At 60.1% G+C, this 56,610-nt stretch carries 55 protein-coding genes (2 of these 55 only partly in view); 23 read left to right on the plus strand and 32 right to left on the minus strand.

Translation table 11 applies throughout. The features are described 5' to 3' along the window. Together FIV39_RS02400 and FIV39_RS02405 are read right to left on the minus strand one after the other, a co-directional pair. Positions 1–856, minus strand: the 5' portion of a protein-coding gene (locus tag FIV39_RS02400) for a cytochrome-c peroxidase (protein ID WP_390620678.1). The gene continues 134 nt to the left of window position 1, outside the view; the window shows 856 of its 990 coding nt (coding positions 1–856); its start codon is at positions 854–856; its stop codon lies off the left edge, out of view. 5 nt (positions 857–861) lie between these two features. Then, positions 862–2,736 (minus strand): putative bifunctional diguanylate cyclase/phosphodiesterase, encoded by a 1,875-nt coding sequence (locus tag FIV39_RS02405; RefSeq protein WP_090408865.1) that lies wholly within the window; start codon positions 2,734–2,736, stop codon positions 862–864. Between the two features lie 220 nt (positions 2,737–2,956). Here FIV39_RS02405 and FIV39_RS02410 point away from each other — a divergent pair, with 220 nt between their 5' ends. From FIV39_RS02410 to FIV39_RS02420, 3 genes are read left to right on the plus strand one after another with little or no spacing between them, the layout of a single operon-like run. Continuing rightward, positions 2,957–4,273, plus strand: a complete 1,317-nt coding sequence (locus FIV39_RS02410; RefSeq protein WP_090408864.1) for an HD domain-containing phosphohydrolase — start codon at positions 2,957–2,959, stop codon at positions 4,271–4,273. 32 nt (positions 4,274–4,305) lie between these two features. After that, entirely contained in the window at positions 4,306–4,719 is a 414-nt protein-coding gene (locus FIV39_RS02415; protein WP_090408860.1) for an NUDIX hydrolase, read from the plus strand. Positions 4,720–4,724: 5 nt separating this feature from the next. Continuing rightward, complete coding sequence (locus tag FIV39_RS02420; RefSeq protein ID WP_090408857.1) at positions 4,725–5,231, plus strand: GNAT family N-acetyltransferase; 507 nt, start codon at positions 4,725–4,727, stop codon at positions 5,229–5,231. Between the two features lie 114 nt (positions 5,232–5,345). Here FIV39_RS02420 and metR read toward each other — a convergent pair whose 3' ends face one another. After that, positions 5,346–6,263 (minus strand): transcriptional regulator MetR, encoded by a 918-nt coding sequence (gene metR / locus FIV39_RS02425; protein WP_090408854.1) that lies wholly within the window; start codon positions 6,261–6,263, stop codon positions 5,346–5,348. Positions 6,264–6,445: 182 nt separating this feature from the next. Between metR and FIV39_RS02430 the strand changes: the two genes are divergently transcribed. The 5 genes from FIV39_RS02430 to FIV39_RS02450 all read left to right on the plus strand — a co-directional run bounded on the left by FIV39_RS02430 (position 6,446) and on the right by FIV39_RS02450 (position 10,052). Then, entirely contained in the window at positions 6,446–7,465 is a 1,020-nt protein-coding gene (locus FIV39_RS02430; protein ID WP_090408852.1) for an alpha/beta fold hydrolase, read from the plus strand. A 55-nt stretch (positions 7,466–7,520) separates the two neighbouring features. Beyond that, positions 7,521–8,174 (plus strand): DsbA family oxidoreductase, encoded by a 654-nt coding sequence (locus FIV39_RS02435; protein WP_090408850.1) that lies wholly within the window; start codon positions 7,521–7,523, stop codon positions 8,172–8,174. A 179-nt stretch (positions 8,175–8,353) separates the two neighbouring features. Next, the gene (locus FIV39_RS02440) at positions 8,354–9,274 is read left to right on the plus strand and encodes an arginase family protein (RefSeq protein WP_090408848.1); all 921 of its coding nucleotides are present in this window, start codon (positions 8,354–8,356) and stop codon (positions 9,272–9,274) included. Further along, positions 9,271–9,651 (plus strand): DMT family transporter, encoded by a 381-nt coding sequence (locus tag FIV39_RS02445; RefSeq protein WP_090408845.1) that lies wholly within the window; start codon positions 9,271–9,273, stop codon positions 9,649–9,651. The genes FIV39_RS02440 and FIV39_RS02445 overlap by 4 nt, the downstream gene beginning before the upstream one ends. Further along, positions 9,648–10,052 carry an EamA family transporter gene (locus FIV39_RS02450; RefSeq protein WP_090408842.1) on the plus strand — a complete coding sequence of 135 codons (405 nt, stop codon included), beginning with the start codon at positions 9,648–9,650 and terminating at the stop codon, positions 10,050–10,052. The genes FIV39_RS02445 and FIV39_RS02450 overlap by 4 nt, the downstream gene beginning before the upstream one ends. Before the next feature lie 116 nt (positions 10,053–10,168). On the opposite strand, the gene FIV39_RS02455 is transcribed toward FIV39_RS02450, so the two are convergent. Then, entirely contained in the window at positions 10,169–10,924 is a 756-nt protein-coding gene (locus tag FIV39_RS02455) for a MipA/OmpV family protein (RefSeq protein WP_090408841.1), read from the minus strand. Positions 10,925–11,152: 228 nt separating this feature from the next. Here FIV39_RS02455 and FIV39_RS02460 point away from each other — a divergent pair, with 228 nt between their 5' ends. From FIV39_RS02460 to FIV39_RS02485, 6 genes are all read left to right on the plus strand, one after another. Then, positions 11,153–11,857 (plus strand): MtnX-like HAD-IB family phosphatase, encoded by a 705-nt coding sequence (locus FIV39_RS02460; protein ID WP_090408840.1) that lies wholly within the window; start codon positions 11,153–11,155, stop codon positions 11,855–11,857. Continuing rightward, entirely contained in the window at positions 11,850–13,244 is a 1,395-nt protein-coding gene (locus tag FIV39_RS02465) for an aspartate aminotransferase family protein (RefSeq protein WP_090408839.1), read from the plus strand. The genes FIV39_RS02460 and FIV39_RS02465 overlap by 8 nt, the downstream gene beginning before the upstream one ends. Next, a complete protein-coding gene (locus tag FIV39_RS02470; RefSeq protein WP_090408836.1) occupies positions 13,241–14,179 on the plus strand; it encodes an alpha/beta hydrolase in 939 nt (312 codons plus the stop codon). The genes FIV39_RS02465 and FIV39_RS02470 overlap by 4 nt, the downstream gene beginning before the upstream one ends. A gap of 120 nt (positions 14,180–14,299) precedes the next feature. Next, positions 14,300–15,424: a GNAT family N-acetyltransferase gene (locus FIV39_RS02475; RefSeq protein ID WP_090408833.1), complete on the plus strand. Its 1,125-nt coding sequence runs from the start codon at positions 14,300–14,302 to the stop codon at positions 15,422–15,424. After that, complete coding sequence (locus FIV39_RS02480) at positions 15,424–17,193, plus strand: HAMP domain-containing sensor histidine kinase (protein ID WP_090408830.1); 1,770 nt, start codon at positions 15,424–15,426, stop codon at positions 17,191–17,193. The genes FIV39_RS02475 and FIV39_RS02480 overlap by 1 nt, the downstream gene beginning before the upstream one ends. Further along, positions 17,183–18,580: a sigma-54-dependent transcriptional regulator gene (locus FIV39_RS02485; RefSeq protein ID WP_090408827.1), complete on the plus strand. Its 1,398-nt coding sequence runs from the start codon at positions 17,183–17,185 to the stop codon at positions 18,578–18,580. Before FIV39_RS02480 ends, FIV39_RS02485 begins: the two co-directional genes overlap by 11 nt. 124 nt (positions 18,581–18,704) lie before the next feature. Here FIV39_RS02485 and FIV39_RS02490 read toward each other — a convergent pair whose 3' ends face one another. From FIV39_RS02490 to FIV39_RS02540, 11 genes are all read right to left on the minus strand, one after another. Next, positions 18,705–19,043, minus strand: coding sequence for a GlpM family protein (locus tag FIV39_RS02490; protein ID WP_090408826.1), 339 nt, complete (start codon positions 19,041–19,043; stop codon positions 18,705–18,707). After that, positions 19,043–20,380 carry a two-component response regulator AauR gene (locus FIV39_RS02495; protein ID WP_090408825.1) on the minus strand — a complete coding sequence of 446 codons (1,338 nt, stop codon included), beginning with the start codon at positions 20,378–20,380 and terminating at the stop codon, positions 19,043–19,045. The genes FIV39_RS02490 and FIV39_RS02495 overlap by 1 nt, the downstream gene beginning before the upstream one ends. Further along, positions 20,377–22,278, minus strand: coding sequence for a two-component sensor histidine kinase AauS (locus FIV39_RS02500; protein WP_090408824.1), 1,902 nt, complete (start codon positions 22,276–22,278; stop codon positions 20,377–20,379). The genes FIV39_RS02495 and FIV39_RS02500 overlap by 4 nt, the downstream gene beginning before the upstream one ends. 170 nt (positions 22,279–22,448) lie before the next feature. Beyond that, on the minus strand, positions 22,449–23,183 hold the full coding sequence (locus FIV39_RS02505; protein ID WP_065926530.1) for an amino acid ABC transporter ATP-binding protein: 735 nt from the start codon (positions 23,181–23,183) through the stop codon (positions 22,449–22,451). Continuing rightward, a complete protein-coding gene (locus FIV39_RS02510; RefSeq protein WP_090408823.1) occupies positions 23,180–23,851 on the minus strand; it encodes an amino acid ABC transporter permease in 672 nt (223 codons plus the stop codon). The genes FIV39_RS02505 and FIV39_RS02510 overlap by 4 nt, the downstream gene beginning before the upstream one ends. After that, on the minus strand, positions 23,851–24,597 hold the full coding sequence (locus FIV39_RS02515) for an amino acid ABC transporter permease (RefSeq protein ID WP_024073702.1): 747 nt from the start codon (positions 24,595–24,597) through the stop codon (positions 23,851–23,853). The genes FIV39_RS02510 and FIV39_RS02515 overlap by 1 nt, the downstream gene beginning before the upstream one ends. 196 nt (positions 24,598–24,793) lie before the next feature. Further along, on the minus strand, positions 24,794–25,720 hold the full coding sequence (locus FIV39_RS02520) for a glutamate/aspartate ABC transporter substrate-binding protein (RefSeq protein ID WP_090408822.1): 927 nt from the start codon (positions 25,718–25,720) through the stop codon (positions 24,794–24,796). Between the two features lie 314 nt (positions 25,721–26,034). Continuing rightward, positions 26,035–27,573, minus strand: coding sequence for a glycerol-3-phosphate dehydrogenase (gene glpD, locus FIV39_RS02525; RefSeq protein ID WP_090408820.1), 1,539 nt, complete (start codon positions 27,571–27,573; stop codon positions 26,035–26,037). Between the two features lie 234 nt (positions 27,574–27,807). Continuing rightward, positions 27,808–28,563 (minus strand): DeoR/GlpR family transcriptional regulator, encoded by a 756-nt coding sequence (locus FIV39_RS02530; RefSeq protein ID WP_027604598.1) that lies wholly within the window; start codon positions 28,561–28,563, stop codon positions 27,808–27,810. A gap of 95 nt (positions 28,564–28,658) precedes the next feature. After that, a complete protein-coding gene (gene glpK / locus FIV39_RS02535) occupies positions 28,659–30,164 on the minus strand; it encodes a glycerol kinase GlpK (RefSeq protein ID WP_090408817.1) in 1,506 nt (501 codons plus the stop codon). Positions 30,165–30,241: 77 nt separating this feature from the next. Next, a complete protein-coding gene (locus FIV39_RS02540) occupies positions 30,242–31,096 on the minus strand; it encodes an MIP/aquaporin family protein (RefSeq protein ID WP_027604596.1) in 855 nt (284 codons plus the stop codon). A 326-nt stretch (positions 31,097–31,422) separates the two neighbouring features. Here FIV39_RS02540 and ybaK point away from each other — a divergent pair, with 326 nt between their 5' ends. Next, entirely contained in the window at positions 31,423–31,893 is a 471-nt protein-coding gene (gene ybaK, locus FIV39_RS02545; RefSeq protein ID WP_090408814.1) for a Cys-tRNA(Pro) deacylase, read from the plus strand. Between the two features lie 122 nt (positions 31,894–32,015). Here ybaK and FIV39_RS02550 read toward each other — a convergent pair whose 3' ends face one another. Continuing rightward, a complete protein-coding gene (locus tag FIV39_RS02550; RefSeq protein WP_090408811.1) occupies positions 32,016–33,125 on the minus strand; it encodes an ABC transporter ATP-binding protein in 1,110 nt (369 codons plus the stop codon). Beyond that, positions 33,122–34,042, minus strand: a complete 921-nt coding sequence (gene argF, locus FIV39_RS02555) for an ornithine carbamoyltransferase (RefSeq protein WP_090408807.1) — start codon at positions 34,040–34,042, stop codon at positions 33,122–33,124. Before argF ends, FIV39_RS02550 begins: the two co-directional genes overlap by 4 nt. Before the next feature lie 431 nt (positions 34,043–34,473). Here argF and FIV39_RS02565 point away from each other — a divergent pair, with 431 nt between their 5' ends. Both FIV39_RS02565 and grxD read left to right on the plus strand, forming a co-directional pair. Continuing rightward, positions 34,474–36,582 carry a molybdopterin oxidoreductase family protein gene (locus tag FIV39_RS02565; protein WP_090408799.1) on the plus strand — a complete coding sequence of 703 codons (2,109 nt, stop codon included), beginning with the start codon at positions 34,474–34,476 and terminating at the stop codon, positions 36,580–36,582. A gap of 86 nt (positions 36,583–36,668) precedes the next feature. Beyond that, a complete protein-coding gene (gene grxD / locus FIV39_RS02570) occupies positions 36,669–37,007 on the plus strand; it encodes a Grx4 family monothiol glutaredoxin (RefSeq protein ID WP_090408796.1) in 339 nt (112 codons plus the stop codon). Positions 37,008–37,076: 69 nt separating this feature from the next. Here grxD and bfr read toward each other — a convergent pair whose 3' ends face one another. Both bfr and FIV39_RS02580 read right to left on the minus strand, forming a co-directional pair. After that, a complete protein-coding gene (gene bfr, locus FIV39_RS02575) occupies positions 37,077–37,547 on the minus strand; it encodes a bacterioferritin (RefSeq protein WP_090408793.1) in 471 nt (156 codons plus the stop codon). 200 nt (positions 37,548–37,747) lie between these two features. Continuing rightward, the gene (locus tag FIV39_RS02580) at positions 37,748–37,966 is read right to left on the minus strand and encodes a bacterioferritin-associated ferredoxin (RefSeq protein ID WP_090408790.1); all 219 of its coding nucleotides are present in this window, start codon (positions 37,964–37,966) and stop codon (positions 37,748–37,750) included. Positions 37,967–38,210: 244 nt separating this feature from the next. Between FIV39_RS02580 and FIV39_RS02585 the strand changes: the two genes are divergently transcribed. Then, positions 38,211–38,813, plus strand: coding sequence for a peroxiredoxin (locus tag FIV39_RS02585; protein ID WP_003172097.1), 603 nt, complete (start codon positions 38,211–38,213; stop codon positions 38,811–38,813). Positions 38,814–38,876: 63 nt separating this feature from the next. Here the strand turns inward: FIV39_RS02585 and rnt are convergent, their stop codons facing one another. After that, positions 38,877–39,554 (minus strand): ribonuclease T, encoded by a 678-nt coding sequence (rnt, locus tag FIV39_RS02590; protein ID WP_090408787.1) that lies wholly within the window; start codon positions 39,552–39,554, stop codon positions 38,877–38,879. Next, on the minus strand, positions 39,551–40,597 hold the full coding sequence (pyrC, locus tag FIV39_RS02595; RefSeq protein WP_090408784.1) for a dihydroorotase: 1,047 nt from the start codon (positions 40,595–40,597) through the stop codon (positions 39,551–39,553). The genes rnt and pyrC overlap by 4 nt, the downstream gene beginning before the upstream one ends. A gap of 156 nt (positions 40,598–40,753) precedes the next feature. On the opposite strand from pyrC, the gene FIV39_RS02600 reads away from it, so the two are divergent. The 3 genes from FIV39_RS02600 (at position 40,754) to FIV39_RS02610 (ending at position 44,267) form a co-directional block, all read left to right on the plus strand. After that, entirely contained in the window at positions 40,754–41,662 is a 909-nt protein-coding gene (locus FIV39_RS02600) for a flagellar protein MotY (protein ID WP_053133441.1), read from the plus strand. Between the two features lie 129 nt (positions 41,663–41,791). Next, positions 41,792–43,009: an argininosuccinate synthase gene (locus tag FIV39_RS02605; protein ID WP_012722490.1), complete on the plus strand. Its 1,218-nt coding sequence runs from the start codon at positions 41,792–41,794 to the stop codon at positions 43,007–43,009. Positions 43,010–43,634: 625 nt separating this feature from the next. Then, complete coding sequence (locus FIV39_RS02610) at positions 43,635–44,267, plus strand: response regulator transcription factor (protein ID WP_090408782.1); 633 nt, start codon at positions 43,635–43,637, stop codon at positions 44,265–44,267. Positions 44,268–44,351: 84 nt separating this feature from the next. On the opposite strand, the gene FIV39_RS02615 is transcribed toward FIV39_RS02610, so the two are convergent. The 8 genes from FIV39_RS02615 to metG form a co-directional block, all read right to left on the minus strand. Beyond that, positions 44,352–44,534 carry a PA3496 family putative envelope integrity protein gene (locus tag FIV39_RS02615; RefSeq protein WP_090408779.1) on the minus strand — a complete coding sequence of 61 codons (183 nt, stop codon included), beginning with the start codon at positions 44,532–44,534 and terminating at the stop codon, positions 44,352–44,354. 107 nt (positions 44,535–44,641) lie between these two features. Next, the gene (nth, locus tag FIV39_RS02620) at positions 44,642–45,280 is read right to left on the minus strand and encodes an endonuclease III (protein WP_090408776.1); all 639 of its coding nucleotides are present in this window, start codon (positions 45,278–45,280) and stop codon (positions 44,642–44,644) included. 25 nt (positions 45,281–45,305) lie between these two features. Continuing rightward, a complete protein-coding gene (locus tag FIV39_RS02625) occupies positions 45,306–45,800 on the minus strand; it encodes an Rnf-Nqr domain containing protein (RefSeq protein WP_090408773.1) in 495 nt (164 codons plus the stop codon). Continuing rightward, entirely contained in the window at positions 45,793–46,362 is a 570-nt protein-coding gene (locus FIV39_RS02630) for an RnfABCDGE type electron transport complex subunit G (protein ID WP_090408770.1), read from the minus strand. The genes FIV39_RS02625 and FIV39_RS02630 overlap by 8 nt, the downstream gene beginning before the upstream one ends. Beyond that, positions 46,359–47,315, minus strand: a complete 957-nt coding sequence (locus FIV39_RS02635; protein ID WP_090408767.1) for an RnfABCDGE type electron transport complex subunit D — start codon at positions 47,313–47,315, stop codon at positions 46,359–46,361. The genes FIV39_RS02630 and FIV39_RS02635 overlap by 4 nt, the downstream gene beginning before the upstream one ends. Continuing rightward, on the minus strand, positions 47,305–48,267 hold the full coding sequence (rsxB, locus tag FIV39_RS02640) for an electron transport complex subunit RsxB (RefSeq protein WP_090408766.1): 963 nt from the start codon (positions 48,265–48,267) through the stop codon (positions 47,305–47,307). The genes FIV39_RS02635 and rsxB overlap by 11 nt, the downstream gene beginning before the upstream one ends. After that, positions 48,264–48,830, minus strand: coding sequence for an Rnf-Nqr domain containing protein (locus FIV39_RS02645; protein ID WP_090408763.1), 567 nt, complete (start codon positions 48,828–48,830; stop codon positions 48,264–48,266). The genes rsxB and FIV39_RS02645 overlap by 4 nt, the downstream gene beginning before the upstream one ends. 103 nt (positions 48,831–48,933) lie before the next feature. Continuing rightward, positions 48,934–50,985: a methionine--tRNA ligase gene (gene metG, locus FIV39_RS02650; protein ID WP_090408760.1), complete on the minus strand. Its 2,052-nt coding sequence runs from the start codon at positions 50,983–50,985 to the stop codon at positions 48,934–48,936. Between the two features lie 172 nt (positions 50,986–51,157). Between metG and apbC the strand changes: the two genes are divergently transcribed. Then, entirely contained in the window at positions 51,158–52,252 is a 1,095-nt protein-coding gene (apbC, locus tag FIV39_RS02655) for an iron-sulfur cluster carrier protein ApbC (protein ID WP_090408758.1), read from the plus strand. 496 nt (positions 52,253–52,748) lie between these two features. On the opposite strand, the gene fdxA is transcribed toward apbC, so the two are convergent. The 3 genes from fdxA to FIV39_RS02670 all read right to left on the minus strand — a co-directional run bounded on the left by fdxA (position 52,749) and on the right by FIV39_RS02670 (position 56,260). Beyond that, on the minus strand, positions 52,749–53,072 hold the full coding sequence (fdxA, locus tag FIV39_RS02660) for a ferredoxin FdxA (protein ID WP_090408755.1): 324 nt from the start codon (positions 53,070–53,072) through the stop codon (positions 52,749–52,751). Between the two features lie 142 nt (positions 53,073–53,214). After that, positions 53,215–55,806, minus strand: coding sequence for a DNA mismatch repair protein MutS (gene mutS / locus FIV39_RS02665; RefSeq protein WP_090408752.1), 2,592 nt, complete (start codon positions 55,804–55,806; stop codon positions 53,215–53,217). Between the two features lie 232 nt (positions 55,807–56,038). Continuing rightward, positions 56,039–56,260 carry a hypothetical protein gene (locus tag FIV39_RS02670; RefSeq protein WP_090408749.1) on the minus strand — a complete coding sequence of 74 codons (222 nt, stop codon included), beginning with the start codon at positions 56,258–56,260 and terminating at the stop codon, positions 56,039–56,041. A gap of 176 nt (positions 56,261–56,436) precedes the next feature. Between FIV39_RS02670 and FIV39_RS02675 the strand changes: the two genes are divergently transcribed. Beyond that, positions 56,437–56,610, plus strand: partial view of a LexA family transcriptional regulator gene (locus tag FIV39_RS02675; RefSeq protein WP_186731501.1) — the beginning only. 570 nt of this gene lie beyond the right edge of the window; the window shows 174 of its 744 coding nt (coding positions 1–174); the start codon lies at positions 56,437–56,439; its stop codon lies beyond the right edge, outside the window.

Consider the following 56,610-nt stretch of genomic DNA (forward strand, 5'->3'; position numbering starts at 1 on the left):
CCGATGCATCGTGAAAATACGGCGCCGTGACCGCGATGTTACGCAGGCTGGGGACCTTGAACACGTGCCGGTCTTCTTCATCCTTGGTCAGCAGGTAGCGCCCCAGGTCCGACTCGACGGGGTTGCCGCGCACCTTGAAGTAGTCGCCCATCACCCCGAACTTCTGGAACATGTTGCCGCCGATGTTGATGCCCTGGTGACAGGCGATGCAGCCGTAATCCTTGAAGCGCTGGTAGCCGTACTTTTCCTGGATCGTGAGGATTTCCGTGTTGCCCAGCAGGTACTGGTCAAACCGTGAGTTGGGCGTCAGCAGCGTGCGTTCGTAGGTGGCCAGGGCGTTTTGCACGTTGGCGGCGGTGACGCCATCGGGGTAGGCCTGTTTGAACGCAGCCTGGTAGGCGGGCAGGGCGGACAGGTTCTGCACCACGGTTTTCCAGTCGCTGCCCATTTCCACCGGGCTGATGACCACCTGCTCGACCTGCGCCTCCAGGGTGTCCACCCGGCCATTCCAGAACTGTTTGAAATTCAGACTGGCGTTGAACACCGACGGCGTGTTGATTTCCACGGGCTTGCCGTCGAAACCGATGGAGAACGGTTTATTGTCGGCGCCCCCGGATTCGAGGTGATGGCAGCTGGCACACGACAGCGTGTTGTTGACTGACAGGCGCGGCTCATTGAACAGTTGGCGGCCCAGTTCGACCTTGGCCGGGTCGAGTTGCGCAACCGGTGGCAACGGTTTGAGCGCTTCGTCCAGCGGCGCGGCCGTCACGGTCATCCCCAGGCTCAACCCCAACGTGAGGATGAGGCCGAAACAGTAGGTTGAGACGTCGCTCAAGCGAGCACTCCTTGCAGGCATAGGGGCTATTGATCGGGCATCAGCGTGGGGCTGCCCACCTGCAGCAACTGGGCGAAATCCTTCGCAGGTATCGCCTTGCTGAACAGAAAGCCCTGGCCTTCCTCACACTGCTGTGACCTCAGGAAGTTCAGCTGTTCGACGGTTTCCACCCCTTCGGCGATGATGTTCAGCTCCAGGCTCTTGCCCATGCCGATGATAGCGCTGATCAGCTGCGCGTCCTGGCTATTTTCGTGCAGCCCGCGCACGAATGATTGGTCGATTTTCAGCACATCGATAGGAAAGCGTCGCAGGTAGCTGAGGCTGGAGTAGCCCGTGCCGAAATCGTCCAGCGCCAGGCGCACGCCCATGGCCTTGATTCTGTTAAGAATATCGACGGTCTCGTCGACATTCTGCATCAGTACACTCTCGGTGATCTCCAGCTCCAGCTGGTTGGGCGGCAGGCCGGTCTGCTTGAGGATGGCGGCCAGGTTGTCGACAAACTCGCGCTGGCGGAAGTCGATGGCCGAGATGTTCACCGAGATGCGCAGCGGCGCCAGGCCCATGGTTCGCCAGGCCTGTGCCTGTTCACAGGCGTGGCGCAGCACCCATTGGGTCAAGGGAACGATCAGCCCGCTGTCCTCGGCTACCGGAATGAAGTCAGCCGGGTGGACCCAGCCCGAGCGCGGTTGAAACCAGCGGATCAGCGCCTCCGCGCCGAGGATTCGCCCGGTTTTCAAATCCAGTTTGGGCTGGTAGTGCAGTGCAAACTCATTGTGTTCCAGGGCCTGGCGGATTGCGCTTTCCAGGTTTTGCTGGTGCTGGGCGCGCAGGTTCATGTCTTCGGTGTAAAAACTGAAATCGTCCGGGCTGCGCTCCTTCGTGGTGTGCATGGCGGTTTCAGCGTGCTTGATCAGCTCCACGGCAGTGCTGCTGTCATTCGGGTAAATGCTGATGCCCAGGCTGGCGGTGACGCTCAGGTCGTGCCCCGCGACGTGGCGGGTAGCGCTGATGGCCTGGAGTATCTTCTGGGCGATGTGCTGGGTTTGCTGCGGGTGCAGGACATCATTGAGCAGGATCACAAACTCGTCCGAGCCATAGCGAAACACCGAGTCCGATTCCCGGACCGCCGCCACCAGGCTTTGGCTGACCTGCTGGAGCACCTCGTCACCCACTGGATAACCCAATGCATTGTTGATGCGTTTGAAGCGATCGAGCCCGATAAACATCACCGCCAGTTGGGTGTCATGGCGCCGGCCCAGGGCGATGGCCTGGGTCAGCCGGTCGCCCAGCAGCGTGCTGTTGGGCAACTCCGTGAGCGCGTCGTATTGCAGCAGGTGCGAGACTTTCAGTAGTTCCTGCACGCGTTCCTCAATGGTGCGCTCCAGCCCGATCACCTTGAGGGCGGCATCCTGGGCGAGCTGCCATTTCCAGGTGAGGGCGCTGGCCATCTGGCGGATTTCCAGGTGATCGAAGGGTTTCTTCAGGATCAGCAACTGGTCGTTGTACTTCAAGCGCGCTTCGATCGCTTCAAAGGAATAGTCGGAATAAGCGGTGCACAGGGCGATCTGCAGGTTGGGATCGACGTTCCACAACTGCTCGATGGTTTGCAGGCCGTCCCAGCCAGGCGGCATGCGCATGTCGATGAACGCCATGGCGTAGGGAGCGTTGGCTGCCAGGGCCCGATTTACCAGGTCCAAGGCTTCCTGGCCCTGGTAGGCTGAATCCAGGATAAAGGCCTGGCGAGCCACGGTCGTTGTGCCGAACAGGGTTTGCTCAAGGGTATCCAGGGAGGGCTCGCCGTCGGCGTCGGCGCACAGGATCTTGCGAAAGTCCTGGTGGATGGACGTGGTGTCATCGACGATCAGGATGCGACGGTTGGCCCGTCCTGAATTGGCGTTCATAGCGCGCTCCTGACCTTCAAAAGGTTCGACTGCATAACCATTCCTTCCTTGGTTCCATGGCTGAGGGGGGGCGCAGACCTGCTGTGACAGTGTAGTCGAGGTCCCTTGAATTCGGCGGCCAGTTGGCGTCAAATCAACCCCGCGCCATAAGCGACGGAATACGGCTTGGCCCAGGGGTTCAAATCAGCTCAACTCAGTTCAATGTGAAGGCGCAGCAGGCATGGATGAACAACTTGCGACGAAACCCACTATTTTGCTGGTCGACGATGAAGAGTCGATCCTCAACAGCTTGCGTCGCCTGTTGCGCGGCCAACCTTTCGATGTCGTGCTCGCGGGCAGCGGCGCCGAGGCCCTGGAGGTCATGGCCGCCCAGCCCATAGACCTGGTGATGAGCGATGCGCGCATGCCCGGCATGGACGGCGCGCAATTGCTGGCTGAGGTTCATCGCCTTTATCCCGCCACCAGTCGCATCCTGCTCACCGGCTACGCCGACCTGCCGACGATCATCAAGGCGATCAACGAAGGGCAGATCCACCGCTATATCGGCAAACCCTGGAACGATGACGAACTGAAGCTGATCCTGCAGCAGGCCCTGGAACTCCAGCGGCTGGAACGCCTGGCCCATCAGCAGAACGACCAGCTCAAGCTATTGAATGCCACCCTGGAAAAACGCGTGGCAGCGCGGACCAGTGAGCTGCAACAGACCGCCGACATGCTCGACCTGGCCTACGATGAGCTCAAGCGCAGCTACGTGACCGGCACCGAAGTGTTTTCGTTGCTGGCCAACCTGCGCCTGCCCAAGAACAAACAGACCAATCGTCCACTGATCGAACTGGTGCGCGTGTACTGCACCGCCCAGTCCATCGACGAAGCCAGCGCCCGTGACATGGCCATGGCCGCCGCGTTGTACAACATCGGCAAGCTGAGCTGGAGCGACAGTATGTTGATCGAGCCGGCCGACAAGCTGCACAGCACCGACCGCGAGCGGTACCGTGGCTATCCGACCCAGAGCGAATCGCTGTTGATGACCCTGGAGCCGATGAAGGATGCGGCGCGGATCATTCGTCATCACCAGGAGCGCTGGGACGGCAGCGGGTTCCCCGACCACCTCAAGGGCGAGGCGATTCCGTTCGGTTCACGCCTGCTGAAACTGGCGGTGGACTTCATCGAGTTGCAGAAAGGCCTGATCCTTGAGCGGCACCTGAACAGCGATGAAGCGCTGTTGTATATCCGCAAATATGCCGGGCGCCTCTATGATCCGGATTTGATCGAGGATTTCATCCAGGCCTGCGCCGCGTTTCTCAGTGATGTGACCCTGGGCGATCCCACGGTCAAGGTGCTCTCCACCCGTGAATTGGAAGACGGCATGGTCCTGGCGCGCAACCTCAACGCTGATAACGGCATGTTGCTGCTCAATGCCGGCAAGGTGCTGAACCTGCCGTTGGTGGACAAGCTGATTGCGTTCGAGGCGATGGAAGGCGCCAAGTACAGCGTGTTTATCAAGGAGCCGGACGAGACCGACGCGGTGCTCCATTAATTTTCACTTTTTGAATTCAAGGTTTTCAGTTCATGCCCAGCACTATCCGTATCGCCGCCGCCCTGCTGATCGGCAGCGATGGCCACACCCTGCTCGTGCGCAAACGCGGCACCCTGGCCTTTATGCAACCCGGTGGCAAGATCGACGCCGGTGAGCAGCCCGCGGAGGCGCTGGCCCGCGAGCTGTACGAAGAGCTGAACCTGCGCATCAAGCCCGGCGACGCCGTGTACCTCGGCCACTTCTCGGCCCCCGCGGCCAACGAGCCGGGGTTCACCGTGGATGCTGAATTGTTCCAGGTGCAGATCGATGTTCCGGTCAGCCCCGCCGCTGAAATCGAAGAGGTGCGCTGGATCGACCCCGCTGGCGACGGTGGCCTGGTCCTGGCGCCCTTGACCCGTGACCTGATCCTGCCGTTTTATCGCGCTTCACTGACCACGCCGGCCTGACGCGAATGAGCGTCCGTGCGCTGGGGCCCAACGACGCCGAGGCTTATCGGGCGTTGATGCTGGAGGCCTATGGTGCCTATCCCCAGGCGTTCACTTCCAGTGTGGCCGAGCGCGCCGCCATGCCGTTGAGCTGGTGGGAAAAACGCCTGGAGAGTCCGCTGGATCGTTTGCTCGGCGCGTACGCCGGGGGGGAACTGGCCGGCATTGTCGGCCTGGCCTTCGAGCCTCGGGAGAAGGCGCGGCACAAGGTGACCCTGTTTGGCATGTACGTGACCCAGGCTTACCAGCAGAAAGGCCTGGGCCGGCGATTGGTCGAGGCAGCGCTGGATGAAGCGCGCCAACATCCGCGACTGAAAGTGATCCAGCTGACCGTCACCGCCGGCAACGATGCAGCGTTTGCGCTGTACCGACGCTGCGGGTTTATCCAGTACGGCCTGGAACCGTTGGCGGTGCGGGTGGGCGTGGAGTACTTCGACAAAATCCACATGTGGCGCGAACTTACGGCCGACTGAAATCCAATGTAGGAGGGGGCTTGCCCCCGATGGCGGTTGCACATTCAACATCTCTGTTGGCTGACACTCTGCTATCGGGAGCAAGCCCCCTCCCACATTTGGAACTGTGGTGTTTCAGCGTACCGCGCTCACGCCATCCAGGGTTGAAAACGACGTGTCCTTGGCCGTCAGCAAAAAGTCGCGCATATACGGCGCATCCAGCATGTCCGCACGAATCCCCGCGTACAACGTTGCAAACAACCCTTTCTCGCCCAAGCGCTTGGCCTTCACATAGCCGCGCGAGCTGTATTCATGCAGCGCCCAATGGGGCATGCCGCACACGCCGCGGCCGCTGGCGACCAGTTGCATCATCATCACCGTGAGTTCCGAGGTACGCACCTGGGCCGGCTCCACGTCGGCGGGTTCCAGGAAGCGGGTGAAGATGTCCAGGCGGTCGCGTTCCACCGGGTAGGTGATCAGGGTTTCGGTCAGCAGGTCTTCGGGCACGATGTACGCCTTGTTCGCCAGCGCGTGCTGGTTGGCCACGGCGAGCATGGCTTCGTAGGTAAACAGCGGCACATAGGTGATGCCCGGCAGCTCCAGCGGGTCTGACGTCACCACCAGGTCGAGGTCGCCACGGGCCAGGGCCGGCAGCGGGGCGAACGCAAAGCCCGACGCCAAGTCCAGCTCGACTTCCGGCCAGGCATCGCGGAACTGGTCGATGGTCGGCATCAGCCACTGGAAACAACTGTGGCACTCGATCGCCATATGCAAGCGCCCGGCGGTGCCACCGGCCAAACGCGCAATATCGCGCTCGGCACCGCGCAGCAGCGGCAGGGTGGCGTCGGCCAGTTGTAGCAGGCGCAGGCCGGCGCTGGTGAATCGCACGGGTTTGGTCTTGCGCACGAACAGCGGCATGCCCAGGCGTTCTTCCAGCTCCTTGAACTGGTGGGACAGTGCCGACTGCGTCAGGTGCAGGCGCTCGGCGGCCTCCACCAGGCTGTCGGCTTCGCGCAGTGCATTCAGGGTCTTGAGGTGACGGATCTCGAGCACGGGCTCTCCATGAAGACAATTTGTGGCGAATAGGGATAGCGTGAGTTTGTCTCATGTTGCAACGCATGTCGACCAAGACCGCCGGGCACTCTTCATCAAACTGTCATGGAACTGTGGCAGCGCGCTTGAACAAACTTCATCAGACTCGCGCTCTACTGGGGTTCTGCGTTTCGGTGTTTTTCATGCGCGTGTTGCTTTTACTGGCCGCTCTATTGTTCGGCCTGCCGTCTTTTGCGGCTTCTCGATGTGATGTCAATGTCCCGACCCAAACGGTCGACCTGGCTCAGGTAAGCATCGCCTACCAGAGTATCGGCCGTGCGTCCGACCCGGCCTTGCTGCTGGTGATGGGCTTGGGCGGGCAACTGATCCACTGGCCCGACGAAGTCGTCGTTGCCCTGTGCCAGCAGGGTTTCCGGGTGATCCGCTATGACAACCGTGACGTCGGCATGTCCACCTGGCGCCAGGCACCGGCGAATGCCAACCTGACCTTTGAAGTGCTGCGCTACAAGCTCGGCCTGCCGGTATCGGCGCCGTACTCGCTGACGGACATGGCCGATGACGCCGTGGGCTTGATGGACGCCTTGCAGATCCAGCAGTTCCACGTACTGGGCGCAAGCATGGGCGGCATGATCGCCCAGCACCTGGCGGCGATGGCGCCGCAGCGCGTGGAAAGCCTGACCCTGATCATGACCAGCTCCGGCGCCGAAGGCTTGCCGGCCCCGAATGCGGCGCTGGTGCAGTTGTTGTCGCGACGCAGTGCGCCGAATCGTGAAGTGGCGCTGGAGCAGCAGGCGGATTTGCTTGCGGCGCTGGGCAGCCCGAATGTGACGGATGATCGTCAGGCGTTGCTGCACCAGGCGGCGCTGTCCTACGACCGTGCCTTCAACCCGGACGGCGTGAAGCGCCAGATCATGGCGATCCTCGCCGAACCCAGCCGCGTGCCGCTGCTCAACCAACTGCGCGTACCGACACTGGTGGTCCACGGCACCGCCGACCCGTTGCTGCCGGTGATGCACGGCGTGCACCTGGCGGCGCATATCCAGGGCAGCCAATTGAAGTTGATTCCCGGCATGGCCCATCGTTTCCAGGAAGCGTTCAAGGCGCCGCTGCTGACGGCGGTGTTGCCGTACCTGCAAGCCCATCGTGAAGATGCCGCACACTGGGCGCAGATTGACCCGGTCGTGCCTTCGAAGCTGCTGTGACATTGGTGTATCGTGCAACCTTTACGGCGTATTGAAGCCTGCGAGGTTGCCTACCATGAGTACTCCCCTGAAAATCGATTTCATCAGCGACGTGTCCTGTCCCTGGTGCATCATCGGCCTGCGTGGCCTGACCGAAGCCCTCGACCAGCTCGGCACCGAGGTGCAGGCCGAGATCCATTTCCAGCCGTTCGAACTGAACCCGAACATGCCCGCCGAAGGGCAAAACATCGTCGAACACATCACCGAGAAATACGGCTCCACGGCCGAAGAATCCCAGGCCAACCGTGCGCGCATCCGCGACATGGGCGCCGAGCTCGGTTTTGCCTTTCGCACCGATGGCCAGAGCCGTATCTACAACACCTTCGACGCACACCGCCTGCTGCATTGGGCCGGGATCGAGGGCTTGCAGTACAACCTCAAGGAAGCGTTGTTCAAAGCCTACTTCACCGACGGCCAAGACCCTTCCGATCACGCCACCCTGGCGATCATCGCTGAAAGCGTCGGCCTGGATATCAAGCGCGCCGCAAAGATTCTCGCCTCCGATGAATACACCGCCGAAGTCCGCGAGCAAGAGCAGTTGTGGACCTCCCGTGGCGTGACCTCGGTGCCGACCATCGTGTTCAACGACCAGTACGCCGTGAGCGGTGGCCAGCCGCCGGAAGCCTTTGTCGGTGCGATTCGCCAGATCATCACCGAATCCCGAGCCTGACCGTGTTCCCATGTGGGAGGGGGCTTGCTCCCGATAGCGGAGTGTCAGTCAACATCTGTATTGACTGAACCACTGCTATCGGGAGCAAGCCCCCTCCCACATGAGTTCTGTGTGAATCTGAATATCTCGCTGGCCCGCCCCTTGCATTGACCCCCTAAAGCCATAGGGGAAACACTACCTTGAACATTCTTGACCTCGACCACAGCCTCACCGGTCAGGCACCGATTGCCCGGCGTTTGGCCAGTGGCCGTGCCACGCGCATCGACCTGCTGGACCTGGGCCCCAAGCTGCGCCTGTGGTCCACCGAAAAAACCTGGAAACGCTTCGCCGAGCGCCTGGCCCAGCGGCCCCGGCCCATGGATGCGCGCCCGGAAATCCTGTTCGTCGGCTCCGGCGATTATCACCACCTGACCCCGGCGTTTCTGGCCGACCTGAAAGAACCTATCAGCCTGATCCACTTCGACAACCACCCCGACTGGGTGCGCTTTGCGCCCAAGCGCCACTGTGGCTCGTGGGTCAACCGCGCGCTGAAAATGCCGGCGATCAAACGCATCGTCACCCTTGGCCCATGCAGCGATGACCTGCATAACCCGCAACTACGTGGCGGTAACCTCGGCGCCCTCAAGCGCGGGCATTTGCAACTGTTCCCCTGGCAGCACCCGCCGTCGAAAGTCTGGGGCCGGGTCGGCGATGGCGCTGGCCACCAGCAGCAGGAAAACCACTTGCACTGGCGCAACCTGGCGGAGCTGGACTGGCCGGTGTTTCTTGAACAGATGATCAGCAGCCTGCCCACCGAAGCGATCTGGATCACCATCGACAAAGACGTGCTCGCCAGTGAAGACGCCGCCACCAACTGGGACCAGGGCGGCATGCGCCTGACCCACCTGCTGCAAGCCCTGCGGGCGTTGGCGGCCAGCAAGCGCATCATCGGCATCGACGTGTGCGGTGAGTTCGCCACGCCGGCCTTCAGTAACGCGTTCAAGCGTTGGGAAGCCAAGTCCGATCAGCCACCACCGGAGCGCTGGAGCCCGGAGGATTTGCAGCGCAACGCCGCCACCAATGAAGCCCTGATCGACCTGTTTGAGGAGCTGTTCCCGTGACCCTGACCGTGGTGTTGCTGGTGGCCTTTTCCATCGTGCTCGATGTGATTGGCCAACTGTGTTTCAAACTCGGCCTGGACCGTTTGCCGGAACTGGAGGGCAGTTTTCGCCTGAATGCGTTCTGGGGCCAGGTGTTCAATGCGCCGCTGCTGTGGGCAGGCATCGGTGCCTATGTGATTGAGTTTTTCGTATGGCTCGAAGCGTTGTCTCGTGCGCCGTTGAGCCTGTTGTTCCCGGCCGCGGCCCTGGCTTATTGCGGGGTGGTGCTGGCCGGCAAGGTGGTACTGGGCGAAACCGTCAGCCGCCGCCGTTGGCTGGGCACGCTGGTGATTACCTTGGGTGTGATGCTGGTCGCGATTGCAGGGAGTCAGGCATGAGTACGCAAACGATGCATACCGGTTGGTTACATGGGCGCCTCGGCACGGTGGTGCTATGGGCCTTGCTGATCTGCACCGAGAGTGCCGGGCAGCTGTTTACCAAGATTGCCGGCGACCAGCTGGGGCAGATGGATTTCAATTGGCAGTGGTTGTCCGAGGTGGCGCGCAACCCGGGGATCCTGGCGGCGATCGTCAGTTATATCGGTGCGTTTTTCGTGTGGATGCTGATCCTGCGGCGCAGCAGTTTGTCCCTGGCGTTTCCCCTGAGTTCATTGGTGTTTGTGGTGGTGTTGCTGGGGTCGTGGCTGGGACTGGGGGAACACATCAGCCCGCTGCACTGGGTGGGCGTGGCGGTGATTATCGGCGGTATCGCGCTGCTGGCCGAAGGTGAAGAAAACTGAAACACGGACCCCTGTGGGAGGGGGCTTGCTCCCGATAGCGGTAGATCAGTCCCGTATGCATTGGCTGACCCTGCGCTATCGGGAGCAAGCCCCCTCCCACATGTTGTCCGAAGTGATCAATCGAACGTGTAGCTGATTGCCGTCTGTACCTGGCCCTGGTTCACGTCGCCGGTCTCTTTGACGATGCTGCTGTTGGCCGCCGAACCCACCAGGTGCACCCAGCTGGCGCTGGTCAGCAGGGACCAGTTGGGCGCCAGGGGGAACTGGAAACTCTGGCTCAGGGTGACGTTCTGGAAACCGCCGCTGGCGTTGTAGGCCTTGAATCCCGTGGCGGCAGCCTCGTTATCGTCCACCCCGAAAAACGTCTGGGTCTGGCGCGCGTCGGCAAAGTGCGCCACCAGGCCGCTGCTGCCGATGATTCCACCGCCGAGCGGGTAACCGAGCTCCCCGCCGACCTTGCCCAGCGCGCCGCTCTGGGAATGGCCGCCGCCGACGGCCTGGCCCAGTTGGGCGTAGACCCGCCAGAAGTCAGCCGGCGCGTATTGGATGAAGCCGCCGACCTCGGCCATGTCCGAGACATTGCGCAGGCCTTGCAGCTCACCGTTGGAGGTACGCCCCTGCAGGTAGTTGATATAGGGGCCGGCCGTAAAACCGTTGGTGTTCAGGGCGCTCCAGGTCAGGCCGTCATCGGTGCTCAGGCTCACATTGCCCCAGTCCAGGTCGAGGTATGGCACAGGCCGGGTTTCGTAGCGGCTGCCGGTCGGGTCGTGGGGTTGGTAGCTGACGCCTGCGCCGACGTCACCGGTGATACCTGCGGCCTGTGCGCTGAGGCTCAGCAATCCGGCGAGTGCAGCGCATGTGATCCTGAACATGGTCACAATTCCTAAAGTTTGAATACACGCGCATGAACGCGCAAACCACTGCGCTCACGCAAGCACTCATCTTGTTTGTAGCAAGCTACAAAAATTGTAGCTCCCCTGACACAAAATCCCCGCGAACACTGGGAAAAGCCCCGGCCGACGGGGCTTTGGCCAATTGGCACAGTCCCTGCTCTACCCCTGTTGAAAGCGCAGACAGCGCACTCCTTCAGGGTAACCGCAATGATTGACTGGCATATCGTGTGCGACTTCGACGGGACCATCACCCCCACCGATGTCATCGACAACGTCCTCCAACGCTTCGCCGGCCCCGAATGGGAAACCATCGAACAGCAATGGCTGGATGGGCATATCGGTTCACGCGAATGCCTGAGCCGCCAACTGGCGCTGATCAAGGCCACCCCAAGTGAACTGCTGGCGTATTTCGACAGTGTCGAGATCGACCCGGATTTCCCCGACTTCGTCGATCACGTGCTCGGCCTGGGCGCTTCCCTCGAAGTGGTCAGCGACGGCATCGAACAGGGTATCGCGCGGATCCTCTCGCGCAACTACGTGACCTTGCTGCCGATCCTTGCCAACCGTCTGCGCCAGGTCGACCAGAACAGCTGGCGCATCGACTTCCCGTATTCCAGCGATGCCTGCCGCGCCGCGTCCGGCAACTGCAAGTGCAAATCCACCCCGCGCAACAAGCGCGTGCTGGTGATCGGCGACGGCAAGTCGGACATGTGCGTGGCTTCCACCGCCGACTTCGTGTTCGCCAAAGGCAGCCTCGCCCAGTACTGCGTAACCCACAACATCCCTCACGCGCGCTTCGACACCTTCGCCGAAGTGCCTGCGTTGCTGGCCCGACTGCCTCAGGGCATCGCCGCCAACGCCACCACCTTCAACACCTCTTCTGACAATCAGGAACTCTTCCACCATGTCTGATATCCGTATCGCCTCCGCCGAAGACCAGATCCTCCTGGATAAAGAAGCCAAGTACTGCTCCTACGGCGACACCGTTCACTACATCGAGCCGCCGCGTATTTTCAGCCGTTGCGAAGGCTCCTACGTGTGGGACACCGAAGACCAGGCCTACCTCGACCTGCAAATGTGGTACTCGGCTGTCAACTTCGGCTACGCCAACCCGCGCCTGAACAACGCGCTGAAACAGCAGATCGACACCCTGCCGCAAATCGCCAGCCAGTATCTGCACAAAGGCAAGATCGAGCTGTCGGAAATGATCGCGGTGGATGCCAAGAACAAGTTCGGCCTCGACGGTCGTGTGCACTTCAACGTCGGCGGCTCGCAGTCGATTGAAGACTCCCTGAAAGTGGTGCGTAACGCCACCAACGGCAAAAGCCTGATGTTCGCCTTCGAAGGCGGCTACCACGGTCGTACCCTCGGCGCCTCGTCGATCACATCGAGCTACCGCTACCGTCGCCGTTACGGCCACTTCGGCGAGCGCGCGCAGTTCATCCCGTTCCCGTACCACTTCCGCGGGCCTAAAGGCATGACCAAGGAAGAGTACGGCAGCCATTGCGTGCAGCAATTCGCCCGCCTGTTCGAGACTGAATACAACGGCGTGTGGGACCCGAAAGTCGGCCAGAGTGAATACGCTGCGTTCTACGTCGAGCCGATCCAGGGCACCGGCGGCTACGTGATCCCGCCGATGAACTTCTACCGCGAACTCAAGCATGTGCTGGACCAGCACGGCATCCTGATGGTGTCCGATGAAATCCAGATGGGCTTCTACCGCACCGGCAAACTCTGGTCGATCGAGCACTTCGACGTACAACCGGATGTGATCGTGTTCGGCAAGGCGCTGACCAACGGCCTCAACCCACTGGGCGGCATCTGGGCCCGTGAAGCGTTGATCAACCCGAAGATCTTCCCGCCAGGTTCGACCCACTCCACCTTTGCCTCCAACCCATTGGGCACGGCGGTGGGCCTGGAAATGTTCAAGATGACCAGCGAAGTCGACTACGGCGCGATGGTCATGGCCAAGGGCAAATACTTCCTCGAAGGCCTGCAGGACCTGCAGAAACGTTTCCCGATCATCGGCGATGTTGACGGCCTGGGCCTGGCCCTGCGCTGCGAAATCTGCGGCCCGGATGGCTTCACGCCGGACAAGGCGACCCTGGACTACATGGTCGAAGAAGGCATGAAAGGCGACATGGTGGTGGATGGGCAGAAACTCGGCCTGATCCTCGACGTGGGCGGCTACTACAAAAACGTGATCACCCTGGCACCGTCCCTGGAAATCAGCTACCCGGAAATCGACCTGGGCCTGAAGTTGCTCGAGCAGTTGCTGGTGCGAGCGACCAAACGGTGAAGCTGGCAGAGATCGACCTCGGTGAAGGTACTGCCGGCTTCGTTCTCGGTGAAGGTCCGGTCGGGATCCTGTTGATCCACGGCCTGACCGGCACGCCGACGGAATTGCGCCAGGTCGCCAAGGGCCTGGCCAAGGCGGGTAACTGCACGGTGTACGTGCCCACCTTGGCCGGGCACTGCGGTGACAACAGCGACTTGCAGGCCACCGGCTGGCTGGACTGGTACGAAGGCGTGCGCAAGACCTTCGTACAGGTCAAGCAACGCCATGAGCAGGTGTTTGTCGGGGGCTTGTCCATGGGCGCGGTGATGTCGATGTACGTGGCGTCGGAGCACCCGGGCCAGGTCGCCGGTTTGTTGATGTACTCCACCACCTTGAAGTACGACGGTTGGAGCATCAATAAAATGGCGTTTATTACGCCGCTGTTGATCCGGATTCCCTTCGGTGTGCGCCTGTTTCGGTTCACCGAAAAACCTCCCTACGGCATCAAGAACGAACGCCTGCGGGCGATTGTGGAACGGCAGATGAAAGAGGGGGAGAGCAGCGAGGCGGGGTTGTTGACCATGGAAGGCGTCACCGTGCGCGAGTTGCACTGGATGAACGCAGTGGTCAAGAAACGCATGCCCCGGATCAATGTCCCGGCGCTGGTGTTGCACTCCATCGAGGACGACATCACCAGCCGCTGGAACGCCGATTACGTGGAGCGTCACCTGGGTGGCCCGGTGACCAAGATCCTGCTCGACAACTGCTACCACATGATCACCGTCGACCTGCAATACCGGCGGGTGATCGAGTTGAGTGCCGACTTTGTCGAGCAGCACAGCTCGTTTGTGGGCGCCGGCTTACTGGATGGCGAGCGGGCTTGTTGTGGCGAGCGGGCTTGCCCCGCGTTGGGTGGCGAAGCCGCCCCATCACTGACACTGCACGCGTCCAGTTAGAACTGAGATGCCTGGGTTTGGGGCTGCTACGCAGCCCAACGCGGGGCAAGCCCGCTCGCCACAATAAGCTCATCAGTCACAACAAGCGCACTCAGCATAGGCCATGACAAGGGAAACGATGTGATCACCACCCAAGCCTTCCCGACCATCCGGGCCCTCCAGCGTAGCGCCTGGAACGACTGTTTTCCCGGTGCGCTGGAAGACTGGGACTATTACGCCGCCGTGGAAAACGCCGCCATCGATGACTTCCAATGGCGCTACCTGGCGGTTTACGACGATGGAACGCTGGTGGCCGTGGCCGCCGCGTTCATCACCCATTATCGGCTCGACACCACGGTGTCGGGCGCCGGCAAGCGTTTGGCCGAACGTGTGGAGCGGCTGTGGCCGGGTGTTTTGCAGTTGGGCCTGTATGCCATTGGCTCCCCGGTGGCCGAGCGTTGCGACGCCGGGGTTGCCAGTGGCGTGCCCGCGTCGCGTCGCCCGTTGTTGCTTAAACACTTGCTGGAAGCCGCGCGCCAGGATGCCGATGATTTCGGTATCGGCCTGGTGGCTGTCAAGGATGCCCCCAGCCAGGACCCGCATTGGCTCGACAGTTGCCGGGCGGCGGGTTTTCAAAGCATGCCGAGCTTGCCCACCGGGGTGTTGCCGCTGCCGTACGGCTCGGTGGACGCCTACCTCGGTTCGCTGGGCAAGTCCACGCGCAAGGACTTGCGCCGCAAGCTGCGTGCACCTGGACCGCGGGTGGAATGGCGAGGCAATATCGACGACGTGCTGCCTGAGGTCATGCGCCTGTACGAAGCCACGCTGAAGCGGGCCGAGTTGCAGTTCGAACGCTTGCCTGCCGGCTATTTCACCGGTGTGCTCGAACGCCTTGGCGATCGCGCCGTCTGCGTTCTTTACTGGGTCGACGAGCAGTTGGTGGCGTTCAACCTGATCCTGGTGGACGAGTACCGGCTGGTGGACAAGTTTTTCGGGCATGACGTTGCGTTCTCCCGTGACTACAACCTGTACTTCCGCAGCTGGCTGACCAACGTCGACTACTGTATTCAACACAATATTGCGGTGTATGAGTGCGGCCAGGCCGGGTATGCCAGTAAGCTGCGCCTGGGTTGCGAGTTCCAGGGCAACAGTGTGTTTTTCCGGCATCGCAACCGGCTGGTCAACGGCCTGCTCAAGCTTGTAAAACTGTTTATTCGACCGGATCGTTCCGACCCTGCCATGGCTGCTGCGATAAGCGAAACCTGATGATCACCAAGACCCGCCAGAAAGCCCGCCCCTTTGCCATTTCGCGCTGGAGCGTCCAGCGCAAGCTGGTGCTGGCGTTCTGGCTGGTCAGCGTGATTCCCACCATGATCGCGGCGGAGCTGGCGGCGACCACGCTGTCGCAGATTTTCGACAGCAACGTGCGTATCTGGCTGCAAGAATCGACCAAGATCGTCAAGGATGAGATCGGCGACATCCTTCACGACAACGCGCGCATGGCCAAGTTGTTCCTGCGCTACACCAGCCCACCCTCAAGCAAGCAGGCTGCCAAGCATGACCGGCTGACCGCCGACATCGCCGATGCCACCGACATCGACGTGGTGGCGCTGATCCGCACGAGCGATCAAAAGGTGGTGTTCAGCACCGCCTCGGATGACATCGTCAAACAGATCAGCCTGACCAGCAACGCGGTGCTGCAGACCGTGCAAGTGGCGGGGGTGAGCACGGGCATTGTGGTCTCGACCTTCGAAACCAGCCAGGACGGCGTCGACTACCGTTTGTTGGTGGCGACCTACCTGGACAGCAGCTTCCTCACCAGCGTGGCCGATGTGCATTCCCTCGATCTGCGCCTGTACCTGGCCAACCCCGAGGGGTTCTCGGAGATATTTTCGACCCAGCGCTTCGTGGATCACCCTTCACGCATCCCGAAAAGTGTCGAGACCGCGATGCGCAGCACCAAGCAGCCCAGCGAGCAGTTCACCAACAGCTACAGTGGGTTGTACTGGCCGATCTTCAACGACGCCGGTGACCTGCAAGGCGTGATTTTCAGCGGCCTGCTGCGCCATACGAGCCTGGTGGGGCTGGTGAACCAGAGCAACCTGTTCGTGCTGATTTTCCTGCTCAGTTCGGCACTGTCCCTGGCGGCCGGTGTGCTGGTGTCACGGCGCCTGACCAAGCCGTTGCGGGACTTGTCCGAAGGTGTGAGCGCGGTGATCTCAGGCAATTACGCGCACCGTGTACTGGTCAGTGGTGGCGACGAACTGGCGCAATTGAGCAGCACCTTCAACCATATGACCGAGCGCCTGGGCGAGCTGCATCACCTCGAAGCCCAACTGCGTCGGCGTGATCGCCTGCATGCCTTGGGCGAAGTCGCCATGGGCCTGGCCCACGAGATCCGTAACCCATTGGGCATCATCAAGACCGCCACCCAGTTGTTGCACCGCCGCGCAGACCTGCCGGACGCCGACAAGCGTCACCTGGAATATGTGATCAGCGAAGTCAGCCGCATCAACGACTTGATCACCGAGTTCCTCGACTTTGCCAAGCCCAACCCACCGTTGCGCGTGCTGCAGCCGGCCCGCCCATTGGTGGAGGAGATCCTTGGCTTCTGCGCGCCGGAACTGGCCAGCCATAATATCGACGCGCAGATCGACGACCAGGCGCCGGGAGCGACGATCTACGCCGATGCCAAGCAACTCAAGCAGGCCTGTCTCAACCTGATTATCAACGCTATCGATGCCATGCCCGAAGGCGGGCGCCTGACCCTGGGCATTCGCAGCGTGGGCGACAACACCGTCATCACCATCGCCGACACCGGCCAGGGCATTGCGCCGGAGATGATCGAGCGCATCTTTACCCCATTCGTCACCACCAAGGCCTCGGGCACGGGCCTGGGCCTGGCCAAAGTCTATTCGATCATGGAAAGTCACGACGGCAGCATCGAATGCGCCAGCGAAAACGATGCCGGTGCCACCTTCAGCCTGTACATTCCAGCGATAGGCGAAGACGACGAGGACAGTCATGACGCATAACATTCTGGTAGTCGACGACGAACCCAAGCTTTGCGACCTGCTGGCGTCGGCCCTGGGCCAGAACAACGTGCAGGTGTTCATTGCGGGCAACGGCCTGCATGCGCTCAAGGTGCTGGAACAGGAAGACATCGACCTGGTGATCAGTGACTGGCGGATGCCGGGCATGGACGGGCCAGCCTTGTTGGCCGAGATCAAGGTGCGTTATCCCCACGTGCCGGTGATCGTGATGACCGCCTACAGCACGGTAAAAAACGCCGTGCAGTCGATGCGCAACGGTGCCTACGACTACATCGCCAAGCCGTTCGATATCGACGAGCTGGACATTACCGTGGCCAAGGCCCTGCAGTTTCGCGACATCATGCGCGACAACGCCCGCCTGCGTGCCGAGCTGGACGAACACGCACAGTTCGACAGCCTGGTCGGCGACAGCCCGGCGTTTCGCAAAGTGCTGCAAGCGGTGGATTCGGTGCGCGACAGCAGCAGCACCATTCTGCTGACCGGCGAAAGCGGCACCGGCAAGGAAATGGTCGCTCGCGCCATCCACAAGCACGGCAGCCGTGCCGACAAACCGTTTGTGGCGGTCAATTGCGCGGCGATCCCCGAAGGGCTGCTGGAAAGCGAAATGTTCGGCCATCGTAAGGGCGCGTTTACCGGTGCCGTGTCTGACCGGGTCGGGCGTTTCCAGCAGGCCGACAAGGGCACGCTGTTTCTTGATGAAGTGGGCGATATGCCCCTGGCGCTGCAAGCCAAGATCCTGCGCGCCTTGCAGGAGCGGGTGATCGAGCCGGTGGGCGACCCCCGCGAGCGCAAGGTGGATGTGCGGGTGATCGCCGCCACCAACAAGAACCTGCTGGAGGCGGTGGCCAATAAAGAGTTTCGCGAAGACCTGTATTACCGCCTCAACGTGTTCCCGATCCCGCTGCCGGCCCTGCGTGAACGTGTGGAAGACATCGCGCCCCTGGCCCGTCACTTTGCCCAGACCCTCAGCGCCACTGCCGGCAAGCGTATTACCGGTTTCAGCCCTGAAGCGTTGCAGGCCATGGCCGCGTATCACTGGCCGGGCAATATCCGTGAGCTGCAAAACTGTGTGGAGCGCGCGACCATCGTGGCCGCCACGCCTGTGATCGAAGACATTGATTTACCGGGTTATCTGTTTGCTTCCAAACCCAGCGAAGGCGGCGTGACCGCGATCCTCAGCGACGGACCGGGCATTCCCCAGGACCTGGATGCGGCGCTGGCGGAAGTGGAGAAGGCGTATATCCTGGCCGCGTTGCAGGAGAGCAAAGGTGTGCAGGCTGCGGCGGCGGCGAAGATCGGGATCTCTGAGCGCAGCTTCTGGTATCGCCTGAAGAAGCTGGGCATCCAGGTCGACAAAATAGTCCGCTGACACGCCTCGATTAAAAATGTGGGAGGGGGCTTGCCCCCGATAGCGGTGTGTCAGTCAGCTCATCTTTAACTGATCCACTGCTATCGGGGGCAAGCCCCCTCCCACATTTTTTGACCGAGTCGGGTCAGGTATGGATGCGTACCCAGATACTCACCAGGATCGTCGCGGCCATCAGCCACGCTACCGCCGCTACGGCTAAAGAGGCCTCCAGTCGCATGCGATCCACCATCACATACAACGTCGCCAAATACACAGCGTACGGAATGATCGACCACATCCCGAACACGATGGTGGTCTTCAAATCGTCCACCGAACGGCCCTTGCCGACGATGTAGTGGGCGATCAACGCAAAGGTCGGAAACAGCGGCACCAGCCCTGCGATGTAATAGTTCCTGGTCTTGGCCAGCGCCGCCAGGATCAACACCACCGCCGCGCCCAGGGCGGCTTTCAAAAAAAGATCCATCAGTGGCTCAACCCGTATTTCTTGACCTTGTCGAACAGGGTGGTCTTGGCCATGCCCAGTTCCTGGCTGGCCTGGGTCAGGTTGCCGCCGCTGCGTTGCAGGGCATCGCTGAGCAGGTTGCGTTCAAAGGCCTCCACCGCTTCGGTAAACGCCAGGCCTTGGCTGCCGCTGCTGGTACCACTTTTCTTGAAGGCGGGCAGGCCGAGGGCGAAGCGTTCGGCGACGTTGCGCAGTTCGCGTACGTTGCCGGGCCAGTCGTGGCTCATCAGGCTGGACAGGGTCTGGTTGTCCAGTTCCGGCGCGGTGCGGTCAAAACGCAGCGACGACTGCTGCAGGAAGTGTTCGAACAGTTGCAGGATGTCTTCACGGCGTTCGCGCAGGGGCGGCAGTTCCAGGGTCACCACGTTGAGTCGGTAGTACAGGTCGCTGCGAAACTGGCTGGCGCGGCTCAGTTCATCGAGGTCGGACTTGGTGGCGGCGATCACCCGGCAATCCACGGCCACGCTCTGGTTCGAGCCCAGGCGTTCCAGGGTGCGCTCCTGCAACACCCGCAGCAATTTGATCTGCAGGTTGATCGGCATGCTTTCCACTTCATCGAGAAACAGCGTGCCTTCGTGGGCGTGCTCGATCTTGCCGATGCGGCGCTTGCCGGCACCGGTAAAGGCGTTGGCTTCGTGGCCGAAAATCTCGCTTTCGAAGAGGTTCTCGGGCAGGCCGCCGCAGTTGAGGGCGACGAACTGGTGGGAATGCCGGCGGCTGAAATCATGCAGGCAGCGCGCGACCAGTTCCTTGCCGGTGCCGGTCTCGCCTTCGATCAGCACGTTGGCCGAGGTGTCGGCGACGTTGGCGATCAGCTCACGCAGGTTCTGCATGGCCGGCGAGCGACCGATGATGCGGCCTTCCAACGAATCCCGTTCAGCCAACTGGCGGCGCAGCGACCAGACTTCTCGCGCCAGCCCACGTTGTTCCAGAGCGCGACGGGCGACGTCGACCAGGCGCTCGGGGGAGAAGGGTTTTTCCATGAAGTCGTACGCGCCATTGCGCATGGCGCCGACGGCCATGGATATATCGCCGTGCCCGGTGATCAGCACCACCGGCAGGCTTTTATCCAGGGCCTTGAGACGGGTGAGCAGCTCCAGGCCGTCGATGCCCGGCAGGCGAATATCGCTGATGACAATGCCGGCGAAATTCTCGCCGATGCATTTCAACGCTTCTTCGGCACTGCCCACGCCCACACTGGGTATGTCTTCCAGTGCCAGGGCCTGTTGGCAGCCGAGCAGCACATGGGGGTCGTCTTCGACGATCAGCACGGTGAGGTCTTGAGGATCAATATTCATGTCGACTCAGCTTGTTGAGCGCCCACCAGCGGCAGGCTCAGGACAAAGGCAGTTCCACCGCCGGCCGGGTGCTCCACGGCGAGGGTACCGCCGGTGGCCGCCGCGAGGCTGGCGGACAGGGTCAGGCCCAGGCCAAGGCCTTGCTCGCCGGGTTTGGTGGTGAAGAAGGGCTCGAACAGATGCTTGCGCGCCTCGGCGTCGATGCCGTGGCCGTTGTCGCGCACCAGCAGGCGGTATTTGCCCTCGGTGATGCTGCCTTCCAGCCACAACTCGGGAGCGGGTTGTGCCTGCATGGCGTCGAGGGCGTTGCCGATCAAGTTAACCAGGATCTGTTCCAGGCGCGTCTGGTCGATCTGCAATTGGGCCGGGGCAAAGTCGCGGTGCAGGCTCAGCGGCAGGCTGTCCAGGCGTGGGCCCAATACCTGGAACGCGGCGTCCACGGCCTTGGCCAGGCTGGCTTCGCCCTGGTCATCGCCGCGTCGGGCGAAGGAGCGCAGGCTGGCGGTGATGCGGCCCATGCGGTCGATCAGTTCGTTGATGGTCTTGAGGTTGGCGCTGGCGGTGTCCAGCGCGCCGCGTTCGAGGAAGCGCACGGTGTTGCCGGACAAGGTGCGCAGCGCGGCCAGCGGCTGGTTCAGTTCATGGGCGATGCTGGTGGACATCTGGCCGATGGCCGCCAGCTTGCCGGCCTGCACCAGCTCATCCTGGGCGCGGCGCAGGGTTTCTTCGGCCTGGCGGCGTTCGCGGATCTGGCCCTTGAGCCGTTCGTTGCTGGCGCGCAGGTCAGCGGTACGTTCGGCGATCCGCCGCTCCAGCTGGCTGTTGGCTTCCTGCAAGGCTTCGCGCGCGGCGAGGCGGGTGGCGATGACTTTGCGCCGCTCGTTCCAGGCAATCAGCAGGAATGCCACCAAGCCAAACGCGACAGCCACCAGGATGCCCTGGTTGATCGCCGCGCGGCGCAGGTCGTTGAGCGGGGTGAGCAGGGTGAAATTCCACGGTGTGTCGTTGAGTGGACGGGTTTGCGCCAGGTAGCTGACTTCGTGCTCGTCGTTGACCACTTCAGTGTTGGCCGGGAAGGTCAGCTTTTCGCTGCGTTCATTCAAGCGCTCGCGGGCCAGGGGTTCCAGCTCGTTCAGCGTGGCCCAGTAATATTGCAAGCTGTGGGCCAGGCGATCCTTGGTCTCATCGCTCAGCGGTCGCACCGCCTTGAGGCGACGGGCGGGGTCGCTGGAGAGGATGATGATGCCGTTCTCGTCGCTCACAAAGGCTTCGAGACGCGCGCGTTGCCAGCGTTCCTCCAAGGCTTCCAGGCGCACTTTGACCACCGCCACACCGATGATCTTGCCGTGTTCTTCCAGGCCGTGGGCCAGGTAGTAACCGGGTTCGCCGTTGGTGCTGCCGATGCCGTAGAAACGCCCGGGCTGGCCGCGCACGGCATTCTGGAAATAGGCGCGAAAGGACAGGTCTTCACCCTGGTAACTGTCGGCATCGCGCCAGTTACTGGTGGCCAGCACGCGGCCGGTGGTGTCCATCACGTAGATGGCCCGACTGCGACTGCGTCGGTTCAGGCCTTCGAGGTAGTCGTTGACCGCTTTGCGGGTTTCCTGATTGGGCTCGGCCAGCAGCTTGGAGACGCTGGACTCCAGCTCCAGCAGGCTGGGCAGGTAGGTGTATTTGCTGAGTTCACTTTCGACGGTTCGGGCGTGCAGCTCCAGCTGGCGTTCGCCGGTATCGCTGAGGGTGCGGATGCCATAGTACTCACTGATCCAGAAGCCGATATAACCCAGGCCGATCATCAGCGCGATAATCAACGGCGGCAGGAACAGCTGGCGAATCAGACGAGGCTTCACGGCAAGTGATGGCGGTGCGGCGCGATAAAGGTTGGGGTCGCATTTCATCACAGATGCCTTGGGTCAACCAGAGCTGCCAGCCTGCTCGGTCCGGTGTGGGAGGGGGCTTGCCCCCGATTGCAGTGTGTCAGTCGGTATATCTATCGCTGATCCACCGCTATCGGGGGCAAGCCCCCTCCCACATTTGCCCGGTTTCTACAGTGGAAGCCAGGTGGTGCTTAGTGCTGCAGGATTTTCTCAAGGAAGTGCTGCGCGCGCTCGGAGCGGGCGCTGATGTCGCCGAAGAACTCTTCTTTCGGGCAGTCTTCGATGATCTTGCCGGCGTCCATGAAGATCACGCGGTCGGCCACTTTGCGGGCAAAGCCCATTTCGTGGGTTACGCACATCATGGTCATGCCTTCCTGGGCCAACTGCACCATTACGTCCAGTACTTCGTTGACCATTTCCGGGTCGAGCGCCGAGGTCGGTTCGTCGAACAGCATGACGATCGGGTCCATGGCCAGGGCGCGGGCAATCGCCACACGTTGCTGTTGGCCACCGGAGAGTTGGCCAGGGTGCTTGTGGGCGTGCGCCGACAGGCCCACGCGCTCAAGCAGTTGCAGGCCTTTCTTGGTGGCCTCTTCCTTGCTGCGGCCGAGCACCTTGATCTGTGCGATGGTCAGGTTTTCGGTGATGGTCAGGTGCGGGAACAGTTCGAAGTGCTGGAACACCATGCCCACGCGCGAACGCAGTTTCGGCAGGTTGGTCTTCGGGTCAGCGATGGACGTGCCGTCGACAATCACGTCGCCTTTCTGGAACGGTTCCAGCGCGTTGACGCACTTGATCAGGGTGGATTTGCCCGAGCCCGATGGCCCGCACACCACGATCACTTCGCCTTTTTTAACCTCGGTGCTGCAATCGGTCAGCACCTGGAAGTCGCCATACCACTTGTTGATATTCTTGATAGAGATCATACGGCAAACCTTTTTTGCAGACGCTTGACCAGCAGCGAGGCGGAAAAGCTGATGATGAAGTAGACGACACCGGCGAAGATCAGGAACTCATTGGAGCGCCCGATGATGTCGCCGTTGGAACGGGCGGAGTTGAGGAAATCCACCAGGCCCACGGTGTAGACCAGCGAGGTGTCCTGGAACAGGATGATCGACTGTTGCAGCAGCAACGGGGTCATCTTGCGGAACGCCTGGGGCAGGATGATCAGGCGCATGGTCTGGCCATAGGTCATGCCCATCGCTTGTGCGGCGGCCATCTGGCCCTTGGGGATCGACTGCACGCCGGCCCGCACGATCTCGCAGAAGTACGCGGCTTCGAACATCATGAAGGCCACGACGCAGGAGGTGAATGCACCGATCGGCGTGTCTTCGCCGGTGATCCAACGCAACACGAACGGCACCGCCAGGTAGAACCAGGTGATCACCAGCAGCAGTGGGATCGAGCGGAAGTAGTTCACATAGGCGCCGGCCAGGCGCGACAGCAGTTTGTTTGACGACAGGCGCATCAGCGCCAGGATCGTACCCAGCGCGATACCGCCGATCACGCCCATGACCATCAGCTTCAAGGTCATGACCATGCCGTTCCACAGGCCTGGGATGGCGGGGATGATGCCGCTGAAATCGAATTCCATTATTTACCCCCCACGGAGATCAGGCCGGGCACGGCGACTTTCTTCTCGACCACGCGCATCAGCAGCATCAGGCTCATGTTCAGGGTGAAGTAGATCAGCGTGGCCAGGGTGAAGGCTTCAAACAGGTTGGCCGAGAACTCGGCGGTCTGTTTGGTTTGCGCCAGCAGTTCCATCAGGCCGATCAAGGACGCCACGGAGGAGTTTTTGAAGACGTTGAGGAATTCCGAGGTAAGCGGTGGAATGATGATGCGGTAGGCCTGGGGCAGCAGCACGTTCCAGTAGATCTGCGGCAGCTTGAAGCCCATGGCGCGTGCAGCGGCCTCTTGACCACGTGGCAGCGCCTGGATGCCGGTGCGCACTTGCTCGCACACACGGGCGGCGGTGAACAGGCCCAGGCACACGACAACGCTCAGGTAGGCCGAGGTGGTCGGGTTCAGGTCTTGCTTGTACCAGTCCTGCAGGTTCTGTGGCAGCAGGTCGGGTATCAGGAAGTACCAGATGAACAGCTGCACCAGCAGCGGCACGTTACGAAACAGTTCCACGTAGCAGGTCGCGATGCCTGATACGAGGCGGTTTGGCACAGTGCGCATGACCCCCAGAATGGAGCCCAGCAGCAAGGCGATAATCCATGCCACGACAGCGATGGCGATGGTCCAGCCCAGGCCGGCGATGTACCAGTCGAGATAAGTCTCGCTGCCCACGCCGGTGGACTTGAAGAACACGCCCCAGTCCCAGTTGTAATTCATTAGGGTCTCCCCTCGAGATCGATCGATGTACAAGCACCCGCTTGGGGAAAGTCCATTCCCGCCTGACGATGAACGCCAGGCACACGCGATCGGCTCGAAAACCGCCAGGTCGAGTGTTCCAAAATATATAGCCAGCAGGTAGTAACAGACGCCTGAGAGAGGGTTGGCTCTCTCAGGAGATAAGGTTAGTCAGGAATCAGATTTTTACGTCAGGCGCCGGCTTGTCAGTCGGGTTCTTGATCAGTTCCTTAACCTTGTCGCTCATTGGGAAGTTCAGGTTCAGGTTTTTTGGTGGGATCGGGCTTTCGAACCACTTGGCGTAGATCTTGTTTATTTCGCCGGATTTATACAGGCCAGCGATGGCGTCATCTACCGCTTTCTTGAAGGCAGGGTCTTCTTTGCGAACCATGCACGCGTAGGCTTCGAAGGACTGTGGAGTACCGGTGATGACCCAGTCGTCCGGCTTCTTGGCCTTGGCTTCTTCGCCGGCCAACAGGGCGTCGTCCATCATGAAGGCTACGGCACGGCCGCTTTCCAGCATCTGGAAGGACTCGCCGTGGTCTTTGGCGGAGATGACGTTCATGCCCATCTGCTTGTCAGCGTTCATCGCCTTGATGATGCGCTCGGATGTGGTGCCGGCGGTGGTGACGACGTTCTTGCCTTTCAGGTCGGCGAAGTCGGCGTAGCTAGGCTTGCCTTCCTTGTCTTTCTTGACCAGCAGGCGAGTGCCGATTTCGAAGATGTTGGTGGTGAAGGCGACTTGCTGGGCGCGTTCGGCGTTGTTGGTGGTGGAACCGCACTCGATGTCGACGGTGCCGTTCTGGACCAGCGGAATACGGGTCTGCGAGGTGACGAGGTTGTACTTGGCCTGCAGATCGGGTTTGTTCAGGTCTTTTTTCAGGGCTTCAACGATGGCCAGCTGAATGTCGTGGGAGTAGCCCACCGGTTTGCCCGAGCCATCCGCAATGTAGGAAAACGGAATGGAACTGTCGCGGTGCCCGAGGGTGATGGTGCCGGAGTCGTTGATTTTCTTCAGTGTGCCGGTGAGTTCGGCGGCAAAAACTGGAGTGCTGATCAGAGCAGCAGCGATAGCTGCGCCCAGGATATGGGGAACGATGCGCATCAATACTTCCTCGACATTTGTTTTTTTTATGAAGCCGGCTAGGCGGCTCTCTTGTACAGCGAATGCCCGTGACGGCTCCTGAGGCGTCTCAGGCAATCGTCTAGGAGTGTAGAGCATGAGTCGTGCCAGACCAGCAGTAAAAGGTTAACAATTTGATTTATATAAAGATTAATTCTGTGTGGCGGTAAATATGTATCTGTTTGATCCGGCAAACCGAATAGGATTGCCTTTGCTGTTCGGAAAACCGAATGCCAACGCCGGTATAAAAAAGCCCCTGGGCCTTACGGCGCAGGGGCTTTTGTACGACGGGCCTGTCAGGCCGCTTCGATCTTGCTGCGGCTCTGCTCAACCTTGGACAGGTAGCGTTGCACGTTGTCCTGTTCCTGCGGGGTGGTGAACAGGCCGAGTTTGGTCCGGCGCCACAGCACGTCCTGGGGCTGGGTTGCCCATTCTTCAGTACACAGGTAATCGACCTCGCGGGTGTACAGGCCGCCACCCAGGTGTTCGCCCAGGTCAGCCAGCGATTGCACGCCTTCCAGCAGGCGCCAGGTGCGGCTGCCATAGGTGGTGGACCAGCGGCGTGCAATCTCGCTCGGCAACCAGGCGAATGTGCTGCGAATGGCCTCGGCCAGGGCTTCTGGCGTGGTCATGTCCTCGCCGCCGGGCAGGCTGGCGGTGGCGGTCCAGCTGGGACGCATCTGCGTGAAGTACGGGGCCAGTTGCGCCATCGCCGATTCTGCAAGCTTGCGATAGGTGGTCAGCTTACCGCCGAACACCGACAGGATCGGCGCCTCGCCTGCGCCACCGGACAGCGACAGGGTGTAGTCGCGGGTAATGGCCGACGGGTTATCCGACTCGTCGTTGCACAGCGGGCGCACACCCGAGTAGGTGTGGACGATGTCGTCGCGGCTCAGCTGTTTCTTGAAGTGCGCATTGACCACCTTGAGCATGTAGTCGGTTTCACCTTCGGTGATCGCCACTTTCGCCGGGTCGCCGGTGTATTCGCGGTCGGTGGTGCCGATGATGGTCAGGTGGTTCAGGTACGGAATGGTGAAGACGATACGCTGGTCTTCGTTCTGCAGAATGTGCGCGTGCGCGCCTTCATACAGTTTCGGCACGATCAGGTGGCTGCCCTGGATCAGGCGGATGCCGTACGGCGAGTCCAGCTTCAGGTCGTCCTTGATGAACTTGGCGACCCATGGGCCGGCGGCGTTCACCAGCGCGCGGGCGCGGATCGAGAACAGGCTGCCATCGGCGCGTTCCATGTTCATGTCCCACATGCCGTTGCTGCGATGGGCGCTGATGCAACGGGTCTGGGTGTGGATGTGGGCACCCTTTTCACGGGCAGCCATGGCGTTGAGTACTACCAGGCGTGCGTCATCTACCCAGCAGTCGGAGTATTCGAAGCCTTTGGTTATTTCGCTTTTCAGCGGGCTGTCGGGGCCGAACTTGAGGCTCTTGGAACCGGCGAGTTTCTCGCGTTTGCCCAGGTGGTCATAGAGGAACAGACCGGCACGGATCATCCATGCCGGGCGCAGGTGCGGGCGGTGTGGCAGGACGAAGCGCATCTGCTTGACGATGTGCGGGGCCTTGGCCAGCAGCACTTCACGTTCGGCCAGGGCTTCGCGTACCAGGCGGAATTCGTAATGTTCGAGGTAGCGCAGGCCACCGTGGATCAGCTTGCTGCTGGCGGAGGAGGTGTGGCTGGCCAGGTCGTCCTTTTCGCAAAGGAATACCGACAAACCGCGACCGGCTGCGTCTGCTGCAATGCCGACGCCATTGATCCCGCCACCGATTACGGCAACGTCATAGACTTCGGCAAGCGGTGGAGCAGGCAAGGTAGAAGGGTTCATCGGCTGGCCTCGCGATCTTTTTCGTATTGGAATTCGAACATTAATGTTCATTTTCGAAAATGGTAGCTGATAAACGCGGGCACAGCCAGCCAACTTCGATTGAAAAAACTCATCGAAGGGCTAGGAAAGGAAGAATTGTGAACATAAGCCTGGGCAAGGCTCGAGAAAAAGGCGCTGGATAAATCGCCATCGGGGGTAAGTCGAATCGTCGCCCCCGATGCGTCAGTGCAGACGCTATACGACTTCCAGACGAACCTTGTGCTGATTCAACAACTGCACCAAGGCGGGCACCGGCTCCTGATCCGTCACCAGACAGTCCACCAGGCTGATCGGCCCCAGTCGAATCATCGCATTGCGCCCGAACTTGCTGGAGTCCGCCGCCAGGATCACTTGGCGCGCATTGGCGATGATCGCCTGCGAAACCCGGACTTCCTGGTAGTCGAAGTCCAGCAGGCTGCCGTCCTCGTCGATGCCACTGATGCCCACCAACGCGAAGTCGACCTTGAACTGGTTGATGAAGTCGACACTGGCCTGACCCACCACGCCGCCGTCACGGCGCACATTGCCGCCGGTCAGCAACACATCGAAGTCGTCCTTGGCGCTGAGCATGGTGGCGACGTTGAGGTTGTTGGTGATGATTTTCAGGTGGTTGTGGTTGAGCAGCGCACGGGCGATGGATTCGGTGGTGGTGCCGATATTGATGAACAACGAGGCGTGATCGGGAATTTGTGCCGCGATGGCTTCGCCGATGCGTTGTTTCTCATCGCGCATCTGGTCGGCACGCATGGCGTACGCGGTGTTCTCGACACTCGAGTCATAGGCCGCGCCGCCGTGGTAGCGGCGCAGCAGATTGGCATCCGCCAGCTGGTTGATGTCGCGGCGGATGGTTTGCGGGGTGACAACGAATAGCTGCGCCATTTCCTCGATACTGACGTAGCCGCGTTCGCGGACCAGTTCGAGGATTTGTTGCTGGCGGGGAGGCAGATTCATGGGGCGTCCTTTGGGCTGCCATACAAAAGTGGCCCATGATGACGCAGGAATCTGCTCCCTGCCAGTTACAACCCAATATGGGGCCGGCGCGTGGCTTATTCGGCGCCTTCGTGCGGTTCCCAGTCACGGGTGCGGCTCACCGCTTTTTGCCAGCCGGCGTAGAGTTTCTCTTTGGCGGTTTCTTCCAGTTGAGGTTCGAATTCGCGCTCGATCACGGCCTTGCCGCGCAGTTCGTCCAGGCTGCCCCAGAAGCCACAGGCCAGGCCCGCCAGGTAGGCGGCGCCGAGTGCCGTGGTTTCACGCATTTGCGGACGTTCGACCTGGGTACCGAGGATGTCGGCCTGGAATTGCATCAGGAAGTTGTTGGCCACCGCGCCGCCGTCCACGCGCAGGGCCTTGAGGCGTTCGCCCGAGTCCTGTTGCATGGCGTCGAGTACGTCGCGAGTCTGGTAGGCAATCGACTCCAGGGCGGCACGAATAATGTGATCCACGCGTACGCCACGAGTCAGGCCGAACAGTGCCCCACGGGCATACGGGTCCCAGTATGGGGCGCCCAGGCCCGTGAAGGCCGGGACCAGGTACACGCCGTTGCTGTCCTTGACCTTGCCGGCGAAGTATTCGGTGTCGGTGGCATCGGCGATGATTTTTAGCTCGTCACGCAGCCATTGCACGGTGGAACCACCGTTGAACACCGCGCCTTCCAGCGCATAGGCCACTTCGCCACGCGGGCCACAGGCGATGGTGGTGAGCATGCCGTGCTTGGATTTCACCGCTTTATCACCGGTGTTCATCAGCAGGAAGCAGCCGGTGCCGTAGGTGTTCTTGGCCTGGCCGGCCTCCACACACATCTGGCCGAACAACGCTGCCTGTTGGTCACCGGCGATACCGCCGATGGCGATGCCACTTTTGGTGCGGCCGTAGATCTCCGAGGACGACTTCACTTCCGGCAGCATTTCTCGCGGAACGTCGAGGATCTCCAGCATCTTCGCATCCCACTCCAGGGTGTGGATGTTGAAGAGCATGGTGCGCGAGGCGTTGGTGTAGTCGGTGACGTGGGTCTTGCCGCCGGTAAATTTCCAGATCAGCCAGCTGTCGACGGTGCCGAACAGCAGTTCGCCGTTGCGCGCGCGCTCGCGGCTGCCTTCGACGTTATCGAGGATCCACTTGAGCTTGGTGCCGGAAAAGTACGGGTCGGTGACCAGACCGGTGGTGTCGTTGATGTATTGCTCGTGGCCGTCGCGCTTGAGCTGCTGGCAGATCTCGGTGCTGCGGCGGCACTGCCAGACGATCGCGTTGTAGATCGGGCGGCCGGTGACCTTGTCCCATACCACGGTGGTTTCACGCTGGTTGGTGATACCGATGGCGGCGACTTGGTCATGGTGCAGGCCGGCTTGTGCCAGGGCTTCGACCATCACCGCGCTCTGGGTAGCGAAGATTTCCATCGGGTCATGTTCAACCCAACCAGGCTGTGGGTAGTGCTGAGTGAATTCACGCTGGGCGGTGCAGACCACGTTGGCGTCACGATCGAAGATGATCGCCCGGGAACTGGTGGTGCCCTGGTCAAGGGCAATGATGTAGTTCTTATTCTGAAGGTCGGTCATATTGATTGCCTTGCACGGAAATAAGGAAGTCAGAAATCAGCCTGGGCCGCGAAGGGCAGAGGGCCAGGCTGGCGCTTTCAGGAAATACGAGTCTTGCCGTTGACAGCCGTGTCAGTTGTTTCAGCTATAGCAGGTGCGGCGCTCGGCAAGTGGCGGGCGATCAGCCCGCGATAGGCCGCAGCACCGAGGCATGCGCCAACAATCGGCGCGAAAATCGGAACCAGGAAGTAAGGAATATCGCGGCCGCCAGTAAAGGCCATTTCACCCCAGCCAGCAAAAAAGGTCATCAGCTTGGGCCCGAAATCCCGTGCCGGGTTCATCGCAAAACCGGTCAATGGGCCCATGGCACTGCCAATCACCGCAATCAGCAGGCCGATCAACAGGGGCGCCAGTGGGCCGCGCGGCAGGCCGTTGTTGTCATCGGTGAGGGCCATGATCACGCCCATGAGGATCGCGGTAATGACCATTTCCACCAGGAAGGCCTGTGCAGTGCTCAGCAATGCATGGGGGTAGGTGGAGAACACCGAGGCCAATTCCAGGCTGGCCTGGGTGCCGCGCACCAGATGGTGGGTTTGTTCGTAATCGAAAAAGAGATTGCTGTAGAGCGTGTACACCAGTGCCGCCGAGCAGAAGGCTCCGGCGATTTGGGCCAGGATGTAGAACGGCAGTTTGCGCTTGTCGAAATCGGCAAAAATACACAGCGCGATACTGACCGCCGGGTTGAGGTGAGCCCCGGAAATACCGGCGCTGAGGTAGATCGCCATGCTGACGCCTATCCCCCAGATGATGCTGATTTCCCATAACCCAAAGCTGGCACCCGCGACCTTGAGCGCAGCGACACATCCTGTACCGAAGAAGATCAGAAGCGCAGTCCCCAGGAACTCGGCCATGCATTGGCTCGAAAGTGAAGGCTGTTGAAGAGCAGTTGTCATGGAAAACCTCGATTGTTGTTCTTGTCTGGCGCACTGCCTCAACGGGCGGTTGCGCGATTTTCACCGTGACGAGGATCCCCATCCAAGGCACGGCTTACTGCTGGAACCCTGCAGGTCTATTCCTACAGTATTCGGAAACGAAAAAATATAGACAAGAATGACGGCTGTCAAAGGTCGAAAGTGAACTATCGGTCACTTTCGAACTATTGGTTTTATGAATGATCATGCTTCCTCCCTTAAGTATTGTTGGCGGGGAGGGCGGACTAGAGCGTTTTGTGCGGGCTTGGCCTAGAATTGGCCATCTGTTTGCCACGCCCGGAGAGGTCATGACCCCCGCATTGGATTTGTTGAAAAAAGTTCGCGCCGAACATCGCATCCACAGTTATGAACACGACCCCAAGGCGGCCTCGTATGGCCTGGAGGCCGCAGAAAAATTGGGCCTCGACCCGGCGCAGGTGTTCAAGACCTTGCTGGCCAGCAGCGAAAAAGGCGAATTATTGGTGGCTGTGGTGCCGGTCGTCGGAAGTCTGGACCTCAAGGCCCTGGCTCACGCGGCCGGGGTGAAAAAAGTCGAAATGGCTGATCCGGCGGCGGCGCAACGTTCCACCGGTTACCTGCTGGGAGGTATCAGCCCATTGGGGCAGAAGAAGCGTTTGCGCACATTTATCGACGTGACGGCGCAGCCGTTTGCGACAATTTTTGTGAGTGCGGGGAGACGGGGGCTGGAAGTGGAGTTGTCCGCCGCGGTGTTGGCGGAACATACCCAGGCCCAATTCGCAGAAATTGGCCGGGTGTAATCCCGGTATGCTGGAGAATCAATGTGGGAGGGGGCTTGCCCCCGATAGCGGTGGGTCAGGTATGGATAAGCTGGCTGACCCACCGCGATCGGGGGCAAGCCCCCTCCCACACGTTGATCAACTCAGCCAGCCGGGCTGTAGCGCCGTACGCCGGACTCGGATCGAGGCACCTGCGCCGCGACGCTGCCTGACGCCTGGAACAGCACTAAATGCTCAGCGGCTACGCGAATGCCCACCTCGGCGCCCACCTGATGGTCGGCATGGCTCGGGAAAATCGATTCCAGCTGCGCGCCGGTCGGCAGTTGCAGGCGGTACAGGGTCGATGCACCGAGGAAGGTCTTGCCAACGATCCGCGCTTTCAAGGGGCTGTCCGGCGCATAGACGATGTCGTCCGGGCGTAGCAAGACGTCCACCGCACCACCCGTAGGCCAGGTGTAGGCGCGGTTGCCGCGCAAGTCACCCAGTTCAGTGTGGACGGACTCGGGCGAACTCAACTGACCACGAATGAAATAACCCTGGCCGATAAAGCTGGCGACATAAGGCGTCAGCGGTTCGTGATAGAGGTTGTAGGGCGTATCCCACTGCTCCAGGCGGCCTTCCTTGAACACCCCGACGTGATCACTCACGGCGAACGCCTCTTCCTGGTCATGGGTGACCAAAATCGCACTGGTGCCCCGTGCCTTGAGGATGTCGCGCACCTCGTGGCTGAGCTTGCGCCGCAGTTCGCCGTCGAGGTTGGAGAACGGTTCGTCCAGCAGCAACAGTTGTGGCTCCGGCGCCAGGGCGCGGGCGAGGGCGACGCGTTGCTGCTGGCCGCCCGACAGTTCGTGAGGGAAACGCTTGCCCAGGCCCTTGAGGTTGACCAGTTCCAGCAGTTCGGCGACCACACGGTCTTTTTGCGCGTGCTTACGAATGCCGAAGGCAATGTTGTCGGCCACGCTGAGATGGGGAAACAGCGCGTAGTCCTGGAACACCATGCCGATGCGACGTTTCTCCGGCGCCAGGGTGAAGCCGGCGCTGGAGATGACTTCGCCCGCGAGGCTGATTTCGCCTTCGTGCACCGGCTCAAAACCGGCAATCGCGCGCAAGGTCGTGGTTTTGCCACAGCCCGAAGAGCCCAGCAGGCAACCGATATCGCCCGCGTTGAGGTGCAGATTGAGGTTCTGCACCACCCGTTGATCCTGGTAGCCGCATGCCAGATTTCGCAAGTTCAGCAGTAATGGCTGGCTCATGCGTGGTGGTACGCCGGTTCGACGAGAAACTCGAGCAGGGCCTTTTGTGCATGCAGGCGGTTTTCGGCTTGGTCCCAGGCCACGGAGCGTGGGTCGTCGAGCAGGTCGAGGCTGATTTCTTCGCCACGGTGGGCCGGCAGACAGTGCATGAACAGCACGTCCGGCGCGGCCAGGTCGAGCAGGGCACGGGTCACCTGGAAAGGTGCAAACAGGGCCAGGCGCTTGGCGGTTTCGTCTTCCTGGCCCATGGAGGTCCAGACGTCAGTGCTGACCAGGTGAGCGCCGATCACTGCATCCTTTGGATCGCGCAGGATTTGCACACGGCCATCGGCCTTGGCCAGGAACTCGGCGGCCGGCTCGAAGCCTTCCGGGCAGGCAATGCGCAGGTGGAAGTCGAACTGAATCGCCGCTTCTATATAGCTGTTGCACATGTTGTTGCCGTCACCGATCCAGGCCACGGTCTTGCCCTGGATCGAGCCACGGTGCTCAAGGAAGGTCTGCATGTCGGCCAGCAACTGGCACGGGTGCAGGTCATCGGACAGGCCGTTGATCACCGGCACGCGCGAGTTGGCGGCGAATTCGGTCAGGGTGCTGTGGGCAAAGGTGCGGATCATCACCGCATCGAGCATGCGCGACATGACGATCGCGCAATCGCTGATCGGCTCGCCACGGCCCAGCTGGGTGTCTCGCGGCGACAGGAAGATGGCCTGGCCTCCCAGCTGGATCATGCCGGCTTCGAAGGACAGGCGAGTGCGGGTCGACGACTTCTCGAAAATCATCCCAAGCACGCGGTTTTTCAAAGGCTCGAACAGTACGCCGCGGTTACGCAGGTCTTTAAGCTCAATGCCTCGACGGATCACGCTGACCAGCTCTTCGGGCGTGCAATCCATCAGGGAGAGAAAGTGCCTTGCGCTCATCATTAACTACCTTTTTGCAACAGACCGCAGATACTCAAAGCCTTGTTTATTGTGACAACGGGCGAGACCTGCGGCGAAAGCCGCACGGGGCGACGAAATAGGGGAAGGCGCGATCTTATAATTAAATGTCGCGTCTTACCAATAGGGCTACGGTTTTTACGGGTGTTCAGACGGGCGCGCTAGCGCTTTTGAAGACGATTTCCAGACAGCAGCGGGCCATTTGTACACCGACGCCGCAACCTTTTGCAATGCGCGGGGGCGGGCTTGGGCCAGGCTACGTCGGTTTCAGAGGTTGATTACAGGTTCTGTAACATTTGCTCATGCTTGCTTATGGTCTGGCTTGATGGCTGTCGATTCACAGGACGAACGATGCTGGTGCCTGTCATGGTCACGGCCCATAGTCAGGCCAAAGCCCAATAAAGAGACTGGCCATGGCCAAGACTCTCCACCACCGTGCATGTCATCTGTGTGAGGCCATTTGTGGCCTGACCCTGGAAACCACCCAAGCCGAAGACGGCAGCCTCGCGATCACCTCGATCAAGGGCGACGCGATGGACAGCTTCAGCCGTGGTCACATCTGCCCGAAGGCAGTGGCGTTGCAGGACATCCAGAATGATCCTGACCGCCTGCACCAGCCCATGTTGCGGGTGGGCAGCGAATGGCAGCCAATTCCGTGGGATGAGGCGTTTGCCCTGGTCGCCGAGCGGCTGGCGGGCATCCAGGCGCGGCATGGGCAGAATGCGGTGGCGGTGTATCAGGGCAACCCCAGCGTGCACAACTATGGGCTGATGACCCACAGCAACTACTTCCTGGGCCAGCTCAAGACGCGCAATCGGTTTTCTGCCACCTCCGTTGACCAGTTGCCTCATCACCTCACCAGCCACCTGATGTACGGCCATGGCCTGTTGCTGCCGATTCCGGACATCGACCACACCGACTTCATGCTGATCCTGGGCGGCAACCCGCTGGCCTCCAACGGCAGCATCATGACCGTGCCGGATGTGGAGAAGCGCCTCAAGGCCATCCAGGCCCGGGGTGGCAAAGTGGTGGTGGTCGATCCCCGGCGCAGTGAGACGGCGGCGATCGCTGATCAGCACCTGTTCGTGCGGCCTGGGGGGGATGCAGCGCTGCTGTTCGGGGTACTTAACACGCTGTTTACCGAGAACCTCACGCGTGACAGTCACTTGCCGGTAGAAGGCCTTGAGGATGTGCGTCGTGCAATTGCCGGTTTTACCGCCGAAGCCATGAGCCGCCAGTGTGCAGTGCCTGCCGGGCAGATCCGCCAGTTGGCGCGGGACTTCGCTGCTGCGGATAAAGCCGTGTGTTACGGGCGTATGGGGGTTTCGACCCAGGCGTTCGGCACGCTGTGTCATTGGTTGGTGCAGTTGATCAACCTGGTCACAGGCAACCTTGACCGCGAGGGCGGTGCGTTATGCACCAGTCCGGCGGTGGACTTGGTTGCGTCCACCGGTGGCGGGCATTTCAATCGCTGGCAGAGTCGCGTGTCCGGGCGTCCGGAGTACGGCGGCGAGTTGCCAGTGTCTGCGTTGGCTGAAGAAATGCTCACCGGCGGCGAAGGACAGATCCGCGCGCTGGTGACGGTGGCGGGCAACCCGGTGCTGTCGACGCCCAATGGTCGCCAGTTGGAGCAGGCGCTGGACGGCTTGGAGTTCATGGTCAGCGTCGACCTCTATATCAACGAGACCACGCGTTATGCCGATCTGATCCTGCCGTCCACTTCGGCACTGGAAAACGACCATTACGACACTACGTTCAATATGTTCGCCGTGCGCAATGTCACGCGTTTCAATCGCGCGATTCTGCCCAAGCCTGAAGGGGCGCTGCATGACTGGGAGATTTTTGTCGGCCTCGCCACGGCATTCGCTGCGCAGACCGGTATGGCGCTCAAGCCCACCATGCCACCTGCGCAAATGATCGACTTCGGCCTGCGCGCCGGCGCTTATGGTGATGCGTCGAGCCATAAGTTGTCGGTGGCGAAGCTGGCGGATCATCCCCATGGCATGGACCTGGGGCCGCTCAAGCCCAATCTTGCCGCGCGTTTGAAAACCCTGGACGGCAAGGTGCATGCGGCACCGGCAGTGATTCTGGCGGATCTGGCGCGTTTTGCGGCGCAGCCGATGCCTGTGGCTGACGAGTTGCTGCTGATCGGTCGTCGTCACGTGCGCAGTAATAATTCCTGGATGCATAACTATCACCGGCTGGTGAAGGGTAAGCCTCGGCACCAGTTGCATATGCATCCCGACGACCTCGCCAGTCGCCAGTTGGCGGATGGCCAGCGTGTGCGCGTCAGTTCACGTATCGGCATGATCGAGGTGGAGGTGGTCGCCAGCCTGGACATGATGCCCGGCGTGGTCAGCCTGCCCCATGGTTGGGGTCATGGGCGTCCGGGCGTCCAGATGAGCATCGCCAGCGGGCAGCCGGGGGCGAGCGCGAATGACTTGACCGACGAGCGGCAATTGGACGAGTTATCGGGCAATGCAGCGTTGAATGGCGTACCGGTCCAAGTCGCTGCCGCATAAGGAGCCCGAGCACCGCATTGGAATTTTGCGTTACAATGCGCCACCGTGCCGACCTGTGAGTCGCAAAGTTCCAGCCGAGGTGTTCCATGGATATCATCGAAACGATCAAAGAGCAGATTGCCAACAACACCATTCTGCTTTACATGAAGGGCGCACCTAACGCTCCTCAGTGCGGTTTCTCCGCGAAGGCTTCCCAGGCTGTGATGCAGTGTGGCGAGAAGTTCGCTTACGTGGATATCCTGCAAAACCCGGAAATCCGCGCCAACCTGCCGAAGTACGCCAACTGGCCTACTTTCCCACAACTATGGGTTGCTGGTGAGCTGGTCGGCGGTAGCGATATCATCACTGAAATGGCAACTGATGGTTCGTTGCAAGCGTTGATCAAGGATGCAGCGGCAAATGCGGCGGCCAAGACCGACGCGTGATTCGCCTGTAATAAAAAGCCCCGCTTCTCGTGAGAGAGCGGGGCTTTTTTGTACCTGTGAACGACGGGGTTATTCACCCATCTGCGATTGCAGGTAGTTTTCCAGGCTGACTTTGTCGATCAGGCCCAGTTGGGTTTCCAGCCAGTCGATATGTTCTTCCTGGTCTTCCAGGATGTCTTCCAGCAGCTCGCGGCTGCCGAAGTCGCCTTTGGTCTCACAGTGAGCGATGGCAGCCTTGAGGTCGCTGTGGCTCTTGCGTTCAAAGCCCAGGTCGCTGCCGATCATTTCCTGGGTGTGCTCGCCGATGTTCAGCTTGCCCAGGTCCTGTACGTTCGGCAGGCCTTCGAGGAACAGGATGCGCTTGATCAGCGCGTCGGCGTCCTTCATGGCCTTGATGGATTCTTTGTATTCACGCTTGCCGAGCTTTTCCAGGCCCCAATCGTCATACATGCGTGCATGCAGAAAGTACTGATTGATCGCGACCAGTTCATTGGCAAGGATTTTGTTGAGTTGCTGGATGACTGAGATGTCGCCTTTCATGACTGGGGTCCTGCCCTGTAATAGCTGTGTATAGGGCGGAGTTTGAGCGGCCAACTCCCTAGTGTCAAACCTAAGTTATTGAATAATAAATGAAAATTAATCGGAATAAGAATGTTTGTGTTCCGCGTCTTCGCGCTAACTAATTGAATTGCGGGCATAAAAAAACCGGACGCTAAGTCCGGTTCTTTAAAACACGCGAATTATGCGTGTGTAAATTCTGCTAGGTAGGGACGTGCAGCCTGGGCTGTTTGCAGCTGAGTCAGGGTTTCCCGTACCACTTGCTTGGCGAGGCAAGCACATTTACCACATTGACTGGCAACGCCGGTGGTTTCACGTACTTCCTTGTAGCTGCAGCAACCTTCATAGATTGCTTCGCGGATTTGTCCGTCGGTGACGCCGGTACACAGGCACACATACATAAGGGAGAACCGTCGCGGGTTTAAGGCTTAAGTGCGATGGATCTTAATGTTAACGAGAATGATTGTCAAAGTAGATTCGTAGGGTATTTGCCTGCACCGCCCTCACGCTGACGAACGGTTTTTTCAGTGTATGATGGTCGGTCTTCACGAAGCGTGACTGCGTCACAGGGCTGTCGCTTGAATGCGGCAGACTCAAGGCCGGTCCTTTTACTTCAATCGTCACCCTTACATCAGGAGATACCCAATGAGCGTACTCGTCGGCAAACAAGCCCCGGATTTCGACGTACCTGCCGTGCTCGGCAATGGTGAAATCGTTGACAGCTTCAAGCTGTCTGAAGCCATCAAAGGCAAATACGGCCTGGTGTTCTTCTACCCGCTGGACTTCACCTTCGTCTGCCCTTCGGAGCTGATCGCTCTGGACCACCGCATGGACGATTTCAAGGCACGTAACGTTGAAGTGGTCGCGGTTTCCATCGACTCCCATTTCACCCACAACGCCTGGCGTAACACTGCCATCAACGATGGCGGCATCGGCAAAGTCAAATACACCATGGCTGCTGACATGAAGCACGATATTGCCAAGGCCTACGACGTTGAGTCCGAAGGCGGCGTGGCGTTCCGTGGTGCGTTCCTGATCGACGACAAGGGTGTTGTGCGCTCGCAGATCATCAACGACCTGCCGCTGGGCCGTAACATGGAAGAGCTGATCCGTCTGGTTGACGCCCTGCAATTCCACGAAGAGCACGGTGAAGTCTGCCCTGCCAACTGGAAAAAAGGCGACAAAGGCATGAACGCTTCGCCAGAAGGCGTTGCGGCTTACCTGACCGAGAACGCTGGCAAGCTGTAAGCCAGGGTTGAGGTAAAAAAACCGGCCTGAAAAGGCCGGTTTTTTTATGCGCGGGATTTGACCTCAGTCGCCGAAGTCTTCCCAGCCGCCCATTTGTTTCCAGCGGTTGACGATGCCGCAGAACAGCTCGGCGGTCTTCTCGGTGTCGTAGCGGGCCGAGTGGGCTTCGCGACCATCGAAGTCGATACCGGCCGCCTGGCAGGCTTTGGCCAATACGGTCTGACCGTAGGCCAGGCCGGCGAGTGTGGCGGTGTCGAAACTGGAGAATGGGTGGAACGGGTTACGCTTCATGTCCAACCGCGTCACGGCGGCGTTGAGGAAGCCCAGGTCGAAGCTGCTGTTATGCCCGACCAGGATCGCGCGCTTGCAGCCATTGGCCTTCAAGGCCTTGCGTACGCCACGGAAGATGTCGGTCAGTGCCGCCTCTTCGCTGACGGCCATGCGCAGGGGGTGATCCAGCTTGATTCCGGTGAATTCCAGGGCTGCCGCTTCGATATTGGCCCCTTCAAACGGCTCGACGCGGAAGAAGTGGGTATGTTCCGGGTAGACAAAGCCCTGTTCGTCCATGCCGATAGTCGTTGCGGCGATTTCCAGCAGTGCATCGGTGGCGCAATTGAAGCCGCCGGTTTCTACGTCGATAACGACAGGCAGATAGCCGCGGAAACGTTCGGCCATCGGGTGGCGCGAACCACCACCACCGCCAACGTGCTCCTGGTCGTCATCGTAATGGTCTTCACTCACTTGCTTTCCTCCAGCAGGCGCCAGCGCAGTGTTTCACCGGCGCGCAGCGGGATAACGGTCAGCTCGCCAAATGGCAGGCTGGCAGGGGCGGTCCAGTCTTCACGGACCAGGGTGATACGGTCGGTATTCGCGGGCAGGCCGTAGAAACGCGGGCCGTTGAGACTGGCGAAGCCTTCGAGTTTATCCAGGGCGTTGCGCTGCTCGAACGCTTCGGCATACAACTCGATGGCGGCAAACGCGGTGTAGCAACCGGCACAGCCGCATGCGGCTTCCTTGGCGTGCTGAGCGTGGGGCGCGGAGTCGGTGCCGAGGAAGAACTTCGGATTACCGCTGGTCGCGGCATCCAGCAGGGCCACCTGGTGGGTGTTGCGCTTGAGGATCGGCAGGCAATAGAAGTGCGGCCGGATCCCGCCCACCAGCATGTGGTTGCGGTTGTACAGCAGGTGATGGGCGGTGATGGTCGCGCCGACGTTGGCCGAGGCCTCGGTGACGAACTGCACGGCATCGGCCGTGGTGATGTGTTCGAACACCACCTTGAGGGTCGGGAACAGCTCGACCACGCGGCGCATGTGCTCGTCGATGAAGATCTTCTCGCGATCGAACACGTCCACATCGCCACGGGTGACTTCACCGTGGATCAGCAGTGGCATGCCGACTTCGGCCATGGCTTCGATGGCCGGCAGGATCTTGTCGATACTGGTCACGCCGGAATCGGAGTTGGTGGTTGCGCCGGCCGGGTACAGCTTGGCGGCGTGCACGTAACCGCTGGCCTTGGCCTCGCGAATCTCAGAGGGCTGGGTGCGGTCGGTGAGGTAGAGCACCATCAACGGTTCGAAGCGGCTGTCGGCCGGCCGTGCAGCGAGGATGCGCTGGCGATAGGCGTCGGCTTCGGCGGCGTTACGCACCGGTGGTACCAGGTTAGGCATGATGATGGCGCGGCCAAACGTGCGCGATACATCGGCCACGGTGTGGGGCAACGCAGCACCATCGCGAAGATGAATATGCCAGTCGTCGGGACGCAGCAGGGTCAGGCGGTCGGACATTGGGGATTCCAGGCGGGTCAATCTGGTGGGAATGCTACCGGAAAAGACTCTTGCAGGCACTCGCTATCAAGTTTTGCAGGATGCATCCGATAGCCTTTCGTATGCCTTATCGATGTATGACGCTTTGAAGTGTTGTAGAAACCAGTGGAGCCTCCCGTGCGCCAGCATTATCTAGCCCTGCTCAGTGTGTTCGCCAGCCTGCCTGCTATGGCCCTCACGTTCCAGACACGTCTGGAGAACATTGAGTGGAAGGTGGAGGGGGACAAGTTCGAGTGCCGCCTGACCCAACCGATCACCGACTTCGGTTCGGGTGAGTTCGTGCGCCGGGCCGGCGAGCAGGCGACGTTTCGTCTGAAAGCCTATAACGGATCGCTGGGCGCCGGATCGGCCACCTTGTTGGCCGCCGCGGCCCCGTGGCAGCCGGGTCGGGGTGACATCAATCTCGGTGCCGTACGTGCCGGCAGCGGTGATGTGTTGTTCAACAGCTCTCAGGCCCAGGCCGGGCGTTTGTTCAACGGTTTGCTCGATGGACGCTCGCCCACCGTGCGGCACTACGGACGCGAGGGTGGCTATTCAGAGATTCGCCTGCTGCCGGTGAAATTCAACAAGGCCTATAGCGACTATCAGCTGTGCACGGCCAAGTTGCTGCCGATGAATTACGACCAGGTCAAGCAGACCGAAGTGGGCTTCCCCGGTGGCGGTATCGAGCTGGACGCTGCGGCGAAACAGAAGCTGGCGGTGATTCTCGAATTCATGAAGGCGGACCCTACCGTCAACCATATCGAGTTGAACGGCCACTCGGATAACAGCGGCAATCGCCTGAGCAACCGTGATGTTTCACGCCGTCGCGCGCTGGCGGTGATGGACTACTTCAAGGCCAACGGTATCCAGGAATCCCAGATCACCCTGCGTTTCCATGGCGAAAGTTACCCCTTGGCGCCCAACACCAATGCCGCCAACCGGGCCCGTAACCGCCGTGTGAATATTCAGCTCGAACGTGTGGCTGCCCCCGAGAAGCCCGCCCCCCAGGCCACTGGCCCGAGCAACCCTGCGCACACGTCATAACCTGCGACCATCGGTCGCTCGTTCGACATAATCTGTCGCTTTATCTTCATTTGCTGTCGCGCCCCTGTAAATCCACGGTTTTGATCGGTAGAATCGACGCCTTTCCGTACAAAACCGTGGAGTGATGGCATGGCCGACGTAAACAAGGTCGTTCTCGCGTATTCCGGCGGCCTGGACACTTCGGTGATCCTCAAGTGGCTGCAGGATACTTATAACTGTGAAGTGGTGACCTTCACCGCTGACCTGGGTCAGGGCGAAGAGGTCGAACCTGCACGTGCCAAGGCGCAAGCCATGGGCGTGAAAGAGATCTACATTGACGACCTGCGCGAAGAGTTCGTCCGCGATTTCGTCTTCCCGATGTTTCGCGCCAACACCGTCTACGAAGGCGAGTACCTGCTGGGTACTTCCATCGCACGTCCGCTGATCGCCAAGCGCCTGATCGAAATCGCCAACGAAACCGGCGCTGATGCCATTTCCCATGGCGCTACCGGCAAGGGCAACGACCAAGTGCGTTTCGAATTGGGTGCCTACGCGCTCAAGCCCGGCGTGAAAGTGATTGCCCCTTGGCGTGAATGGGACCTGCTGTCCCGTGAAAAGCTGATGGATTACGCTGAAAAGCACGCGATCCCGATCGAGCGTCATGGCAAGAAGAAGTCCCCGTACTCGATGGACGCCAACCTGCTGCACATTTCCTATGAAGGCGGCGTGCTGGAAGACACCTGGACCGAGCACGAAGAAGACATGTGGAAATGGACCGTCTCCCCGGAGAACGCTCCAGACAAGCCGCAGTACCTGGAACTGACCTACCGCAACGGCGACATCGTCGCGCTGGACGGCGTCGAAATGACCCCGGCCACCGTATTGGCGACCCTGAACCGCATCGGCGGCGAACACGGTATCGGCCGCCTCGATATCGTTGAAAACCGCTATGTGGGCATGAAGTCCCGGGGCTGCTACGAAACCCCGGGCGGCACCATCATGCTGCGTGCTCACCGCGCCATCGAGTCCATCACCCTGGACCGTGAAGTGGCTCACCTCAAAGACGAGCTGATGCCCAAGTATGCCAGCCTGATCTATACCGGCTACTGGTGGAGCCCTGAGCGTCTGATGCTGCAACAGATGATCGACGCTTCCCAGGCCCACGTGAACGGCGTTGTGCGCCTGAAGCTGTACAAGGGCAATGTGATCGTTACCGGTCGTAAGTCCGATGACTCGCTGTTCGACGCCAACATCGCCACCTTCGAAGAAGATGGCGGCGCCTACAACCAGGCGGACGCAGCAGGCTTTATCAAGTTGAACGCATTGCGCATGCGCATTGCCGCCAATAAAGGTCGCTCGTTGTTCTGAGTGTTTAGCCGGTTGTGAAGAATGGCCCCTTGTTCAAGGGGCCATTTTTTTTTTGCCTGAAAACTTGAGTTAAGTCCGCGTTGTTTAATTTTGTTTAATTAGTGTTAAAACTTAGTGATTCACTGGTTTTTTTGTTGGTTGTTGTGGGGTATTTGCGATTTTTTGTAGGCAGGAATGATTTTTTACATTCGCGTAGGAACTAGTCTTACAGATAATTCACTCATGTAGGTGCGAGGAGTATGTAAGAAGCTCAAAGTTCTGTAGGAAATAAGGATGTAAGTAAATATGTTAAATGGAACTGAAACTATCGATTTTTCTCTGCCGGCTCCAGCGCCTGTAGGCGGCAGGCAAGGGGCATTTCCTGATAGTGGTGTGCGGCACGTTTACCTTATCCCCTGGATGCTCTGGAAAATTCACTCAAAATATGTGAGGCCCCGGAAAGTTCTGAAAGGCTCTATAAAACTAGAAACATCCGAATCGGTGTTTTTTTGTAGGGCATTTCCTTTATCGCTGTGGGGTGCGTCTCTGCTTGCTGTTGCTCGGGGGGGAACGCTATGCCAACTAGGAAACGACTAGGCTATTGTGTTTGCTCTAAATAATTCGAACAGCGAAATTGGACTTTCTCATGAATAAAGTGCTGATCGTAGATGATCATCCCGTCATTCGTCTTGCTGTGCGTATGCTAATGGAGCGTCATGGTTATGAGGTCGTTGCCGAGACCAATAACGGTGTCGATGCGTTGCAACTTGCGCGGGAGCATATGCCGGACATTGTCATACTGGATATTGGGATTCCCAAACTCGATGGCCTGGAAGTTATTTGCCGGCTTTCGTCTACCAAGCAGGCTGTACCGTTCAAGGTGCTGGTGCTCACGTCCCAGGCCCCAGGGCACTTTTCCATGCGTTGCATGCAGGCGGGCGCCGCCGGCTATGTGTGCAAACAACAGGACCTGACCGAGTTGCTGAGTGCGATCAAGGCGGTTTTGTCGGGCTATAGCTACTTTCCAAACCAGGCACTCAATTCGGTACGCTCCAGCATGGGCAATGCCAGTGAGGCCGATATGGTCGAACGTCTGTCGGGCCGGGAGATGATGGTGTTGCAGCAATTAGCTCGGGGCAGAACCAACAAGGAGATTGCCGACGGCATGTTTCTCAGCAACAAGACCGTCAGCACCTACAAGACTCGGCTGCTGCTCAAGCTCAATGCCCGCTCTCTGGTGGACCTGATCGAGTTGGCCCAGCGTAACGGCTTGGTATAGGTGAGGGCACAATACTGCACAGAGGCCGCGTAACCGGCAGAAAAAAGCCTCCGTCAGGGAGGCTTCCGGCCGTCGACCGCTTGATCAGAGGTCGAAATCGTAGTCGGCCAGTTGTTTTTGCAAGCGTCGTTCTTCCAGAAGGTTGTCGATAGTGCGGCGTTTGCTCAGGTTGGTCTTGGCCACCTCTGCCACAGGTGCTTCTGCGCCATCGTCCTCCGACTCAACGAGGTCGTCTTCCACATCCAACTGTTCTTTGTCAGTGCTCATAACGTTAACTCCGGAGTAAGACTGCCGTTGGCGCTCCTTATAACGATAATCCATGAATGGGTAAAAAAGATTTTTTCAATCGACTGATCGAGAAAACCAATGAACCCTCAATCGTCCGACGTCTTTTCCTTGTATTCGCACAGGTCTTCAATGCGGCAGCTGCCGCAGCGCGGCTTGCGGGCCTGGCAAACGTAGCGTCCGTGAAGGATCAGCCAATGGTGGGAGTCGAGCAGGAATGGCTTGGGCACAAACTTCATCAGCTGCTTTTCCACTTCAACCACGTTCTTGCCGCGGGCAATACCGGTTCGATTACTGACCCGGAAAATGTGGGTGTCCACGGCCATGGTCAGCTGCCTGAATGCGGTGTTGAGCACCACGTTGGCGGTTTTGCGGCCCACCCCCGGCAGGGCTTCCAGCGCTTCGCGCGTTTGCGGCACTTCGCTGTCATGCCGTTCTATCAGCAAGCGGCAGGTCTCGATCACATTCTTGGCCTTGCTGTTGTACAGGCCGATGGTCTTGATGTAGTCCGACAACCCGTCCACACCCAGGGCATAAATCGCTTCTGGCGTGTTTGCCACGGGATACAGCTTGGCCGTGGCCTTGTTGACGCCGACGTCTGTGGATTGGGCCGACAGGATCACCGCAATCAGTAACTCGAACGGCGAGGAGTAGGCCAGTTCGGTCTTGGGTTCTGGATTGTCTTCGTGAAGCCTGCGGAAAATTTCCAGGCGTTTTGCGGCGTTCATGGGGCGGTGGGTTCCTTGCAGGCAGTCAGCGTAGTTTCGAATAGTGGGTCCAGGCCTGGAATCCAGCGAGCAGTAACCCAAGCAGGATAAACCCGACAGGCATCAATGTGGTGCCGGTGATGGGCCGTAACAACCCCAGGATGATCAGTAATGCGCCAAACAGGCCGAACAGTTGCAATCTCGCCTTGTTCTGGCCCGGGTCGAAAAAGCCTGAATGCTCAAGCAACACGCACTGCACGCAGATCAGGGCGAGATAAATCCCCAACTGTTGATGCAGCGGTAGCGCAAAAGCCTGCAACAGCACCTGCACACAACTGATCAGCGTCGCGGCCAGGATAATACTGGCGATCAGTTGTGATTGGGTACTGAGGCGTCGGCGCATGCCGTGCATCGCAAGCCCGTAAAGCATCACGATCAAAGCTGACAGTCCTAAGAAACTCAAGGCCTTGGCCAGTGTGTCAGTCACCCCGATCAGCGGTGCGAGCATCAGTGAGTTGGCCAGGTTGAAGGATCTATTCATGGACGCCTGGCTCCAGCAGCGACGGGCGATGCTCATCGAAATAGCGCAACGCATCGTGAACCGCATTGATCACTGCACGGGACGTCACAGTGGCACCGGTCATTTGATCGAACGGTGCCCTGTCCTCCTGTGATCGCCGTTTAAACGCCTCCATCCACGGATTACCGGGCTCACTGATATGGCCGCCAAGGCTGGGTGTTTCCGATTGCTGCAACGTTTTGATCCCCAGCAATCTGCCATCGCTGCCGATGGCGATCAGCAGCTCAATCGGCCCGACGTAGCCGTTGGCTTGCAGTCGCAGCAATACGGCACTCGGTTGGTTGGCTGATGTTGCCAGGTAGCCGCCGTGCAATTGGCTGTTGGCCAGTGGCTGTGAATCGATTGCCAGTGGCTGTTCCAGTGGGTGGTTGTCGTAGCTTGCGCTGGGGAGCAGGTCGAGCAAGGCTTGCTCGTGCTGCATCTGGGCTTGGCGGGCTGCGTAATCGACGGTCAGGTATTGAAGGCCCAGGATCAGCGCACCCCCCAGGATTGCAGCCGCCCCAACGAGCGCCCAACCCTTCATGGCTCCACCACGGTTTGTTTCGACGCTGCCAGCCGTTCCAGCGCAGGCACGGCCAGGTTCATCAGCAGCACGGCAAAGGCTACACCGTCCGGGTAGCCGCCCCACGTCCGAATCAGATAAGTCAGCAGCCCTACGCCCGCCCCAAACAGTAGTCGTGCCCTGGGGCTTTTGGGGCCGGAGACGGGTTCTGTGACGATAAAGAAGGCGCCAAGCAGGGTGGCACCGCTCAGCAGATGAAGCAGCGGCGAGCCGTTGGAGTCGGACCCCGAGCCATTCCAACACAGCAAGCTGAGCACAAAGAGGCTGCCCAGCATGCCCACCGGCGCATGCCAGCTGAATACCCGTTGACGTAACAGCAAGAGGCCGCCTGCCAGGTATGCCAGGCCCACCCATTCACTGCCTTTGCCGCCGAAATAACCGAAGGCCGGGTTTGCGGCAAACAGCTCGTTGATGGTCAGACTCTGGTTGATGCGCAGGGTATCCAGGACGGTGGCTTGGGCCCAGGCGTCGGGCGCGCCGTCATGCAGGCCCACTATGTGTTGTGCATCGGTCAGCAGGTCCAGCCCATGCGCCGCAGGCCATTGGGTCATGGGCTGTGGGAAAACCACCAGCATTAGCGCATACCCCACCATGGCCGGGTTGAACGGGTTGCGATGGCCGCCATACAGGTGCTTGCCCAGCAGCAAGCCACTGGCGACCGCCGTCACACACAGCCACCAGGGGCAGTAAGGCGGCAATGCCAGGCCCAGCAGGGTCGCGCTGACCAGGCTGCTCAAGTCGCGGAGTCGTTGCCCGCGTAGACGGTGTACCGCCGAGTCAACCAACAGCGCGCATGCTGCCGCCAGCAACAAGTTGACCAGTACACCCCAACCGTAGAAAAAACACATCACGGCCACACCCGGTAGCGTTGCCACTAGCACGCGCTTCAATGCCTGTTGCGCGTCAGGCGCCATGGGCGTCCACCTGGCGCTGTGCTTCATCGAGCTTATGTTGCGCATCGGCCAATTGTTGCGGATCAACCTGTTGATCCTGGGCTTTTTTCAGCTCGGCGCGGCGCATCGCCAGTTGGATTTTGGCGCGCTTGAGGTCGGCGTTGTTGGCGGCGGGCAGCGGTTTCGCGGATGTGTTGTTTTGGTCCAGGGCGGCCAATGCGTGCTCTGCGGCCTCGAACTGTTGTTGCAGGACGATCAGCTGGGACTGCTGCTCGAAGGTCGGCGGATGCCCAAATGCCTTCAAGGATTTATGCAGCTGGGCGCGGCTCATCGCCACATTGATCTTGGCTTTTTTCACCGCTGCATCCCGGGCGGCCTGCGCGGCGTCAAGTTGCTGGGCCTGCACGGGGGCTGAGCGCTGGGTCCGTGCCAAGCGTTCGGCAGTCCTGCGTTCTTCTTCCCGTTGCAGGCGCGCATTGCGCTGTTCAAAGCGTCGCCGGGCACGGTCGCGTTTGAAACCGCGCTCACGGCGCTCGTCTTCGTTGGCTGCCAGGTCACCAACGATCGATAGCCCATTGGTCAGCGGGCGCATCTCGATGCAATCGACCGGGCAGGGCGCAACGCACAGGTCGCATCCGGTGCATTCGTCGATGATGACGGTGTGCATCAGCTTCGCCGCGCCAACAATGGCATCCACCGGGCAGGCCTGGATGCATTTGGTACACCCGATGCACTCGGCCTCGCGGATATAGGCAATCTGCGCTGGAGCTTCGCCGCGACTGGTGTCCAGCTCCAGCACAGGCACGCTCAGCAATTGCGCCAGGCCTGCGATAGTCTCCTGCCCACCTGGAGGGCACTTGTTGATCGCCTCGCCCTGGGCGATGCTCTCGGCGTAAGGCTTGCACCCAGGGTGCCCGCACTTGCCGCATTGGGTCTGCGGCAGCAGTGCGTCGATACGTTGCATCAGGCTCATGCTTTGATCATTGCGTTGAAACCCAGGAAAGCCACCGCCATCAGCCCGGCGCTGATCAGTTCCACCGGCAGGCCGCGAAAGGGCAGGGGGATATCATTTTCGGCGATGCGCTGGCGCAGGTCGCTGAACAGGCTCAACACCAGCCAGAAGCCGAGGCCGGCGCCCAGGCTCAGTGCGATCATATGGAGCAGGCCTTTACCGTTGAGAGTGCCCACCAGCACCACCCCCAACACACCCGCATTGCCGAGCAGCAATAGCCACAGCCCGTCAGACGGCATTGTCGGGCGCAGGCGGGTCAGCAGGATGAGCACGGGACGAATCAGCAGTGCAGTCAGCGGCAGAAATACGAGCAGTCGTAATGCGGTCAGCGCCAGCGGTTGCAGAACGTAGTAATCCAACAGATAGCTGAGTACACCGCTAAGCACCATCAACACCGTGGTGGCAAGTCCCAGCGCGTGAACCTGCGAGCGTGATCTGGCGGCCAACAGCGGGTCGACAGCCAGCGGCAGCACGAAGTTGCTGATCAGGGCGGCGCTGAAAAGAGTGAGGAGCATATCGGTCATGGGCATGCCGGTTAAGCAAACAGGGCCTGATTATCCGGCAAGCGAGAAGGGGGTACTAGTTGAAAAGCCCCGTCGCCGAAACGACAGGGCTGTTTGACAGGGCTTACTTGATACGTTGACCCGGCTTGGCGCCGCTGTCAGGGCTCAGCAGGTAGATCTCTTCGCCGCCAGGGCCCGCCGCCATCACCATGCCTTCGGAAATACCAAACTTCATTTTCCGCGGCTTGAGGTTGGCAATCATCATGGTCAGGCGACCATCGAGCTTGGACGGGTCCGGATAGGCGCTCTTGATCCCGGAGAACACGTTGCGTTGTTCGTCACCAATATCCAGTGTCAGGCGCAGCAGTTTGTCGGCCCCTTCCACGGCTTCGGCCTTGACGATCAGCGCCACGCGCAGGTCCACGGCAGCAAAGGCGTCAAAGTCGATTTCCGGGGAAAGCGGGTCCTTGGCCAGTTCGCCGTTGCCGGCAGGCGTCGACTCGCCGGTGTCGGTCTGGCTGGCGACCAGATCTTCTTTCGACGCGTCGGTCATGGCCTGGACTTTTACCGGGTCGATACGGGTCATCAACGGCTTGAACTCGTTCAACGGGTGATTGCTGAGCAACGTGGCGTGGTCGTTCCAGGTCAGCGGCGCGACATTGAGGAACGCCTCGGCGTCGGCGGCCAGCAATGGCAGCACCGGCTTGAGGAAGATCACCAACTGGCGGAACAGGTTGACGCCGGTGGCACAGATCGCCTGGACTTCAGCCTGCTTGCCTTCCTGCTTGTTCAGCGACCAGGGCGCTTTGTCGGCGATCCAGGCGTTGGCGCGGTCAGCCAGGCCCATGATCTCGCGCATGGCGCGGGCGAAGTCGCGGGCTTCATAGGCGTCGGCGATACTTGGCGCGGCAGCCAGGAACGCGTCGGTCAGTTCCGGTGCGGCGTTCTCGGCCACCAGCAGGCCGGCGTTGCCCTTATGGATAAAGCCGGCGCAACGGCTGGCGATGTTGACTACCTTGCCGACCAGGTCCGAGTTGACCTTCTGTACGAAGTCTTCCAGGTTCAGGTCCAGGTCGTCGACGCCACGGCCCAGCTTGGAGGCGTAGTAGTAGCGCAGGTATTCCGGCGACAGATGGTCCAGGTAGGTGCGCGCCTTGATAAAGGTGCCACGAGACTTGGACATCTTCTGGCCATTGACCGTCAGGTAGCCATGTACGGCGATGCCGGTTGGCTTGCGGTAGCCCGAGCCTTCGAGCATTGCCGGCCAGAACAGGGCATGGAAGTTGACGATGTCCTTGCCGATGAAGTGGTACAGCTCGGCGGTGGAGTCCTTGCTCCAGAACGCGTCGAAGTCCAGCTCCGGCCTACGGTCGCAGAGGTTCTTGAAGCTGGCCATATAGCCGATCGGCGCGTCCAGCCACACGTAGAAGTATTTGCCGGGCTCGCCTGGGATCTCGAAGCCGAAGTACGGCGCATCGCGGGAGATGTCCCATTGTTGCAGGCCGGCATCCAGCCATTCGGCGATCTTGTTGGCCACGGCGTCCTGCAGGGTGCCGCTGCGTGTCCAGGTTTGCAGCATCTGCTGGAAATCCGGGAGCTTGAAGAAGAAGTGCTGGGAATCCTTGAGTACCGGGATGGCGCCTGAGATAGCCGAACGCGGGTTCTTCAGGTCAGTCGGTGCGTAGGTGGCACCGCACTTCTCGCAGTTGTCGCCGTACTGGTCTTCGGTGCCGCACTTCGGGCAGGTGCCCTTGATGAAACGGTCGGCCAGGAACATTTTCTTTTCCGGGTCGAAATACTGGGTGATCGAGCGCGTGGCAATGTGCCCGGCGTCCTTCAACCGCAGGTAGATCTGGCTCGACAGCTCACGGTTTTCCGCGGAGTGGGTCGAGTGGAAGTTGTCGAAATCCACCAGGAACTCGGCAAAGTCGGCGCTGTGTTCAGCCTGCACATTGGCGATCAGTTGTTCCGGGGTGATGCCTTCCTTTTCGGCGCGCAGCATGATGGCCGAACCGTGGGCGTCGTCCGCGCAGACATAGATGCATTGATTGCCGCGATGCTTCTGGAAGCGCACCCACATATCGGTCTGGATGTACTCAAGCATATGGCCAAGATGGATGGAACCATTGGCATAGGGCAGGGCGCTGGTGACGAGGATCTTGCGTGGCTCGGACATGGGGCTCGGCTACTTGATGAAACGGAGGTCGGCCACTATAAAGCGCCGGGAAATTTATTTCACCCCGTGGCGCTGTTTCAGAATCTTCCGCACCTGCGAAAACATGCCGTAACGCCGCTGGAACGGTTAGGATAGCCGCCTGTTTCAGTCAGTCTTTTTTCGGGAGTAGCCCATGAGCGCCGTCAATCGCGCAGCGGTGGAAGCCGTTCTTCGCCAGTACACCGACCCCTATTTGAACCAGGATCCGGTCAGCGCCGGCTGTGTACGCGCCATCGAGGTCCAGGGTGATCAGGTGTCGGTCCAGTTGGAACTGGGCTATGCCGCCGGCCTGTTCAAGAAAGGTTGGGCGCAGATGCTCCAAATGGCGATCGAAGGCCTGGACGGCGTGAGTGCCGCCAAGGTCGACATTCAGTGCGTGATCGCCCCGCACAAGGCCCAGGCGCAGATCCCGGGCCTGGCCAACGTCAAGAACGTGGTGGCGGTTGCCTCCGGCAAGGGCGGCGTGGGCAAATCCACCACCGCGGCCAACCTGGCCTTGGCTCTGGCCCGAGAAGGCGCGCGCGTGGGCATTCTCGACGCCGACATCTACGGCCCGAGCCAGGGCGTGATGTTCGGTATCGCCGAAGGCACGCGGCCGAAGGTCAAGGACCAGAAGTGGTTCGTGCCAATCGAGTCCATGGGCGTGGAGGTCATGTCCATGGCGTTCCTGACCGATGACAACACGCCGATGGTGTGGCGCGGGCCGATGGTCTCCGGTGCGTTGCTGCAGTTGGTCACCCAGACCGCCTGGGGCGACCTGGATTACCTGGTGATCGACATGCCGCCAGGCACAGGAGATATCCAACTGACCTTGGCGCAGAAAGTCCCGGTGGCCGGCTCGGTGATCGTGACCACGCCCCAGGACCTGGCGCTGCTGGACGCCAAGAAAGGCGTGGAGATGTTCCGCAAGGTCAACATTCCGGTGCTGGGTGTCGTGGAGAACATGGCCGTGCACATCTGCTCCAACTGCGGCCACGCCGAGCATCTGTTCGGCGAGGGCGGTGGCGAGAAGCTGGCGACCCAGTACGGCGTTGAACTACTGGCCTCGTTGCCATTGTCGATGGGCATTCGTGAGCAGGCCGATGGTGGCAAGCCCACGGTAGCGGCAGAGCCCGATGGTCAGATCGCCATGATCTACCAGGAGTTGGCTCGGCATGTGGGCGCGCGGATCGTCCTGCAGGAAGCGGCTGCCCCGGCAATGCCGACGATTACGGTCAGCGACGACTGAACCCGCTGAAGGACAAGAAGCCTCGACGTTGTCGGGGCTTTTTCTTGCCTGGAGATCGGTCAGCAGGGCCCCTTTACGCTTTTACGCAATTGCTCGTGTAAGCATTCACTTACTTTCTCGTAAGTGTTTGGTTTTTTTGCGGGGTGCGAACGTCTAGAATTTTTGAGACAATTTTCTATCTATTTGAAATATAAGAATTATTTATCTTTGTCTGTGCGCTGAAGCCCGTCAGTGCCCGGGTTGGATCCCGTTGAACTTCCCTCGGAACTCTCTAACATCAGTCCTGTGTCCACGGATTGACACAGCCATCAAGGAACGATGGCTTGAAGGAACGTCGCAGGATGCGATTCATCAGGATGATGAAAAGGAACACAGGGACTAGGGAAAAAATGTGGGCGGGTCATACCGCCCCTTTTTTTGCCTGTAGAAAAGTGAAACCCGCCCCGCAGAAATGCAAAAAGGCCCGCAAGGGGCCTTTTGGAGGGCATCGACGCGATCAGCGCTCGAGGTCTGCAATCTTGCCTTTTTTGCCATCCCACTCTGCCGCATCGGGCATCGGGTCTTTGCGCTCAGTGATATTCGGCCAGATTTCCGCCAGCTCAACGTTCAACTGAATAAAATCATGCATCTCTGCCGGGACTTCGTCCTCGGAAAAAATCGCGACGGCCGGGCATTCTGGCTCACACAGGGCGCAGTCAATGCACTCGTCCGGGTGGATGACCAGGAAGTTCGGGCCTTCGTAGAAGCAGTCCACCGGACACACTTCTACGCAGTCGGTGTACTTGCACTTGATGCAGTTGTCGGTGACGACGAAGGTCATTTCTAATTCTCTCCTCAGGCGGCGGCAGCGAAACCCCTTGTGGTAGGGCCCGCGAGGTTTGGGAGCGATAGTCTGCAGGCCAGGCTAAGAGCCAGCAGCATCCCAAACCGCGCGAGAGTCTATCAGCTTGCAAGCGTAAGCGTTATATCCGAGTCTTCAGTGCATATAACATTTCTAGCGCTTTTCGCGGCGTCAAGTCGTCCAGGTCAAGCTTTGCCAACTCATCCAGCACCGGATGGGGCAGGCTGGCGAACATATCGCTCTGGTGCGGCGCAGCAGGTTTGCGGCTGGCCTTGGCCGGGCTGGCCACCACGGTTTCATGGGGCAGGGCCGTGGTTTCCAGGCGGCTGAGGTGCTCGCGGGCACGGGTGATCACGTCGTTCGGCACGCCGGCCAATTGCGCCACGGCCAAGCCGTAACTCTGGCTGGCGGGCCCTGGCAGCACGTGGTGCAGGAACACGATGCGCTCGTTGTGTTCGGTGGCGTTCAGATGCACGTTGGCCACCAGTGGCTCGCTTTCCGGCAGCACCGTCAGTTCGAAGTAGTGGGTGGCAAATAGCGTATAGGCACGCAGATGCGCCAACCGCTCGGCCGCTGCCCACGCCAGGGACAGGCCGTCAAACGTGCTGGTGCCGCGACCCACTTCGTCCATCAGCACCAGGCTGCGCTCGGTGGCGTTGTGCAGGATATTCGCGGTCTCGCTCATTTCCACCATAAAGGTCGAACGGCCACCGGCCAGGTCATCACTGGAGCCGATGCGGGTGAAGATGCGATCCACCAAGGACAGCTCACAACTGGCCGCCGGTACAAAACTGCCGATATGTGCCAGCAGTACGATCAGCGCGGTTTGACGCATATAGGTGGATTTACCACCCATGTTCGGACCGGTGATCACCAACATGCGAGTGTCGTCGTCCAGCGACAGGTCGTTGGCGACGAACGGCGTGGTCAGCACCTGCTCCACCACCGGGTGACGCCCCTGCACGATACGCATGCACGGCTCGCTGACAAAACGCGGGCAGTTCAGGTCGAGATTCAGCGCCCGTTCGGCGAGGTTGCTCAGCACATCCAGTTCCGCCAGGGCGGCGGCGGTGTCCTGAAGCGGCGCCAACTGGCTGATCAAGTCTTCCAGCAATGCCTCGTAAAGCATCTTTTCCCGGGCCAAGGCACGGCTCTTGGCCGACAGCGCCTTGTCTTCAAACTCCTTCAGCTCCGGGGTGATGAAGCGCTCGGCACCTTTGAGTGTCTGGCGGCGTTGATAGTCGATGGGCGCCGACTCGGCCTGCTTGCTCGGCAACTCGATAAAGTAGCCATGCACGCGGTTGTAGCCCACCTTCAGGTTGGCCAGGCCGGTGCGGGCCTTTTCGCGGGCTTCCAGGTCGATCAGGAACTGCCCGGCGTTTTCGCTCAGGGACTGTAGTTCGTCCAGTTCGCTGTCGTAGCCGGTCTTGAGTACGCCGCCGTCACGGATGATCGCCGGCGGGTTGTCGATGATGGCCTTTTCCAGCAGTGCTGCCAGTTCCGGGTAGGTACCGGCCGTTACGGCGAGCTGTTGCAGGTGCGGCGTATCCAGCTCGGTCATTGCCACTTGCAGTTGCGGCAGGGCGCTGAGGGCATCGCGCAGACGCGCCAGGTCACGGGGCCGTGCATTGCGCAGGCCGATCCGCGCCAGGATGCGCTCGATATCGCCGATTTCCTTCAACTGCGGCTGCAGTTTTTCAAAGCGATAGCCGTCCAGCAGGCAGGTAATCGACGTCTGACGCGCCTGCAGCACGGTCAAATCCCGTAACGGACGGTTCAGCCAGCGGGTCAGCAAACGGCTGCCCATGGCGGTTTGGCAGCGGTCGACCACCGATTGCAGGGTGTTGTCACGCCCGCCGGACAGGTTGGTGTCCAGTTCCAGGTTGCGACGGCTGGCGCCATCGAGCACCACCGTATCGTCCAGGCGCTCATGGCGCAGGCTGCGCAAATGCGGCAGGGCGGTACGTTGGGTTTCCTTGGCGTAGCTGAGCAGGCAACCCGCAGCGCCGATGGCCAGGGTCAGGGTTTCACAACCGAAGCCTTTAAGGTCCTGCACCGAGAACTGCTGGCATAGACTTTTCAGGGCCGAGTCGCGCTCGAAATCCCACGGCGCGCGACGCTTGGTCCCACGGCGTTTTTCCGCTGGCAGGTCTTTGGGCCAATCATCCGGGATCAACAACTCCACAGGGTTGATGCGCTCCAGTTCCGCCAGCAGGTTTTCCCAGCCCTTGATCTCCAGCACGCTGAAATTACCGCTGGTGATGTCCAGTACCGAAAGCCCGAACAAGCGCTCATCGCCCAACACCGCGGCGATCAGGTTATCGCGACGCTCATCCAGCAGCGCCTCATCACTCACCGTCCCCGGCGTAATAATGCGCACCACCTGGCGCTCCACCGGACCCTTGCTGGTGGCCGGATCGCCGATCTGCTCACAGATCACCACCGACTCGCCCAGCTTCACCAGTTTGACCAGATAACCTTCCAATGAATGGTAAGGAATCCCACACATCGGAATCGACTGCCCCGCCGACTGCCCGCGCGCGGTCAGGGTGATGTCCAGCAACTTGGCGGCCTTCTTTGCGTCTTCATAGAAGATCTCGTAGAAGTCGCCCATGCGATAGAACATCAACTGATCAGGGGGCTGGTTTTTCAGGCGCCAGTACTGCTGCATCATCGGGGTGTGGGAGGACAGATCGGACGTGTTTTTACTCATTGGATAATAGGCAAATTCGTTGAAAGGAGTGGGGCAAAGGTGGGGCACTTGGCCCTGCTGATTTTGCAATGGCCGCAAGGTTAACACGCGAGGTCGGCCCTTCGCAGGTCACAAACGGATAGGTAAAACGCACAAGGGGCGGTGATTAATTTAAATGCGCAAGGCTTCATTGCAGGAGCCGAGCAGCCTTACTTGATTGGGGCGTCTTTAATGCTGTGCTACAGCGCCTGACTTATCCGTTCGCCGCATAAAAATGGTTCAGCGCTATCAATTCAATCACCGCGACGAAAACGCATAGCACAATGAATCCCGGGCTGAAGACGCGCTTGCGATTGGATGAGCCCCCGTCGCCCAGCGAGCTTAGATCTGAGCCATCGGAAATTATCATGAAGAGCGCCAGCAGAGCATAGATCCATGCCTTGCCCCAGAAGCTCTGATTTCGCCATTGGGTCATTCTTGGTTTTCCGCATACCGCTTCAAATTGGCTAAAGAAGGCTCTTGGCCCGGCATGTTTTGTGATGGCGGCAAGGTTAGCACGCAAGGTTGAAGGCGACGCAGGCATAGCAAATACATTATTAATGCATGAATTATGCAAATTAGCATTTGCCAACCCCGAAAACTCCCTTCACTATCGCCTTTATGCAAAAACGCAACGTTTCTATCGTCTTAAGAGAACTGCTGGACCGCGACCGGATCTCCCCCACGGAGCTTCACCGGCGTACTGGCGTGCCTCAATCCACGTTGTCCCGGATCCTCAGCGGCAAGATTGTCGATCCGTCGGATAAACACATCTCGCGCATCGCC

It is taken from the genome of Pseudomonas grimontii (assembly GCF_007858185.1).
GTDB classification, from domain to species: domain Bacteria; phylum Pseudomonadota; class Gammaproteobacteria; order Pseudomonadales; family Pseudomonadaceae; genus Aquipseudomonas; species Aquipseudomonas grimontii.

Excerpts from the sequence above, each read along its gene's own strand:
- FIV39_RS02405 (WP_090408865.1), bottom strand. The coding sequence starts at position 2,736 with ATGAACGCCAATTCAGGACGGGCCAACCGTCGCATCCTGATCGTCGAT.
- FIV39_RS02410 (WP_090408864.1), top strand. The coding sequence starts at position 2,957 with ATGGATGAACAACTTGCGACGAAACCCACTATTTTGCTGGTCGACGAT.
- FIV39_RS02415 (WP_090408860.1), top strand. The coding sequence starts at position 4,306 with ATGCCCAGCACTATCCGTATCGCCGCCGCCCTGCTGATCGGCAGCGAT.
- FIV39_RS02420 (WP_090408857.1), top strand. The coding sequence starts at position 4,725 with ATGAGCGTCCGTGCGCTGGGGCCCAACGACGCCGAGGCTTATCGGGCG.
- FIV39_RS02430 (WP_090408852.1), top strand. The coding sequence starts at position 6,446 with ATGCGCGTGTTGCTTTTACTGGCCGCTCTATTGTTCGGCCTGCCGTCT.
- FIV39_RS02435 (WP_090408850.1), top strand. The coding sequence starts at position 7,521 with ATGAGTACTCCCCTGAAAATCGATTTCATCAGCGACGTGTCCTGTCCC.
- FIV39_RS02450 (WP_090408842.1), top strand. The coding sequence starts at position 9,648 with ATGAGTACGCAAACGATGCATACCGGTTGGTTACATGGGCGCCTCGGC.
- FIV39_RS02455 (WP_090408841.1), bottom strand. The coding sequence starts at position 10,924 with ATGTTCAGGATCACATGCGCTGCACTCGCCGGATTGCTGAGCCTCAGC.
- FIV39_RS02460 (WP_090408840.1), top strand. The coding sequence starts at position 11,153 with ATGATTGACTGGCATATCGTGTGCGACTTCGACGGGACCATCACCCCC.
- FIV39_RS02465 (WP_090408839.1), top strand. The coding sequence starts at position 11,850 with ATGTCTGATATCCGTATCGCCTCCGCCGAAGACCAGATCCTCCTGGAT.
- FIV39_RS02480 (WP_090408830.1), top strand. The coding sequence starts at position 15,424 with ATGATCACCAAGACCCGCCAGAAAGCCCGCCCCTTTGCCATTTCGCGC.
- FIV39_RS02485 (WP_090408827.1), top strand. The coding sequence starts at position 17,183 with ATGACGCATAACATTCTGGTAGTCGACGACGAACCCAAGCTTTGCGAC.
- FIV39_RS02490 (WP_090408826.1), bottom strand. The coding sequence starts at position 19,043 with ATGGATCTTTTTTTGAAAGCCGCCCTGGGCGCGGCGGTGGTGTTGATC.
- FIV39_RS02495 (WP_090408825.1), bottom strand. The coding sequence starts at position 20,380 with ATGAATATTGATCCTCAAGACCTCACCGTGCTGATCGTCGAAGACGAC.
- FIV39_RS02500 (WP_090408824.1), bottom strand. The coding sequence starts at position 22,278 with ATGAAATGCGACCCCAACCTTTATCGCGCCGCACCGCCATCACTTGCC.
- FIV39_RS02505 (WP_065926530.1), bottom strand. The coding sequence starts at position 23,183 with ATGATCTCTATCAAGAATATCAACAAGTGGTATGGCGACTTCCAGGTG.
- FIV39_RS02510 (WP_090408823.1), bottom strand. The coding sequence starts at position 23,851 with ATGGAATTCGATTTCAGCGGCATCATCCCCGCCATCCCAGGCCTGTGG.
- FIV39_RS02515 (WP_024073702.1), bottom strand. The coding sequence starts at position 24,597 with ATGAATTACAACTGGGACTGGGGCGTGTTCTTCAAGTCCACCGGCGTG.
- FIV39_RS02520 (WP_090408822.1), bottom strand. The coding sequence starts at position 25,720 with ATGCGCATCGTTCCCCATATCCTGGGCGCAGCTATCGCTGCTGCTCTG.
- glpD (WP_090408820.1), bottom strand. The coding sequence starts at position 27,573 with ATGAACCCTTCTACCTTGCCTGCTCCACCGCTTGCCGAAGTCTATGAC.
- FIV39_RS02530 (WP_027604598.1), bottom strand. The coding sequence starts at position 28,563 with ATGAATCTGCCTCCCCGCCAGCAACAAATCCTCGAACTGGTCCGCGAA.
- glpK (WP_090408817.1), bottom strand. The coding sequence starts at position 30,164 with ATGACCGACCTTCAGAATAAGAACTACATCATTGCCCTTGACCAGGGC.
- FIV39_RS02540 (WP_027604596.1), bottom strand. The coding sequence starts at position 31,096 with ATGACAACTGCTCTTCAACAGCCTTCACTTTCGAGCCAATGCATGGCC.
- ybaK (WP_090408814.1), top strand. The coding sequence starts at position 31,423 with ATGACCCCCGCATTGGATTTGTTGAAAAAAGTTCGCGCCGAACATCGC.
- FIV39_RS02550 (WP_090408811.1), bottom strand. The coding sequence starts at position 33,125 with ATGAGCCAGCCATTACTGCTGAACTTGCGAAATCTGGCATGCGGCTAC.
- argF (WP_090408807.1), bottom strand. The coding sequence starts at position 34,042 with ATGAGCGCAAGGCACTTTCTCTCCCTGATGGATTGCACGCCCGAAGAG.
- FIV39_RS02565 (WP_090408799.1), top strand. The coding sequence starts at position 34,474 with ATGGCCAAGACTCTCCACCACCGTGCATGTCATCTGTGTGAGGCCATT.
- grxD (WP_090408796.1), top strand. The coding sequence starts at position 36,669 with ATGGATATCATCGAAACGATCAAAGAGCAGATTGCCAACAACACCATT.
- bfr (WP_090408793.1), bottom strand. The coding sequence starts at position 37,547 with ATGAAAGGCGACATCTCAGTCATCCAGCAACTCAACAAAATCCTTGCC.
- FIV39_RS02580 (WP_090408790.1), bottom strand. The coding sequence starts at position 37,966 with ATGTATGTGTGCCTGTGTACCGGCGTCACCGACGGACAAATCCGCGAA.
- FIV39_RS02585 (WP_003172097.1), top strand. The coding sequence starts at position 38,211 with ATGAGCGTACTCGTCGGCAAACAAGCCCCGGATTTCGACGTACCTGCC.
- pyrC (WP_090408784.1), bottom strand. The coding sequence starts at position 40,597 with ATGTCCGACCGCCTGACCCTGCTGCGTCCCGACGACTGGCATATTCAT.
- FIV39_RS02605 (WP_012722490.1), top strand. The coding sequence starts at position 41,792 with ATGGCCGACGTAAACAAGGTCGTTCTCGCGTATTCCGGCGGCCTGGAC.
- FIV39_RS02610 (WP_090408782.1), top strand. The coding sequence starts at position 43,635 with ATGAATAAAGTGCTGATCGTAGATGATCATCCCGTCATTCGTCTTGCT.
- FIV39_RS02615 (WP_090408779.1), bottom strand. The coding sequence starts at position 44,534 with ATGAGCACTGACAAAGAACAGTTGGATGTGGAAGACGACCTCGTTGAG.
- nth (WP_090408776.1), bottom strand. The coding sequence starts at position 45,280 with ATGAACGCCGCAAAACGCCTGGAAATTTTCCGCAGGCTTCACGAAGAC.
- FIV39_RS02625 (WP_090408773.1), bottom strand. The coding sequence starts at position 45,800 with ATGAATAGATCCTTCAACCTGGCCAACTCACTGATGCTCGCACCGCTG.
- FIV39_RS02630 (WP_090408770.1), bottom strand. The coding sequence starts at position 46,362 with ATGAAGGGTTGGGCGCTCGTTGGGGCGGCTGCAATCCTGGGGGGTGCG.
- FIV39_RS02635 (WP_090408767.1), bottom strand. The coding sequence starts at position 47,315 with ATGGCGCCTGACGCGCAACAGGCATTGAAGCGCGTGCTAGTGGCAACG.
- rsxB (WP_090408766.1), bottom strand. The coding sequence starts at position 48,267 with ATGAGCCTGATGCAACGTATCGACGCACTGCTGCCGCAGACCCAATGC.
- FIV39_RS02645 (WP_090408763.1), bottom strand. The coding sequence starts at position 48,830 with ATGACCGATATGCTCCTCACTCTTTTCAGCGCCGCCCTGATCAGCAAC.
- metG (WP_090408760.1), bottom strand. The coding sequence starts at position 50,985 with ATGTCCGAGCCACGCAAGATCCTCGTCACCAGCGCCCTGCCCTATGCC.
- apbC (WP_090408758.1), top strand. The coding sequence starts at position 51,158 with ATGAGCGCCGTCAATCGCGCAGCGGTGGAAGCCGTTCTTCGCCAGTAC.
- fdxA (WP_090408755.1), bottom strand. The coding sequence starts at position 53,072 with ATGACCTTCGTCGTCACCGACAACTGCATCAAGTGCAAGTACACCGAC.
- mutS (WP_090408752.1), bottom strand. The coding sequence starts at position 55,806 with ATGAGTAAAAACACGTCCGATCTGTCCTCCCACACCCCGATGATGCAG.
- FIV39_RS02670 (WP_090408749.1), bottom strand. The coding sequence starts at position 56,260 with ATGACCCAATGGCGAAATCAGAGCTTCTGGGGCAAGGCATGGATCTAT.